General features: G+C 51.4%; 50 protein-coding genes and 1 pseudogene. 18 read left to right on the forward strand and 33 right to left on the reverse strand.

All coding sequences use genetic code 11. The annotated features are described in order from the left end of the window. The first annotated feature begins 3 nt into the window (after nt 1–3). Nucleotides 4–549: a helix-turn-helix transcriptional regulator gene (locus AACU55_RS06830; RefSeq protein ID WP_013577965.1), complete on the forward strand. Its 546-nt coding sequence runs from the start codon at nt 4–6 to the stop codon at nt 547–549. 3 nt (nt 550–552) lie between these two features. Here AACU55_RS06830 and AACU55_RS06835 read toward each other — a convergent pair whose 3' ends face one another. From AACU55_RS06835 to AACU55_RS06890, 12 genes are all read right to left on the reverse strand, one after another. Continuing rightward, nucleotides 553–1,608, reverse strand: coding sequence for an alpha/beta fold hydrolase (locus tag AACU55_RS06835; protein ID WP_013577966.1), 1,056 nt, complete (start codon nt 1,606–1,608; stop codon nt 553–555). Continuing rightward, on the reverse strand, nt 1,598–2,950 hold the full coding sequence (locus tag AACU55_RS06840; RefSeq protein WP_134705280.1) for an MATE family efflux transporter: 1,353 nt from the start codon (nt 2,948–2,950) through the stop codon (nt 1,598–1,600). Before AACU55_RS06840 ends, AACU55_RS06835 begins: the two co-directional genes overlap by 11 nt. Further along, entirely contained in the window at nt 2,947–3,516 is a 570-nt protein-coding gene (locus AACU55_RS06845; protein ID WP_234300457.1) for a hypothetical protein, read from the reverse strand. The genes AACU55_RS06840 and AACU55_RS06845 overlap by 4 nt, the downstream gene beginning before the upstream one ends. Nucleotides 3,517–3,580: 64 nt before the next feature. Continuing rightward, nucleotides 3,581–3,841 (reverse strand): acyl carrier protein, encoded by a 261-nt coding sequence (locus AACU55_RS06850; protein WP_013577969.1) that lies wholly within the window; start codon nt 3,839–3,841, stop codon nt 3,581–3,583. Then, the gene (locus tag AACU55_RS06855; RefSeq protein ID WP_134705282.1) at nt 3,816–4,775 is read right to left on the reverse strand and encodes a 3-oxoacyl-[acyl-carrier-protein] synthase III C-terminal domain-containing protein; all 960 of its coding nucleotides are present in this window, start codon (nt 4,773–4,775) and stop codon (nt 3,816–3,818) included. The genes AACU55_RS06850 and AACU55_RS06855 overlap by 26 nt, the downstream gene beginning before the upstream one ends. A gap of 181 nt (nt 4,776–4,956) precedes the next feature. Further along, nucleotides 4,957–6,756: an ABC transporter ATP-binding protein gene (locus AACU55_RS06860; protein ID WP_134705455.1), complete on the reverse strand. Its 1,800-nt coding sequence runs from the start codon at nt 6,754–6,756 to the stop codon at nt 4,957–4,959. 2 nt (nt 6,757–6,758) lie between these two features. Then, the gene (locus AACU55_RS06865; protein WP_134705283.1) at nt 6,759–7,676 is read right to left on the reverse strand and encodes an ABC transporter permease; all 918 of its coding nucleotides are present in this window, start codon (nt 7,674–7,676) and stop codon (nt 6,759–6,761) included. Beyond that, complete coding sequence (locus AACU55_RS06870; RefSeq protein WP_134705284.1) at nt 7,676–8,650, reverse strand: ABC transporter permease; 975 nt, start codon at nt 8,648–8,650, stop codon at nt 7,676–7,678. The genes AACU55_RS06865 and AACU55_RS06870 overlap by 1 nt, the downstream gene beginning before the upstream one ends. Beyond that, on the reverse strand, nt 8,647–9,609 hold the full coding sequence (locus tag AACU55_RS06875) for a nucleoside hydrolase (RefSeq protein ID WP_037033188.1): 963 nt from the start codon (nt 9,607–9,609) through the stop codon (nt 8,647–8,649). Before AACU55_RS06875 ends, AACU55_RS06870 begins: the two co-directional genes overlap by 4 nt. Nucleotides 9,610–9,613: 4 nt before the next feature. Then, nucleotides 9,614–10,564 (reverse strand): nucleoside hydrolase, encoded by a 951-nt coding sequence (locus tag AACU55_RS06880; protein WP_037033190.1) that lies wholly within the window; start codon nt 10,562–10,564, stop codon nt 9,614–9,616. Next, nucleotides 10,561–11,445, reverse strand: coding sequence for a dihydrodipicolinate synthase family protein (locus AACU55_RS06885; protein WP_119262376.1), 885 nt, complete (start codon nt 11,443–11,445; stop codon nt 10,561–10,563). The genes AACU55_RS06880 and AACU55_RS06885 overlap by 4 nt, the downstream gene beginning before the upstream one ends. 93 nt (nt 11,446–11,538) lie before the next feature. Continuing rightward, nucleotides 11,539–13,098, reverse strand: coding sequence for an ABC transporter substrate-binding protein (locus AACU55_RS06890; RefSeq protein ID WP_013577977.1), 1,560 nt, complete (start codon nt 13,096–13,098; stop codon nt 11,539–11,541). Between the two features lie 140 nt (nt 13,099–13,238). On the opposite strand from AACU55_RS06890, the gene AACU55_RS06895 reads away from it, so the two are divergent. Both AACU55_RS06895 and AACU55_RS06900 read left to right on the forward strand, forming a co-directional pair. Continuing rightward, entirely contained in the window at nt 13,239–14,126 is an 888-nt protein-coding gene (locus AACU55_RS06895; protein WP_134705285.1) for a LysR family transcriptional regulator, read from the forward strand. Nucleotides 14,127–14,523: 397 nt separating this feature from the next. Continuing rightward, complete coding sequence (locus AACU55_RS06900; RefSeq protein ID WP_134705286.1) at nt 14,524–17,001, forward strand: membrane-bound PQQ-dependent dehydrogenase, glucose/quinate/shikimate family; 2,478 nt, start codon at nt 14,524–14,526, stop codon at nt 16,999–17,001. Nucleotides 17,002–17,070: 69 nt separating this feature from the next. Here AACU55_RS06900 and AACU55_RS06905 read toward each other — a convergent pair. The 3 genes and pseudogenes from AACU55_RS06905 to AACU55_RS06915 form a co-directional block, all read right to left on the reverse strand. Continuing rightward, nucleotides 17,071–17,436 (reverse strand): annotated as a pseudogene (locus AACU55_RS06905) (type II toxin-antitoxin system HipA family toxin); the annotation flags it as partial. Further along, on the reverse strand, nt 17,406–17,606 hold the full coding sequence (locus AACU55_RS06910; RefSeq protein ID WP_134705288.1) for a HipA N-terminal domain-containing protein: 201 nt from the start codon (nt 17,604–17,606) through the stop codon (nt 17,406–17,408). The pseudogene AACU55_RS06905 and the gene AACU55_RS06910, both read right to left, overlap by 31 nt. Nucleotides 17,607–17,610: 4 nt before the next feature. Beyond that, nucleotides 17,611–17,907 carry a helix-turn-helix domain-containing protein gene (locus AACU55_RS06915; protein ID WP_119262373.1) on the reverse strand — a complete coding sequence of 99 codons (297 nt, stop codon included), beginning with the start codon at nt 17,905–17,907 and terminating at the stop codon, nt 17,611–17,613. A gap of 187 nt (nt 17,908–18,094) precedes the next feature. Between AACU55_RS06915 and AACU55_RS06920 the strand changes: the two genes are divergently transcribed. Next, nucleotides 18,095–18,805 carry a GntR family transcriptional regulator gene (locus tag AACU55_RS06920; protein WP_134705289.1) on the forward strand — a complete coding sequence of 237 codons (711 nt, stop codon included), beginning with the start codon at nt 18,095–18,097 and terminating at the stop codon, nt 18,803–18,805. A gap of 10 nt (nt 18,806–18,815) precedes the next feature. Here the strand turns inward: AACU55_RS06920 and AACU55_RS06925 are convergent, their stop codons facing one another. After that, nucleotides 18,816–20,015, reverse strand: a complete 1,200-nt coding sequence (locus AACU55_RS06925; RefSeq protein WP_037032704.1) for an enolase C-terminal domain-like protein — start codon at nt 20,013–20,015, stop codon at nt 18,816–18,818. A 324-nt stretch (nt 20,016–20,339) separates the two neighbouring features. Here AACU55_RS06925 and AACU55_RS06930 point away from each other — a divergent pair, with 324 nt between their 5' ends. Continuing rightward, the gene (locus tag AACU55_RS06930) at nt 20,340–21,740 is read left to right on the forward strand and encodes a PTS transporter subunit EIIC (RefSeq protein WP_134705456.1); all 1,401 of its coding nucleotides are present in this window, start codon (nt 20,340–20,342) and stop codon (nt 21,738–21,740) included. Nucleotides 21,741–21,746: 6 nt separating this feature from the next. On the opposite strand, the gene AACU55_RS06935 is transcribed toward AACU55_RS06930, so the two are convergent. Continuing rightward, the gene (locus AACU55_RS06935) at nt 21,747–22,619 is read right to left on the reverse strand and encodes a fumarylacetoacetate hydrolase family protein (RefSeq protein WP_112151483.1); all 873 of its coding nucleotides are present in this window, start codon (nt 22,617–22,619) and stop codon (nt 21,747–21,749) included. Nucleotides 22,620–22,777: 158 nt separating this feature from the next. Here AACU55_RS06935 and AACU55_RS06940 point away from each other — a divergent pair, with 158 nt between their 5' ends. After that, a complete protein-coding gene (locus AACU55_RS06940; RefSeq protein ID WP_134705290.1) occupies nt 22,778–23,701 on the forward strand; it encodes a LysR family transcriptional regulator in 924 nt (307 codons plus the stop codon). Nucleotides 23,702–23,719: 18 nt separating this feature from the next. Here the strand turns inward: AACU55_RS06940 and AACU55_RS06945 are convergent, their stop codons facing one another. The 10 genes from AACU55_RS06945 to pdxR form a co-directional block, all read right to left on the reverse strand. Beyond that, nucleotides 23,720–24,685 carry an ABC transporter ATP-binding protein gene (locus tag AACU55_RS06945; RefSeq protein ID WP_134705291.1) on the reverse strand — a complete coding sequence of 322 codons (966 nt, stop codon included), beginning with the start codon at nt 24,683–24,685 and terminating at the stop codon, nt 23,720–23,722. Continuing rightward, nucleotides 24,682–25,686 carry an ABC transporter ATP-binding protein gene (locus AACU55_RS06950; protein WP_134705292.1) on the reverse strand — a complete coding sequence of 335 codons (1,005 nt, stop codon included), beginning with the start codon at nt 25,684–25,686 and terminating at the stop codon, nt 24,682–24,684. Before AACU55_RS06950 ends, AACU55_RS06945 begins: the two co-directional genes overlap by 4 nt. Continuing rightward, nucleotides 25,683–26,630, reverse strand: coding sequence for an oligopeptide ABC transporter permease (opp4C, locus tag AACU55_RS06955; RefSeq protein ID WP_134705293.1), 948 nt, complete (start codon nt 26,628–26,630; stop codon nt 25,683–25,685). The genes AACU55_RS06950 and opp4C overlap by 4 nt, the downstream gene beginning before the upstream one ends. Further along, a complete protein-coding gene (locus AACU55_RS06960) occupies nt 26,630–27,589 on the reverse strand; it encodes an ABC transporter permease (RefSeq protein ID WP_014416615.1) in 960 nt (319 codons plus the stop codon). Before AACU55_RS06960 ends, opp4C begins: the two co-directional genes overlap by 1 nt. Nucleotides 27,590–27,640: 51 nt before the next feature. Beyond that, nucleotides 27,641–29,260 carry an ABC transporter substrate-binding protein gene (locus AACU55_RS06965; RefSeq protein ID WP_234300479.1) on the reverse strand — a complete coding sequence of 540 codons (1,620 nt, stop codon included), beginning with the start codon at nt 29,258–29,260 and terminating at the stop codon, nt 27,641–27,643. A gap of 391 nt (nt 29,261–29,651) precedes the next feature. Then, the gene (locus tag AACU55_RS06970) at nt 29,652–30,638 is read right to left on the reverse strand and encodes a replication initiation protein (protein WP_134705295.1); all 987 of its coding nucleotides are present in this window, start codon (nt 30,636–30,638) and stop codon (nt 29,652–29,654) included. A 1,375-nt stretch (nt 30,639–32,013) separates the two neighbouring features. Further along, complete coding sequence (locus tag AACU55_RS06975; protein ID WP_013577993.1) at nt 32,014–32,223, reverse strand: plasmid partition protein ParG; 210 nt, start codon at nt 32,221–32,223, stop codon at nt 32,014–32,016. Continuing rightward, nucleotides 32,220–32,846 (reverse strand): ParA family partition ATPase, encoded by a 627-nt coding sequence (gene parA, locus AACU55_RS06980; protein ID WP_013577994.1) that lies wholly within the window; start codon nt 32,844–32,846, stop codon nt 32,220–32,222. Before parA ends, AACU55_RS06975 begins: the two co-directional genes overlap by 4 nt. 1,418 nt (nt 32,847–34,264) lie before the next feature. Beyond that, a complete protein-coding gene (locus tag AACU55_RS06985) occupies nt 34,265–35,350 on the reverse strand; it encodes an ABC transporter ATP-binding protein (protein ID WP_134705457.1) in 1,086 nt (361 codons plus the stop codon). Nucleotides 35,351–35,601: 251 nt separating this feature from the next. Further along, a complete protein-coding gene (gene pdxR / locus AACU55_RS06990; RefSeq protein WP_037032712.1) occupies nt 35,602–37,158 on the reverse strand; it encodes a MocR-like pyridoxine biosynthesis transcription factor PdxR in 1,557 nt (518 codons plus the stop codon). A 146-nt stretch (nt 37,159–37,304) separates the two neighbouring features. Here pdxR and AACU55_RS06995 point away from each other — a divergent pair, with 146 nt between their 5' ends. From AACU55_RS06995 to AACU55_RS07030, 8 genes are all read left to right on the forward strand, one after another. Next, on the forward strand, nt 37,305–38,573 hold the full coding sequence (locus tag AACU55_RS06995; RefSeq protein ID WP_013577997.1) for a 4-aminobutyrate--2-oxoglutarate transaminase: 1,269 nt from the start codon (nt 37,305–37,307) through the stop codon (nt 38,571–38,573). Nucleotides 38,574–38,850: 277 nt separating this feature from the next. Next, the gene (locus AACU55_RS07000) at nt 38,851–39,879 is read left to right on the forward strand and encodes an ABC transporter substrate-binding protein (RefSeq protein ID WP_037032714.1); all 1,029 of its coding nucleotides are present in this window, start codon (nt 38,851–38,853) and stop codon (nt 39,877–39,879) included. Nucleotides 39,880–40,049: 170 nt separating this feature from the next. Further along, nucleotides 40,050–41,315 carry an ABC transporter permease gene (locus AACU55_RS07005; RefSeq protein WP_037032715.1) on the forward strand — a complete coding sequence of 422 codons (1,266 nt, stop codon included), beginning with the start codon at nt 40,050–40,052 and terminating at the stop codon, nt 41,313–41,315. A gap of 23 nt (nt 41,316–41,338) precedes the next feature. Beyond that, the gene (locus tag AACU55_RS07010) at nt 41,339–42,166 is read left to right on the forward strand and encodes an ABC transporter permease (RefSeq protein ID WP_037033206.1); all 828 of its coding nucleotides are present in this window, start codon (nt 41,339–41,341) and stop codon (nt 42,164–42,166) included. An 88-nt stretch (nt 42,167–42,254) separates the two neighbouring features. Then, nucleotides 42,255–42,998 (forward strand): SDR family NAD(P)-dependent oxidoreductase, encoded by a 744-nt coding sequence (locus tag AACU55_RS07015; RefSeq protein WP_014416620.1) that lies wholly within the window; start codon nt 42,255–42,257, stop codon nt 42,996–42,998. Continuing rightward, nucleotides 42,991–44,040, forward strand: coding sequence for a phosphotransferase (locus AACU55_RS07020; RefSeq protein ID WP_119262365.1), 1,050 nt, complete (start codon nt 42,991–42,993; stop codon nt 44,038–44,040). The genes AACU55_RS07015 and AACU55_RS07020 overlap by 8 nt, the downstream gene beginning before the upstream one ends. 11 nt (nt 44,041–44,051) lie before the next feature. Then, nucleotides 44,052–45,311, forward strand: coding sequence for an aspartate aminotransferase family protein (locus AACU55_RS07025; protein ID WP_134705296.1), 1,260 nt, complete (start codon nt 44,052–44,054; stop codon nt 45,309–45,311). A gap of 272 nt (nt 45,312–45,583) precedes the next feature. Beyond that, complete coding sequence (locus AACU55_RS07030) at nt 45,584–46,708, forward strand: GGDEF domain-containing protein (protein WP_134705297.1); 1,125 nt, start codon at nt 45,584–45,586, stop codon at nt 46,706–46,708. Nucleotides 46,709–46,863: 155 nt separating this feature from the next. Here the strand turns inward: AACU55_RS07030 and AACU55_RS07035 are convergent, their stop codons facing one another. Then, entirely contained in the window at nt 46,864–47,538 is a 675-nt protein-coding gene (locus tag AACU55_RS07035; RefSeq protein WP_037032720.1) for a GntR family transcriptional regulator, read from the reverse strand. Between the two features lie 175 nt (nt 47,539–47,713). After that, on the reverse strand, nt 47,714–49,171 hold the full coding sequence (locus tag AACU55_RS07040) for a sugar porter family MFS transporter (RefSeq protein WP_037032721.1): 1,458 nt from the start codon (nt 49,169–49,171) through the stop codon (nt 47,714–47,716). A 279-nt stretch (nt 49,172–49,450) separates the two neighbouring features. Between AACU55_RS07040 and AACU55_RS07045 the strand changes: the two genes are divergently transcribed. Together AACU55_RS07045 and fabV are read left to right on the forward strand one after the other, a co-directional pair. Next, nucleotides 49,451–50,551, forward strand: a complete 1,101-nt coding sequence (locus AACU55_RS07045; protein ID WP_240785612.1) for a DmsC/YnfH family molybdoenzyme membrane anchor subunit — start codon at nt 49,451–49,453, stop codon at nt 50,549–50,551. A gap of 197 nt (nt 50,552–50,748) precedes the next feature. Further along, entirely contained in the window at nt 50,749–51,945 is a 1,197-nt protein-coding gene (gene fabV / locus AACU55_RS07050) for an enoyl-ACP reductase FabV (RefSeq protein WP_134705298.1), read from the forward strand. Nucleotides 51,946–52,069: 124 nt separating this feature from the next. On the opposite strand, the gene AACU55_RS07055 is transcribed toward fabV, so the two are convergent. The 3 genes from AACU55_RS07055 to AACU55_RS25730 all read right to left on the reverse strand — a co-directional run bounded on the left by AACU55_RS07055 (nt 52,070) and on the right by AACU55_RS25730 (nt 53,256). Further along, nucleotides 52,070–52,372, reverse strand: coding sequence for a TM2 domain-containing protein (locus AACU55_RS07055; RefSeq protein ID WP_013578013.1), 303 nt, complete (start codon nt 52,370–52,372; stop codon nt 52,070–52,072). A 213-nt stretch (nt 52,373–52,585) separates the two neighbouring features. Beyond that, nucleotides 52,586–52,891 (reverse strand): DUF1471 domain-containing protein, encoded by a 306-nt coding sequence (locus AACU55_RS07060; RefSeq protein WP_013578014.1) that lies wholly within the window; start codon nt 52,889–52,891, stop codon nt 52,586–52,588. 143 nt (nt 52,892–53,034) lie between these two features. Continuing rightward, complete coding sequence (locus AACU55_RS25730; protein ID WP_134705299.1) at nt 53,035–53,256, reverse strand: hypothetical protein; 222 nt, start codon at nt 53,254–53,256, stop codon at nt 53,035–53,037. 278 nt (nt 53,257–53,534) lie between these two features. Here AACU55_RS25730 and AACU55_RS07065 point away from each other — a divergent pair, with 278 nt between their 5' ends. Further along, nucleotides 53,535–54,812 (forward strand): PTS ascorbate transporter subunit IIC, encoded by a 1,278-nt coding sequence (locus AACU55_RS07065; protein WP_013578016.1) that lies wholly within the window; start codon nt 53,535–53,537, stop codon nt 54,810–54,812. A 132-nt stretch (nt 54,813–54,944) separates the two neighbouring features. On the opposite strand, the gene AACU55_RS07070 is transcribed toward AACU55_RS07065, so the two are convergent. Next, nucleotides 54,945–56,330 carry an aldehyde dehydrogenase family protein gene (locus AACU55_RS07070; protein WP_134705300.1) on the reverse strand — a complete coding sequence of 462 codons (1,386 nt, stop codon included), beginning with the start codon at nt 56,328–56,330 and terminating at the stop codon, nt 54,945–54,947. A 100-nt stretch (nt 56,331–56,430) separates the two neighbouring features. Here AACU55_RS07070 and ptrR point away from each other — a divergent pair, with 100 nt between their 5' ends. Beyond that, on the forward strand, nt 56,431–57,315 hold the full coding sequence (gene ptrR / locus AACU55_RS07075) for a putrescine utilization regulator PtrR (RefSeq protein WP_134705301.1): 885 nt from the start codon (nt 56,431–56,433) through the stop codon (nt 57,313–57,315). Nucleotides 57,316–57,671 lie beyond the last annotated feature (356 nt).

Genomic DNA, 57,671 nt, shown 5'->3' on the forward strand with positions numbered 1-57,671 from the left:
TGTATGTGGGAACGCAAACTATCGAACGCTGAAAAAAGTCTTTTCACACAGAAAATAACCGAGGATCTCGATAATCGTCATTTGACTATCTATGGCAAGCACGCTCATACAGACAAAGCATTATGTATTGTTAAGATTATTAATTATATGCTGGAGAATATTTCTGACGAGATCACACTTGAAGATCTGGAAAAAATATGTGGTAAAACCCGCTTTGATATTTGCCGCATATTCAAACATTTCTATGATGTCACGCCTATAAAGTGGATGTGGAAGGTCCGGCTGGCGCTGGCCAGGGAATTTATCCATTTAGCCCCTGAGTGGTCTTTGACAGATATCAGCTATGCTTGTGGATTTTCGTCGCTGCCGCATTTTTCCCGAAGTTTCAGCAAGACCTATAACGAGTCTCCGCTCAAATTCAAACAGAATGTCATCAGGACAACACGCCCGGAAATAAAAAAAGAATCATCAGATTATGATTTCATTTTCGGCATCCAGAGAAACAACTTTTCAAGAAGTATGTTAATCAGCAACCTGCACTTCTTATAATTATTAATAAGATTTCTTATGCCATTTTTTATTATTCTCTACACGCAATATCAGTTTTGGTTCATGGAAAGATGAAAAATCCTCATGCAAAGTATCCCTCAGAAAGTTTGAAATATAATTGAAAACAACAGGGTCACGTAATGCGCCGTTGTGGCCCTTTCCCTCTGTAACGATTAATTCACTTTTCTTCAATGAATGGCTCAGTATTTCGGCCTCATCCAGTTCAATACTGAGATCATTCTTATCATGCAATATCATGACAGGTTGCGTTATTGAACCGATAAGCTCGGGACCAATAACATCAGGATGTACACCATAGCGGCGCTGATAAAGCTTTTTCATCGATACGGCAATGCGCCTGGGCAGTTTATTATTGCGCACATATCTGTCCATCATTTTTCCGTAACTGCACGGACTGCCGATTAAAATCATCCGTTTAAAAAGCAGTCCCTGTAGCGCGGCCATGCAGCCAATTAATCCGCCGGTCGAATGACCAATGATCACAGAGAAGTGCCCGTAATGCTTTTCCATCTCCATAACGGCCCGCGACAGATCATAGAAAGACACTTTTTTTCCGGGAGAAATACCATGTGCGGGCAGGTCAGGCGCAAAAACCGTATAGCCTTTTTCCTGCAACCGCTGCGCCATCTGCCGTAACATTATACTCCGGCCATCCCACCCGTGAAGAAGCAACACTTTTTCTGCCTGGGGATCCGCTTGCGGATAAATGAAGACCTTAACAAAAGATTTGCGCCAATAAAGCTCCTCCTGCACGCAGCGACTGAGCAGCATGATTTCCCCCTGCTTATAGGGTAAAGGCCGGGTCTTTTCGAAAAGACGCAACGCGTATAACGCAGAAAGATAGGAAGACATGGCATGCAGGGAATATAAGTCGAATAAACTGATTAATTTGCATGCCCGGGTATAATGCGTCGCAGGCCTTATTTTGGCTTTCATCAGTAACGTCGGACGCAATCGCATAATGACCAAAACCCGCAGATAATTTTGGTGAACCAGCGATAAAAACAGCAGGACCGGATAAAAGAAGCTATAAAACATTCTCACTTCCTATTTTATTGGCCAGCCGCCAGTATTCTCTGCCAAACGAGATAAAATACACCACATTAAAAACAATGATCAGATTCATAATACTTTGCAGTTGCGAGAACTTATCCCATCCCACCAGCAAGGTGATGACAGTCAGCAATTCGATGATAACGGTTAATACCAATACCCGCCGGGCCTGTTCTAATTGTTCCAGCAATGCCTGAAGCGAGGCAACAAAAGACGTCATGAAAAACGTCGGTAACAGAATCAGTAAAATCTGGCTGCTGACATCCTGAATTATTCTGTCACCGGACAGAATTTTTATCAGACTCACTTCGGTGAAATAGACGCCGGAGGTCAGCAGAAGGTAAATAATGCAAATAAAGGCTAACCCACGGTGCAGCAATCGTTTTAATTCTTCTCCGCTGCTGATGGCCAGCCGCTGGTTAATTAATATCGCCAGCGCGGATCCGCAGGCCACGGCGGGGATGACAATAAACATCCGAATCTTGGTCACAATCAGAAAACCGGCGACATATTGCTCACCCAGGGTGCCGATTAACGGGAATATCAGCAGAGAACTGAAAAACAGTACCACTAACGAGGCAAAAATGGGCATCCCCACCTGAAGCAAAAGCCCGCTGAGACGCGGAATAAATGCGCCGGGGCGGTCATCTTCCGCATGGCGACCGGTACGCCATACCAGCCAAAGTGCGACCGGGATAAGCAGGGCAGAAGCCAGGGCGTTGGAAATAATAATCGAATTGAAGCCTAATCCATAAACCTGATAGCCGGTGTAGCAGATCAACGCATTCAGCACGATATACGCGATGACTAACAGCATGCTTAGCGCGCTTTTTCCCTGCCCGCGCAATGCGCTGTTACACATCTCAAGCTGAATAAACGGCAGCATGGAAAGGAAATAGAGCGGTAATGCCGAGGAATAAAATGCATTGCCGGCGACCGGCAACAGGGTTTGCAAAAGAGGAGCGCAAAGCGCCGTCACGCCGCTCAGCAGCGCCACAATCACGATGCCCAGTGTCGCCAGCAGGGAGGTCGCCGCCAGTACCTTTTGGCGGGACCACATATTCAGCGAACGGGCACTGAAAACCTGATTGGTGATAGCCAGGCATTCCAGAATAGCCAGGAATAAGAAACTGAACGGCTGGAGCATCGAAAGCAAATAAATTGAACTGGTTTCTTTCCCGTGCCCCAGAATCGCGGTCTGAATGTTTTGCGAAAATGAGACGGCAATGGCCACCACGATCATCGGCCAGGCTAACTTCAGCAGGTCCGCGATATCTTTGCTCAGGCTGTTACGCCGTAGCAACGTCATCTCAGGTGAAGTATTCATACTCTACGCTCCTGACGTGCTGGCAACACGGTCATGGCAGCGTCTGCGGCCTTCCCGTACAGGCTGTAAATCATCATCGACAGGTAAGAAAGGCTGTGCGTCGAGCCTGATAAATAACCATGCCCGCCCATCAGTTTTTCTGCCCGGTTGGTTAGCTCCGTAATCTGCCAGTGATCCGCTTCCGGGTCAGCATAGTCCTGCGCCGTAACGCGCATCTGCCACTGGAGCAAAAGTAAATCTGTCTGGTTGCTCAGATCGGCAAAATCCGCCTTCACTAACTGATGTCGGGTGGTTTTTATGCCAAAACTTTTTCGCGCGGATAAGTGCTTCCAGCTCATCGCCAGGATCTGGCTCAGGAGCCCCAGGCGCGCCGCAAAAGAAGCCATCAGCGGGATCGGATCTTCAGTGATGGTTTCTGTGCCGGTATGCTGCAAAGCAATCCCGAGTGACGCCAGAATACGATCAGACTCCGCGTGCTGCTCCGCGCAGGTTTCACCTTCTGCTGCCAGAATCTGATACCCGCCGCAAAATACGCCGCTGGCCGGGTTGGCCCATTTCTGCCGCATCTGCCGGAAGGCTTCTGCCGGCTCATGGTCCCTGAACAAAAAGTAAAGTCGGGTAAACTCTGCTTCACACATCAGAGCTCTCCAGTTGCAGATGCTGTTCAATCCATTGAATAAGTTTCCCGACAGTGGTGAAGGCATCCTGATTGATTTGATCAGGTTCAAACATCAGGCCGGGGATCTTTTCTTCCAGCGTTAATAAGAACTGCACAAATAATACTGAATCGAGATCCAAATCTTCATTAAAATCCGTTTCCGGCGTGATGTTGATTTTTGCAGACATGACATCATTTAATGCATCATTAACGGCTGACAGAAGTTGTGACATGGTTTACCTCATTATTTTCGTTTTTTTCAATCAGGATACAGGACATCGTTATCCCCATCCCCATAGCAACACAGAGAATTCTTTTACCTTCGAAGCTCTTTAATAAAGAAGACAAGTTAAATAAAATATCGGAGCAATAAGCGTGTCCATATCCTGATATATGCTCAGTAAAAAGCTCGCCCTTGAAGTTCAGTTTATCGGCAATTCTCCTGAGCATGGGTAAATCTATATTACCCGGAACAATCGCATCTATATGGTCAATCGTAAGGCTAAACTTATCCAGTACGTAAAGATAGAAATCATAATAATCTTGTTCGAGCGAAGAGAAAAGTTCCCGCCGTCGGGCGGCCGGAAATTCTCTGTGATTATTATAAAATGAAGACAGATGCCGCACGGCGGTTTGCTTGATTTGCCACGGTGAATGCCCCGCATTGAGGAGCATGGCAGCAGGAATTTCCGCCATAACACTATTATCAAGCTTATTAATATCACAGTGGAAAGCCTTTTCACCGGTGATGAGGATCATCTGCAACTGGCTTTTTATTATCCGGTTCTTTAATAAATGAATCGCCGACAAAGCCGATGCGCAATGATTGAGACTAATTGTTAATTTTTCCCAATGCCCGATTCCACAACGGGCCGCTATCTCATCAAGCCAGCAGTCATCAAAAAAAGTATTATGCGTTTGCGTTTTTGCATAGACCAAATATCCCCGCCCCTTAGCGACATTCAGATTTTCATTCACCAGAGTTGAAAGGGTTTCGTGTAACATTTCTGTATGGCTACCAGAGAACATTCCCACTGTGCGCAGAGAGTAATAACGTTCAAGTACCTTACGCGCGCCTGTTTTTAAATTATGAGATGATTCAAGCGTACTTAATGGCCTTAAAGAGATACGACCAGGCAACCAGCATAAATCATTAAGTGGCAACATATATTCTCACAGGGAATTATTTTAGAGTTATTATAAACGCAGTCCATAATCCCAGAAAAAAAACGTCTTTTTTGCCTGCAATTGCTTAAAGGGCAGGAATTCCCATTTTTGAATCCCAAAAATGGAATGTTATGAGTGTTCAGGAGGGAAAATCGGAAAGAACAGCGTACAAACGGAGCCGTTATAGCTGTACAAAGTGACCGTTGCTGACTTCGCGGTAATGACGCACCGGCGGCTGATAAGTGGCTGAGCGCAGCGGGCTGGCAAGTTCTTCCGGTACCACGGGACGTGTGCGGTGAACATCCGGGTCGGGCACCGGCACGGCGGCCAGCAGTTTGCGGGTATAGGCGTGTTGCGGGTTTTCGAAGATATCGGCACGCGAACCGATTTCGACGATTTCGCCCAGATACATCACCGCCACACGGTGACTGATGCGCTCGACCACCGCCATATCGTGCGAAATAAACAGATACGCCAGCCCGAGTTCCTGTTGCAGATCGAGCATCAGATTAATCACCTGCGCTTTGACTGACACATCCAGCGCCGACACGGCTTCATCAGCGATGATCATTTTCGGCTCCAGCGCCAGTGCGCGGGCAATACAGATGCGCTGCCGCTGACCGCCGGAAAACTGATGCGGAAAGCGCGTCGCCATATTGCTTTGCAAGCCGACCTGTTCCAGCAATTGCGCCACGCGGCGCTTCGCACTTTCGGCATCATGCAAGCCGAGGCTTATCATCGGTTCGGCAATCGCCTGACCAATGCGCATTCTCGGGTTCAGGCTTTCGTACGGATCCTGAAAAATCATCTGCGCCTGGGTACGGATATCCGCCAGCCGTGCGCTGTCAGCCCGGCGGATATCCTGCCCGCGGATCAGCACATCACCGGAAGTCGCTTCCGTGAGACGTAAAATCGTGCGTCCGGTGGTAGATTTCCCGCAGCCGGATTCCCCCACCAGTGACAGCGTTTCGCCCGGTTGCAGGCTGAATGACAGATCCTCCACCGCATGCACCCGGGCAGAAACCCGGCGCAGCAAGCCGGATCTGACATCAAAACGCGTCACCAGATTTTTAACCTCCAGCACCGGCTGACCGGTGCGCAGCGTATCGACAGACTCCGCCACCGGCAGCACTTCGCCGGTTTGGCTGTCGGTCAGCGGGAAGCGTTTCGGCAGCGCCACGCCGTTCATCGCGCCCAGTCGCGGCACCGCCGACAGCAGCGCGCGCGTATAAGGATGTGTGGGATGATGGAAGATTTCCCGCGTGGTTGCCTGTTCCACGGCTTCGCCACGGTGCATCACCAGCGTGCGATCCGCCACTTCCGCCACCACGCCCATATCATGGGTGATGAACAGCACGGACATGCCCTCTTCTTCCTGCAAGGATTTGATCAGCGCCAGAATTTGCGCCTGAATGGTGACATCCAGTGCCGTCGTCGGTTCATCCGCAATCAGCAAACGCGGATTACAGGCCAGCGCGATAGCAATCACCACGCGCTGACGCATGCCGCCGGAAAAACTCAGCGGATATTCATTGAGTCGTGCGGTGGCCGCCGGAATACGTACTTTCTCCAGCAACCGGACGGCTTCGGCACGCGCGGTTTTATCGTCCATGCCGCGATGGCGTTTGAGCACTTCGGTGATTTGCACGCCGATTTTCAGCACCGGATTCAGGCTGGTCATCGGCTCCTGAAAAATCATGCCGATGCGGTTGCCGCGAATGCTTTGCATCTGCGAACGGTTGAGACTCAGTAAATCCTGACCGTCAAACCGGATGTTGCCGGAATAACGGGTCTGCTTTTCATCCAGCAAACGCATGACGGACATCGCCGTCACACTTTTACCCGAACCGGATTCGCCCACCAGCGCCAGCGTTTCTTTCGGGCCAATCGAGAACGAAAGATCCCGCACCACATTCAGCCATTCGCCGCCCACGGAAAACGCGGTATTCAGTTTATCGACCTGTAAAACCGGGGGTTGCATCATCAATCTTTATTCCGCGGGTTGAGGATATCGCGCAGGGCGTCACCCACTAAGTTGATGGCGACGATCAGTACCAGCAGCGTGACGCCGGGGAAGAAGCTTATCCAGTAATCGCCGGACATCAGGTAATCAAAACCGTTGGCAATCAGCAGGCCGAGCGAAGGCTCGGTCACCGGCAAACCGATGCCAAGAAACGACAGCGTGGCTTCGAGCATAATGGCGTAAGCAATACGCATGGTCGCCACCACAATCAGCGGCGGCAGGCAGTTGGGCAGAATATGGCGGAAAAGAATGCGCGGACTGGAAAGCGCCATGCTGCGCGCAGCGTCCACGTAACTGCGGCGACGTTCCAGCAGCGCCGAGCCGCGAATGGTGCGTGCGTAATACGCCCATTGCGTGACCACCAGCGCCAGAATGATTTTATCGACACCCTGCCCGAGTACCGCCAGCAAAATCAGCGCAATCAGGATCGGCGGGAAGCTGAGCTGGATATCGACAATACGCATGATCAGCGCGTCCGTTTTGCCGCCAACGTAAGCGCTGATCAGCCCCAGTGCTGCGCCAATGGTCAGCGCAATCATCGCGCTGGAGACACCCACCAGCAGACTGGTTCGCGTGCCGTACAAAATCGCGCTCAGCAAATCGCGCCCCTGATCGTCAGTGCCCAGCCAGTAAATCATGCCACTCATACTGGTGGTGCCCGGTTTCAGGCGGCCATCCATGATGTCGAGCTGCGATAAATCGTACGGATTTTGAGGCGAGATCCACGGCGCCAGCACCGCCAGCACAATGGCGATACCTAAAATGATCAGACCGCATAAGGAGAATTTGTTGCGCAGCAACGCACGCACGGTGTGGTAAAACGCGGAATGCGGTTTGCCCTGAACAGCGCTGCGCGAATGTACAGAATCAGACGCCATCAGTTTTCGCCCCCCAGCCGGACGCGCGGATCCACCAGCACATACAGCACATCCACCAGCAGATTAATCAGGCTGAACATCACCACGGTGATCATCAGATACGCCAGGATCACCGGCCGGTCGAGTACGGCGATAGAATCGATGATCAGCTTGCCCATCCCCGGCCAGGCGTAAATGGTTTCAGTGACTACTGCGAAAGCAATCAGCGAACCCAGCTCAAGGCCGATGACGGTAATCAGCGGGATCAGGGTGTTTTTCAATACGTGAACCAGCACGATGCGGCTTTCCGATAAACCTTTGGCGCGGGCGAAACGGATGAAGTCCTGTTGCAGGCATTCGAGCACACCGGCGCGGGTCAGACGGATAATCAGCGAGATTTTAAACAGCGCCAGATTCAGGGCGGGCAGGATCAGATGCGCGAGACCGTCGGCGGTAAACAGACTGACGGGGACGCCGAAAATGTCTACCGTGGCACCACGTCCGGAGGCCGGAAGCACGCCGAGTTTGACGCTGAACAGCATGATCATCATCAGGCCAATCCAGAACGTCGGCAGGCTGAAGCCTAAAATTGAGACGGTCATGATCGACTTCGATAACCAGCCGTCAGGGCTCAGACCGGCGTATACGCCGAGCGGAATGCCGGTCACCAGCGCCAGCACAAACGCCACCAGCGCCAGTTCAAGCGTGGCGGGCATACGCTGGAAAATCAGGTGCAGCGCGGGCTGATTGTAGATGAAGGAGTTACCCATATCGCCATGCAGGGCATTGACCACGAACAGGCCATACTGCTCCCACACCGGTTTATCGAGGCCAAAAGACTGGATCACACTCAGGCGTTCAGCAGGCGTCGCGGTCGTGCTGAGCAGCAGGTCAACCGGATTGCCGACCAGATACACGCCGCCGAAAACCAGCAACGACATCACCAGCAGCGTCAGCAACGTTTGCCCGAAACGCCCGAGCAGGTAACGGCTCATGCGTTTGCGTCGCCATCGCGGCTGCCGTATCGCGAGAAAACACGGCGCAGCAGACTGAAAAAGCCGTATTCATCCACTTTCTGCATGACCGTGGCGTTAGGCGGCGTCGACAGTTTGTTCCAGAAATCCGCGTAAGTGTATCCGGCGGTAGTACCGGAAACCGCTACGCCCACGCGCGCGGGCTGGCCTTCAAACAGGCCTGGCTGCAACATCCACGCAACGGTGGTGGCGTCATGCACCGGCCCGCCTTCGCGGCCAAACCGGTTGAGATCACTGCGGTCAAACGCATTAAGTAAAGCAGAAGTAGATTCGCCCGGCAGGCCGCCATCCTGTTTTAATGCTTCAATATCATCTGCGCTGATCAGCGCCTGAAAAGTCATATCTAGCGGCATGATGATCAATGGCACGCCGCTGTTAAACACTTTTTCGGCGGCATGCGGATCGGCATAGACGTTAAATTCAGCCCACGGCACGCGATGGCCGAGGGCGGTAAAGGCGCAGCTCATGGTGACGATCTGTTTAATGCCACGCGCGACGTCCGGGTGCATTCCCAGCGCCAGCGCAATATTGGTCATCGGACCGATGACGCACAAGGTGATCGGTGAGTTCTCTCCGGCGGCCTGTCGTAATGTCCGCACCAGAAAATCCACCGCGTGTTCGGCCTGCGGTTGCAGTTCCGTGTCTGGCACCAGTTCATTTTTGAACGCGCCAATGTGTGCGTATTTGCCATAAACCTGTTCACGCACCAGCGGACCGGGTGCGCCGGCATAAACGGGCGTAGCGGTTCTGCCAGACAACGCGACAATTTTGCAGGCATTGCGCACGGTGTCTTGCAGCGCCACGTTGCCAGCGACAACGGTCACACCAAGCACATCCAGTTCCGGCGAGGCCAGCGCCAGCCACAACGCGATGGCGTCATCCACGCCAGGATCGGTATCGATAATGATGCGCTGGCTCATAATTTTATTTCCCGGCATAACGTGAAAGCAGTTCGTAAAACAGCGCGAAGACTTTGTCGGCCTCTGCGTGCGTGACGATATCAACGTTGGGTGTCAGTCCCGACTTGCCATACCAGTCAGCGACGGTTTGCCCCATACACAACTCGCTGTCGTGTTCGACAAACACCCGCGCTTTTTCGGTGCCGAACAGTTCCGGCGCCAGTAGGTAAGCAATCACCAGCGGGTCGTGTAACGGCCCGCCGCGTGAACCGTAACGGCGCACGTCGTTGCGATCCCAGAACGCCATTAATTCACCCAACTGAACGGAGATCCGCCCGGAGACTTTGATAAATTTCGCCACATGTTCCGGCGTCAGAATCACCTGATGCGTGGCATCGAGCGGTAAAACCGTGATGTTCAGATCCGAGGAAAACACAATATGCGCGGCATGGGGATCGGCGAGCATATTGAATTCAGAGGTCATGGTGCGGTTACCGGCTTCGCGATACGCACCGCCCATCAGCACCACGCGACCAATACCCTCAGTGATCCCAGGTTTCATGCGCAGCGCCGTTGCCAGATTGGTCAGTGGCCCGAGCACGCACAGCGTCAGTGGCTGATTATGTTCAATCGCCTGCTCACAGCGGCTGATCAGAAAGTTAACGGCATGAACGGCGTCAGCCTGTTTCTGTGGCGCGGGAAAGGTGGTATTACCCAGACCGTTTTCGCCGTGAAACTGGCCGTGGATCGGCGCGCGCAGCAGCGGCTGATGACAACCGGCAAACACCGGAATATCCGGCCGGTAACCCAGCTCGGTAATTTGCAGCGCATTACGTGTGGTATTCGCCAGCGGCTGATTGCCGCACACGGTGCAAATGCCGAGAATGTTCAGTTGCGGCGCGACGAACGCGCTGAGCAGTGCAATGGCGTCGTCAATGCCCGGATCGCAGTCAATGATCACCGGCAGGGTTTTCACAGCGCCCCCACGGAACGCAAAACATCAGCGATTTCCTGACGCGCGGCCTGGTTTAATGGCACCTGTGGCGGCAACGGATCACCGACCTCAAAACCCTGCAATTGCAGCGCGGCTTTAATACAACCGGCGATAGAATATTTGGCGAAGATTTCATTGATGCGCCACAGCGGACGCTGTAACTCCATCGCCTTTTTCCAGTCGCCCTGCTTCGCGGCCTCATACAGCGCCAGACTTTGCTTCGGCACAATACAGGCCGGACCGGCCATCCAGCCCACGCCGCCAATCAGCATCACGCAGGCAGGAATATGTGCCGATGCGGCAAATACCTGCATCCGCCCCTGCGTGCGTTCGATAATCGACAGCAACCGGCCGGTATTGGTCGAAGCATCTTTAATATAGTTGATATTTTCCACGTGACTGAGCCGCTCGATGACAGGCAGGCTGAGATCAGAACGCTGGAACTGCGGATTGGTATACAGCACAACCGGCAGCTTTCCGGCTGCGGTCGCGATGGCACGAAAATAATCCTCGACGCCCTGTTCGGGCACCGGGAAATAGGCCTCGAGGATCGCCAGAATACCGTCGACACCCAGCGCGACGTAGCGAGCGGTTTGCGCTACGGCGTCCTGAATGGTGGTGGCTGCGACACCGGCAATAACCGGAACGCGCCCTCGAGCGGCTTCAACGACAATTTTCACTATCTCCGTGCGTTGTTCTGCATTGAGATAAGCGAATTCACCTGTACTGCCGAGCGGCGTCAGACCATGCACCCCGCTGTTTATCAGGTGTTCGACCAGCGCTGTTAACACTGGTTTGTCTATCTGGCCGCCATCAGTGACCGGCGAAACCAGATAGGGATACACACCGCTAAAAGAAGTCATAGCTTCTCTCTCTTTTAGTAAACTACTACCTTAGTACAGCCCTGGTGTTGGTGCTGTATTCCCGCCTGGGTTTGGTATGCACTTTGCGTTTACTTACTGTTTCTTATGGACAAAGTACGGCAACGTATAGCCATCTGAGCGACCAACGTAGGTATAAGGTGTTTTCATCGCCCAGGTGTATGAAAGGAACAACAGCGGAATGGTGCCTTCGTCTTTCATCGCAATCTCTGTGGCGTGTTGCAGTAACTTTTCACGCTGCCCGTCGTCGAGAGTTTCCCGTGCCTGCAGCAGTGTTTTATCAAATTCAGGGTTCGAGTAACGCCCGCGATTGCCTTGTCCGCCGTTCGGCCCGAAGGTTTCGAGCAATGGCCCCAGCACACCGGAGGCTTCACCGGTTTCAATCGCCGCACCGCCCATAATCAGGCTGAAATCGCGTTTGGATGCACGGGAGAAATACACGCTGCCCGGCATGGTCACGACGTCAGTTTTAATGCCAACGCGGCTGAACATCTGGCCGAGCGCCTGCGCAATTTTAGAATCGTTCGGATAACGGTCATTCGACGCATGGAACGTCAGCGTAAAACCATCCGGATAACCGGCCTGCGCCAGCAATTGTTTCGCTTTCACCGGATCGTAAACCGGTGCGGCAATCGACGGCGTATAGCCGAAGTAACCTTTCGGCACCAGTTGCGACGCCGGAACGCCCTGCCCGTCCATAATGCGATCCACAATCGCCTGACGGTTTATCGCCAGCGACATCGCCTCACGCACTTCGCGTTTTTTCAGCGGATTGCTGCCATCCGGCCCTTTGGCGAATGGCGACACATCGCGATCCTGATCCGGGTGTAAATACAAAATACGGTTACCGGCGACAGATTCCAGATGCAGGCTGGCTTGTTTGCCCAGATCCCGCCCGTCTGCCGTCGGCACGCTTTCAATCATATCAACGTCGCCTGAACGCATTGCCGCCACGCGGGCACTCGGGTTTTTGAACACGCGCAAGGTGACGTTATCCCACTGCGCTTTTCCGCCCCAGTACTGATCGTTGCGCGCCAGCACGACGTTATCGTCCGGTGTCCAGCTGACAAATTTGAACGGGCCGGTACCGATGACATCTTTCCCTTCATTAAGGGTTTGCGATCCGACCGTCTCAAGCCGGGCCGGTAAAATAGCAACACGGCTTAAGTTGTTAAGTAATAATGGTGTTGGCGCTTTGGTGACAATTCTCACCGTTAAAGGATTCACTTCGGTGACGTCAGCGATATCGTTGACGTACGGCGTATAGGCGCTCGGGCTGTTTTTTGAGGCCAGCGCCACGCGTTTCACGCTGGCAATCACATCTTTGGCAGTGAAATCGCTGCCATCGTGGAATTTCACACCGGGACGCAGGGCAAATTCCCAGGTGGTGTCGTTGATGACTTTCCATGACACTGCAAGCGCTGGCGTTATGTGTTGTTTTTCGTCCTGATTCACCAGGCCGTCGAATATGTTGCGTGCCATCGCACTGTTGGCACCGCCGACGTAAAACTGCGGATCCATAGACGTGGTTGATGCGGCAAGGCCGATATTAAGATCAGCAGCCTGTACGGTCTGTAAAGCAAAAAGCGTGGCCAGTGCTGAGGAAAGCACTCCTGCCAAAACGGACTTTCTCATTCATTTAACCCTTAATTATTTTAGATTTTCAGGCAATGTGTATCAGATCGTAAACTGGAGTCTAGGGGGTGGACTTCTGAATTGAAAATTGTATTTTGTGTTACATCCATAAACAAATGTTATGGATCTTGAGGATGCATATGAAAATTAATCCCAGACAGGTAGAAGCTTTTCACAAGGTGATCCTTACCGGTGGCATGACCGCCGCCGCCAATATGATGAACATTACGCAGCCTGCGGTCAGCCGCCTGATCCGCGATTTCGAATATGCGGTTGATCTGAAGCTGTTTGACCGCGACGGACGCGGGTTGATCCCGCGCGACGATGCCATCAAGTTGTATCGTGAAGTCGAGCGTTTGTATCTCGGACTTGAACATATTTCACGTATCGCCGATGAAATACGTCATTCAAAAGGCAGCGTTTTGCGCATTGGTACGGTTGCGGCGCTTTCCGCGCTGTGCGTCGAACACATTTTGCCGCCGCTGATTGAGAGTATTGACGATATCTCGCTGTTTCTGGATATCGAAAGCACGACGCACATCACCGATGTGGTGACCAGCAATCAGTACGACGTCGGGTTCATTTTCGGTAAGCCGGATGTGAAAGGGCTGGAAGCGGAAATGCTGGCGCGGGCCAATGCCGTTGCCGTGATGTCGCCACGTCACCCGCTGGCCAAACAGGATGTCGTCACCGCGATGGATCTGACGCGTTACCGCCCTATTATACCCGGGCGCAAAACGCCGCTGCGTGAACAGCTCGATCAGGTGATGAGCCGCCTCGACTTATATATGAATAACCCGATTGAAACGTCGCTGAACAATTGTTGTGTGATGGCGGGGAATAATCTGGGTATTGGTGTGGTGGATTTCATCACGGCGCGCAGCCACAAAAGCGATATCGTGCTTAAGCCGTTTACGCCAGATATCAGCATCGCCTATCTCGCCGTTTTCCCGCCGCAGATCCCGAAAAGCCGTCTGGTGGAACATATCACCAAAGAAATGAAGGCATTAATTGAAGGCTATTTGTAAAACTCCCCGTCAGGTTCGCCAAAATCGTACCAGTGAGTCCAACGTGTTCCCCTTCTCCCCTTTATGGTGAGAAGTCCGCAGACGGCTGGTGCGTTTAATTAGATGAAAAACGTATATCAAACACTTCAGTTATCAAAATAACGAATAATACACTTTATTTTATTCTTTAAAATCAATGAATAAAATTTACCTGCATAAATAATAATCTAATCTATAATAATTTACCTAATTTCAAACTCTTCGTTACACATTCACAACCTCGATGAGAAGTATTACTCTTTGCGCGAAATTGTTCTATTTGGTTCATTTAATAACGGGTGGTCATTAAGTGGTACCAGCTTTTCATCAACAGTTCTCTACAACCTATTTTCTACAAACCAATGCAGTGAGATAAATCATGCCAACAACAAATAACAAGTGGACGTGGCTCCTCTGGTTACTGAGTGCGCTGATGGTCGTCATCGGGCTGACACTCGGTATCGGTGGTGCGTACCTGGCCACATTAGGAGGAAGCGTTTACTTCCTGCTGATGGGTCTGGCGCTCATCGTTTCCGCCGTTTTGATTTTTAAAGGTAAGCCGTCAGGCGCATGGCTGTATGCCGTGGCCTTTGTGCTTTCTATTATCTGGGCTGTCTGGGACGCGGGCTTCACGTTCTGGCCGCTGTTCTCCCGCCTGTTCACTTTCGGCGTGCTGGCTTTCCTGGTGGCACTGGCCTATCCGTTGCTTCAGGCACGCGCGGGCCTGGTGGTGCGTAAAGGGCCAGGCTTCTCGCTGGCGGCTGTTCTGGCCGTTGCGCTGATTGCCGCATTCGGTAATACCTTCGTGCCGACGCCAATCATCAGCGCCGATAGCGATCAGGTGCCGGTGAAACCGGTAGATAAAGGTGCAGAGCAGAAGAACTGGGAAAACTGGGGTAACACTACCGCTGGCGACCGTTTTGCTGCACTGGATCAGATCAACAAAACCAACGTGGATAAACTTCAGGTTGCGTGGATTGCCCATACCGGTGATATCCCGCAGAGCAACGGCTCCGGCGCTGAAGACCAGAACACGCCGCTGCAAATCGGTGACAAGCTGTTTGTGTGTACCGCTTACAGCAAAGTGATCGCCCTGAATGTGGATGACGGTAAAAAGCTGTGGTCTTACGATTCCAACTCCACCGCACCTAACTGGCAGCGTTGCCGCGGGCTGGGCTATTACGAGAACAGCGCCGCGCCACAGGCTGCGGCGGCACAACCTGCCGCTGTGCCTGCTGCTGAACCGGCAAGCCCGACCGCTGCTTCAGAAGCTGCCGCGCCTGCCACGAACGCACCGCAAACGCCTGCGGCTACCGGCGGTACCGTCAGCGCTACCTGCGAACGTCGTCTGTTCCTGCCAACCATTGATGCCCGTCTGATCGCCATCAACGCCGACACCGGCAAGCCTTGCGCTGATTTCGGTGATAACGGCGTGGTTGACCTGAAAGTCGGTATGGGCGAAGTCAAACCTGGCTACTATCAGCAAACCTCTACCCCGCTGGTCGCGGGTAACGTAGTAGTTGTCGGTGGTCGCGTAGCGGATAACTTCTCTACCGGCGAACCTCCGGGCGTGGTGCGTGCATTCGACGTGCATACCGGCGCACTGGTATGGGCATGGGATCCGGGTAATCCGAACATCACCAAACTGCCACCGGAAGGTCAGACTTACACCCGTGGTACCCCGAATGTCTGGTCAGCCATGTCATACGATCCAAAACTGGGTCTGATTTACATGCCAACCGGTAACGCGACGCCGGACTTCTTCGGCGGCACGCGTACTGAGCTGGATGACAAATACAGTTCTTCAGTCGTTGCAGTCGACGTGGCAACCGGTAAAGTCCGCTGGACGTTCCAGACCACTCATCACGACCTGTGGGACTTCGACCTGCCGTCTCAGCCGCTGCTGTATGATCTGCCGGACGGCAAAGGTGGCAGCACGCCGGTTCTGGTGCAGACCTCCAAACAAGGCATGATCTTCATGCTGAACCGCGAAACCGGCCAGCCGGTCGCGAAAGTCGAAAACCGCGAAGTGCCGCAGGGTAACGTCCCTGGTGAACGCTACTCCAAAACACAGCCTTTCTCTGTCGGTATGCCAAACATCGGCAACCAGACGCTGAAAGAATCTGATATGTGGGGCGCAACGCCGATGGACCAGTTGCTGTGCCGCATCGAGTTTAAAGGTATGCGTCACCAGGGCGTTTACACGCCTCCGGGTCTGGATCGTTCCCTGCAATTCCCGGGTTCTCTGGGCGGCATGAACTGGGGCAGCGTCTCGGTTGACCCGAACAACGCCATCATGTTCGTGAATGATATGCGTCTGGGTCTGGCGAACTACATGGTGCCGCGTGCACAGGTTCCGACCGGCGCAAGCGGTATCGAGATGGGGATGGTGCCGATGGACGGCACACCTTATGGCGCAGTCCGCGAGCGCTTCCTGTCTCCGCTGGGCATTCCTTGCCAGAAACCACCGTTCGGTACCATGTCTGCGGTGAACCTGAAAACCGGCAAAATCGTCTGGCAGGTGCCGGTCGGTACGGTGAAAGACACCGGTCCGCTGGGCATCAAAATGCGCATGCCAATGGAAGTCGGTATGCCAACGCTGGGCGCGAGCCTGTCAACGCAATCCGGCCTGCTGTTCTTCGCCGGTACGCAGGATTTCTATCTGCGCGCGTTCGATACCGCAAACGGTAAAGAAATCTGGAAATCCCGTCTGCCGGTCGGCAGCCAGTCCGGCCCGATGACCTACGTTTCACCGAAAACCGGTAAACAGTACATCATCATCAGCGCCGGTGGCGCACGTCAGTCCGCAGAACGCGGCGACTACGTGATCGCCTACGCACTGCCTGATCAGAAGTAAGATTTAGCAGTCCATGACAAAGCCCGCTGGTGCAGACCGGCGGGCTTTTTTGTTGGGAAGATTTACAGGTTAAGTCTGTGCTTTCAGCCTGACCCGTTGCTGTCCCATCCCTGTAAAGATGGCGTCAGCCAGTTCAGCCGGAAACGATTCGGGCAATTGCCTCGCGACATTTTCAATAACGGCCGGTGTGAGTTCGATGATTTCATCAATCATAGTTTCTATTTGTCGTTTCCCCAATCCGCTCTGCTCACCCTGCTTAATCCAGTGTCTGCGCTGGATCTTGCAGATCAGGTAATAATTACTGCTGCCACGGACGGCCATAGCCAGCTTACATTTCTGCCATGCGATCTTATTATTTCCACGGCCAATCACCGGCCAGGCTGACAAAATATCGTACAGCGGTGTCATGTGATAACGATTTTGAGAGAGGTGCGATGCACCTGATTACCCGGCGTAAACGGCAGGGAAAGCGACAAAGGTCGCCCTTGTGGGTCCTCCGTCCATTCGGGCGAGTACTGTAAACGATCCTCGCCTTTTTGCTTTTCCCAGTACCCCACAGGAATACCGTTCATCCATATCGCTAAACGCTGCTGCGCACGACGCATATCATCACCATTGTTCCTTTCTGGCGGGCGTACTTAAATAATCCGGCTTAATTTCCTCCATAGAGGGTTTTTCAGGATCGGATTGTGAGGAAAACACCATCTCAATGCCCAACACATTAAATACCCGAAACAGCCGGTCAAGGCTGGCAGTAGCAGGGTTTGCCTCCAGTCGGGCATATGTCTGCTGGGTCACGCCCAGTTTTTCTGACACATCCTTTTGCGTCAGACCTTTTTCCTTACGGAACCCCACCAGTAACGGACGGAGCTGGTTAAGTGTTTTTAACGGATAGACTGTCTTCATTATGGCGGCTCTGATATCTCTCGTCTTATACAAATTATAAGCTGTATTGAGAACAATACACCCTAAAAGCTGTAAAAACAAAATACAGCCTGCAAGCTGTTAAAGATAAATACAGTTTATAAGCTGTAATTTGCCCACTACTGCCCCCTCATGCTCAAATACCGGTTTCACGCCCGGATGAAACCTCATGAAAAAAAGCGAATTTATCGCTCAGGATTTACTGAGCAAGATTTATCAGAACAGCGGATCGCTGCCGGAGAAGTTACCGCCGGAGCGCCAGTTAGCGGAGGAATACGGGGTTTCGCGCTTTACCGTGCGCAAGGCGCTGGAAAAACTGGTGAGCATCGGGGCGGTGCGCATTGTGCAGGGCTCGGGAATTTACATTAACCCCGGCGTGAGCAGTAATCCGCTGGTCTACAACTCGATCACCGAAAAGAAATTCGCCGAAATCAGCTTTAAAATGCTGGAGCTGCACAAGCGGCGGCCGGATAAAGAAGAGCAGCAGGTTTTCGATCTGAGTGTGGATGATTTTATCTGGGCATTCACCCGTTTGCGGCGTATCAGCCAGCGCAACGTACAGATTGAATACTCCCGTATGCCTGCACGTGAATTTGGTGATCTGAATCAGAAGACCATCGAACATTCCATTCAGCAATATGTTCTGAGCAAGGGCTATGCGATTTCACATTCCCTCACCCGCTATCAGGCGGTAACAGTCAATAAAGAACAGGCGCAAATTCTGGGATGCAAAAAAGGCATTGCCGCCATGCACATTACCAACAGAGGCATTTTGCAGGGCGGCAAAGTTTATGCGTTCAGCGACATTATCGACATCGATTATTCCTGCACCTATGTCATCCCGTTTAATCAGGACAATCTGGCTTTCCGCCAGAAGTAATACCCTGTTGTCAGGGCGTGTGGATCACGCCGTCCGGCAGGCGGCTTTGCGTCCATTCATGCGGACGGTACACCACCGGAAATTCAGCCGCAGCCTGGCTGTTAAAGCCCACGCCAATGCCCGCTTCTTCTCCCGGATAGAAATACCCGTTTTCTGGTACCTGCGCACCGGGGAAGACCTGCTGCGTGTTGGCCGGATACGCGACAAATTCCTGAATTGCCGCATTATGCAGATGAATATTCAGATGCGTATTCACGGCTGCACCAATCGGCGTCATATCAGGCGGACAATGCCACGCCAGTCGCACGCCAAAGCTCTGACAGAAATGCGCCAGTTTTAATGCCGGTGTGATGCCGCCGATTTGCGAAACATGGCAGCGGATGAAGTCGATCCGGCGATTGACGATCAGATCTTTCCATTCCGCCGGATTATTAAATAATTCACCGGTCGCCAGTGGCACCGCTGTCTGGCTGCGGATTTGCGCCAGCCATTCGTTCTGGTCCGGCGGCAGAATATCTTCGATAAAGTAAGGCCGGTACTGCTCGACGGCTTTGGCGAACTGCACCGCCTGCTGCGGGAACAGCCGTTCGTGAACGTCGTGCAGAATGTGGAACTGATTGCCGTATTTTTCACGCAGCGCTTTGAACATCGCCAGCGTGTTGTCGATGTACTGATCCTGATCGTAATACGCACCCGCCGTCGGTTGGCGGGTGCTGTGGAAATCACGCGCATTACCGCCGTAAAAACCTAGCTGGCAGCGGATGTGGCGGTAACCTTCAGCCAGTAAGCGATCCACTTCTCCGTACAATTCTTCCAGCGTTTCACCGGCCGCATGGCTGTACGCCGTGACGGCATCTTTCGATTTACCGCCAAACAGATGATACAGCGGCATATCTGCCAGCTTGCCTTTGATATCCCACAGCGCCATATCAATGCCCGCAATGGCGTTATTGATCACCGGTCCGTTACGCCAGTAAGCGTTCACCATCATCATCTGCCACAAATCTTCGATGTGATTGGCATCGCGGCCGATCAAAAGCGGTTTGAGATATTCATCCACCATCAGTTTGACCGCCAGCGGGCGCTGCTGGAATGTCGCGCAGCCCAGACCGAAAATACCACGGTCAGTTTCAATTCTGACCACCACTAAATTATGACGATCAGGGCGCGTTATCTGACATTCGATATGAGTAATCAGCACAGGCTGCATGATAAATCCTTAATAAAGACCGTAATTCCTTTTCACAAAAAGGCGGCGGGAATATTCGTATAGAGGTTATTTCAACGTATTTTCATCCTGCTTGTAAACCTAAAATTCAGGCTTTTATTTTGGTTTGAAAGCATGGCTGAATATCACCAAAAAACAGACCAATTTAACCATGATGCACTAAACCAGCACCGATCAGTGAAGTTCTGTGACGAGGATCCTGTTTTATTGGTTTGTTTTTAAAAATATCCCTCATTACACTCCTCTTCACTCAAATAAAGAATAATTCATTTTTTCGTCGCGGGGTTCAGGGTGAATACAGAAATAATGCTCTCGGTAATTAAACTGGTGGGCGGTGCGGGAAATATTAATAAAGTCTGGCACTGCATGACCCGCCTGCGTTTTGATTTACGCGACGAAAATAAAGTGGCCTGGGATGAGATTAAAAATCTGCCCGGCGTGCTCGGCGCGCAAAGCCAGAGTGATCAGGTGCAAATCATCATCGGACCAAAGGTGAAGGTCTGGTACGAGGCCATTGTGTCGCAACTGGATCCGGTGAGCGGCAACGCCGAAACACCAACAGGAAATGTTTCCACAAAAGGAAGAAAAAGCCTGATATCGATGTTCATGGATACTGTCTCCGGTGTGTTCGGCCCGATCGTTCCGGCCATTGCGGGCGCGGGGATGATCAAAGGTTTGCTGGCCGGACTGATTGCCCTGAAAGTCATATCGGCCAAAAGCGAAACCGTGATGATCATCGATTTGATCGCCAGCGGCGTATTTTACTTCCTGCCGTTTTTCCTCGCGGTTTCTGCGGCGAAGATCTTCAAAACCAATGAATATCTGGCCGCTGCCGTAGCCGCCTGCCTGATGTACCCGACGCTGATGGACGCGGCGAAAGCACTCGCCAGCCACACGGCCGGGGCACCGACCGCGCTGTACTTTATGGATGTGCTGCCGGTGTCTGTTTTCAACTATTCGGCCAGTGTGATTCCGGTGATTTTCTCGGTGCTGGCGCTGAGTTACATCCATCGCTGGGTCGATAAAATCATGCCGGACGTGCTGAAAACCGTCTTTACACCAACGCTGACCTTGTTTATCGCGGCGCTGGTATCACTGACGCTGATTGGTCCGGCGGGGATTTATCTCGGTAAGTTGCTGGCGTTTGGCATTCAGGGATTGTTCGATGTATCGGCGGTGTTTGCGGGCTTTATTGTCGGCGCGATCCGCCCGGTGGCGATCCTCACCGGTATGCATCACGCAATGACGCCGATTGCCTTGCAGAACTTTACCGATCAGGGCTGGGACATGCTGATGCCGATGATGTTTATGGCCAACATGGCGATTGCCGGATCGACCTTTGCGATTTATTTCCACGTTAAAACCCGCGAACAAAAATCCGTGGTGCTCTCTGCGGCGATTTCCGGCTTGCTGGGGATCACCGAACCGGCATTATTCGGCGTGCTGACGCGCTACAAAAAAGCCTTTATCGCCACCACCATCAGCAGTTCCGTGGCGTCGGCATTTATCGCGTTCTTCGGAGTGCGTTTGTACGGCTATATTCTGTCGAGCATTTTCAGCCTGCCCGCCTACATCGGTCCCTATTTTATTTACATTCTGATGGGCGTAGTGCTGTCACTGGGGCTGTCGTTTACGCTGACCTACCTGATGGTCGTCAAAAACAAAGGCACCGAACAATCGGTGCCTTTGGTGAATCAAACGCGCTGAGATTTATCAGGCCGCTGTCTTTGAATGCGTAAGCTCAGACAGCGGTGCATTCTGAATAAGATTGGTCAGACGCCCGATATTTTCGATTTCCACTTCAATCTTGTCATTCTCATGCAGGAACAACGGCGGTACGCGGGTTTTACCCACACCGCCCGGTGAACCGGTCATGATCACATCGCCCGGAGAAAGCTGGGTGAAGGTGCTGATGTAGGCAATCATCTGCGGAATGGTGTGCACCATATTGGCTGTGGTGTCGTCCTGCACCAGCCGGTCATTCAGCCAGGTTTTGATACTCAGATTTTGCGGGTCGCCGACTTCATCCGGCGTCACCATCCACGGGCCAAATGCGCCTGTCGATGGCCAGTTTTTACCTGCGGTATACCATTTATGCTGCCAGTCGCGTACTGAGCCATCCATGTAGCAGCTGTAACCGGCGACAAAATCGAGTGCGTTTTCTGCTGAAATATTGCGGCCCGTGCGGCCGATAATAATCGCCAGTTCGCCTTCATAATCAAACTGCTCAGAAGAAGCCGGTTTAATGATGGTGCCGTTGTGACCGACCTGCGAATCCGCGAAGCGGACAAACAATGTCGGCGCGTCGCTGGTTTCATTAAATTCTTTGCGTTTTTCCGCGTAGTTCATGCCCACGCCGAAAATTTTGCCCGGCCTGTCGATAACCGGCAGGAAACTGATGTCATTCAGTTGAAGATCCGCAGGGGACTCAACGTAGCGTTGCAGTTCTGCAAGTGAATGGCGCGCCATGAATTCGTTAATATCGCGGCATCCTGAGTGACTGCCGACGTCGACAATCCCCTCTTTTTGGTAGATACCGAAGCTTTTGGTGTGGTCTTTATTGATGGTGAAATTAACAATTTTCATAGATGCACTTAGATTCTTATTTTACTTAAAACAGGTAAATTCGCTGGCGTTCGTGTTGCGAAAACGGCGTGCCGGTCACAACGTTGGCGTGATTATTGACCCTGCCTCTCATGCCTTCTACTATATTTTATTATCAAATTGATGAATTTCAGGAATCAATGTTAAATAACAGAGACTTAGAGTATTTCGTGACGGCTGCGCAGATAATGAATTTGAGACTTGCGTCACAAAATTTAAATATAACTCAACCTGCGCTTTCGAAATCCATCACCCGTTTAGAGAAAGAACTGAACATCAAACTGTTCAAACGGGCAGGTCGCGGGCTGGAACTGACCGAGGGGGGACGGGTGCTTTATCAGCGTGGTTTAGCGCTGCAAAGTTCCTATCTTGAGCTTGGGGAAATCATGAATGAACTGAGCAGCGGCGCGGGCGGTATCGTTCGCGTGGGTGTCTCAGGTTCTGCGACACAATTCTTACTGCCTGAAATCTGCAAAATGCTGCAATCGCAGGTGCCGAATATGAAACTGGAAATCCAGATCGGCATGAACGACGTGCTTTTCACGTTGCTGGAACGTCATGCAATCGATGTGATCATCGGTCCGCTGGTCAACTACGACAGTCCGGTGGTGCAGTTGCCGGTAACCGCCGACCGGGTGATCGTCGCCGCGTCACGCGATCACCCGCTGGCCGGTAAACCCGCCAGTCTGCGTGAACTCAGCCGTTATGGCTGGATTTTACCGGCGAAAACCGTGTCGATGCGCCAGTGGCTGGATAAAATGTTCTATGAAAATCATTGCTCACCGCCAGACGTGAAAGTGGAAATCAGCTCACTGGCGTCGGTGCCGGGGCTGATTGCGAAAAGCGGATTGCTGAGCTTTTTGTCGGAGAATATTCTGGTCGAAGAAGAATTCCTTTCGCGGCTGATCCGTATCGATAACGACCAGTTAGTGATGGAACGCCGGGTCGGGATCACCTGGCTGGAAGGTGCGTTTCTTTCACCGGCCACACAGAAAGTGATCGACGTGACCAAAAGCGTTGGGCAAAAAATGCAGATGGAAGCCCGCCGGATCATGGAAGACTGAAATCCGGCAGGCTTGTTTTTACACCAGATGGCAGGCCACGTGATGACCGCTTTCTACCTCACGCAGTAACGGAATTTCTTTATGACAACGGTCGGTTGCACACGGGCAGCGGGTATGGAAACGACAACCGGCAGGCGGTTTTGACGGATCCGGAATTTCACCACTGACCATCGCCACCGGCTCACTGTCCGGATCCAGCGTCGGCACCGCCGCCAGCAGCGCCTGCGTATACGGATGCAGGGGCTTACAGAACAACGCATCGCGGCTGGCCGTTTCCACTAACTGCCCGAGATACATCACCGCCACGTCATCACACAGATGTTCCACCACGCCGAGATCGTGCGAGATAAACAGAAACGTCACGCCGTGATCGTCACGTAAATCCGCGAACAAATTAATGATCTGCGCCTGAATCGACACGTCCAGCGCCGAAATGGGTTCGTCGGCAATAATGAAATCAGGTTGCAGGATCAGCGCGCGGGCGATGCCGATACGCTGGCGCTGACCGCCGGAAAACTCATGCGGGAAGCGGTTGTAATGCAGCGGCGACAGCCCGCAGATCTTCATCACCTCTACCACTTTCCCGTGCAGTTGCGCCCGCGTACACAGTTTGTGTTCCAGCATTGCTTCACCGATAGCATCACCAATGCGGATGCGCGGGTTCAGAGAACTGTAAGGATCCTGAAAGACCAGCTGGATTTTCGGACGTAACGCTTTCAGTTGCTTAGGTTTCAGTCCGTGCAGGTCTTCGCCACGAAATTTTACGCTGCCCGCCGTTTTGTCATACAGCCCCAGCAACGTGCGTCCGACGGTGGTTTTACCGCTGCCGGATTCACCGACCAGCCCAAAAATCGTGCCCTTGCGGATGTTAAAACTGACGCCATCCACGGCCCGCAACTGCCCGGTTTCCTGTCCGAATACGCCGTCACGGATCGGGAAATACTTTTTCAGGCCATCCACTTCAATCAGATATTCAGCGCTCATGGCTGTAACCCCCTGTTTTTCTTCTCACTGACCGCGTTCAGCCCGCTATAAAAACATGCGGCCTGCCGGAACTGACCTTCCAGCGGCGGAATGCCCTGGCGACATCTTTCCGTGGCGCGGGAACAGCGTTCGGTGAATGCGCAGTAAGGCGGCAGCGCGGCCAGATCCGGTACCTGACCGGGAATGGAATACAAGCGGCGGCGGCGTTCGCCCGGTGTCGGCCTCGAGGCAATAAGTCCCTGGGTATACGGATGCAGCGGATTGCGCAGCACATCGGCGGTCGCCCCCTGCTCAACAATTTTACCGGCGTACATCACGACCACGTGGTCGGCCATTTGCGCGATCACGCCCAAATCATGAGTGATCAACATCAGTGCCATATGATTTTGCTGCGCCTGTTCACGTAATAAACGCAGGATCTGCGCCTGTACGGTGACGTCCAGTGCAGTGGTGGGCTCGTCAGCAATCAGCAACTGCGGCTTACAGCTCAGCGCCATCGCAATCATGATGCGCTGTAACATACCGCCCGAAAGCTGATGCGGATAACTGGTCATCAGGCTTTCCGCACGCGCCAGCCCGACGTTGGTGATCATCTCCGTCGCATGTGCCCACGCCATTTTCGGCGATTCACCGCGGTGGCGGATCAGCGGCTCGACAAGTTGCTCACCGAGGGTCAGCACCGGATTCAGCGCGGTCATGGGTTCCTGAAAGATCATCGCCAGCTGGTTACCGCGCAAATCCGCCATTTGTGACGGTCGCAGTTTAAGCAGGTCACGCCCCTGAAACAGAATTTCACCGCCATCAATACGTGCGGCCTGTGGCGGTAACAGCCCCATCAGCGACATCGCCGTGACACTTTTCCCGCAGCCGGATTCACCGACAATACCGACAGTTTGACCTGCCTGAACGTCAAAGGTGACATCCTGTACCGCGCGCACACGGCCCTGATCGCTGGAGAACGACAGCGAAAGCTGATTAAAACGGATCAACGGTTGTGTCATTTTTTGCTCCGTTTCAGTTTTGGATCGAGCGCGTCACGCAGGCCATCACCCAGCACGTTAATCGCAATCACCGTAATAAAGATCGCCACGCCAGGCGGCATCCACAACCACGGGCGACGCTGGAAGTCGATCAGACTGTTCGCCGCATCCATCATATTTCCCCATGACGGCGTCGGCGGCACCACGCCTAATCCCAGATAGCTGAGTGCAGATTCGCTGAGAATGGCGTTCGCCACGGCCATCGTGGCCATCACCACCAGAATTGGCACCGTGTTTGGCAGTAAATGGCCGAACAGCCGACGGCGTGAAGACAAGCCGAGCACCTGCGTCGCCAGCATGAAATCACGTTCACGCAGGGAGAGAATTTGCCCGCGCACCAGACGTGCCAGCTTCGGCCATTCCAGTAAACTGAGCATCACGATCACCATGTACACACGGGAATCCGGCGAAAAATCCAGTTCAGAAAGCATCGCGCCCATCACGATCAGCAGCGGCAGGCTCGGAATAGTCATCACCAGATCAGCAAAACGCATGATGATTTTATCAGTCACACCACCGAGATAGCCGGACACCGCGCCCATGAGATACCCGAGTGTCACAGACAGCAACATGGTCAGCATGCCGATAATCAGCGAGATGCGCCCCGCCAGCAGCAGCCGCGTATAGACATCACGCCCGAGAAAATCGGTACCCAGCCAGTGTTCTGCATTCGGCGCTTTGTTGATCATCAGCGCATCGGTGGCATCATCGCGCCAGGGAGAATAGTAAGGACCCACTATGCACCAGACGGCCATAACCAGCAGCAGAACTAAGCAAAACATTGCCAGCCGGTTTTGGCGCAACGCCCGCCAGGCCTGTCGCCAGGGTGACGGTGTCACCTGAGCCAGCACCGGAATTTGCGCTTTGCGCAGACGGCGGTTGGTTGAAAATAAAGAGCCAAACATTACGACCTCACACGGATACGCGGGTCAGCCCACGCATACAACACGTCGGCAATCAGATTGCCAAGAATGGTCAAAACCGCCAGAAACAGCGTGAACCCCATCAGGACCGGGTAATCACGCGCTGCCAGTGAATCAATATGAATGTGCCCTGCACCCGGCCAGTTGAAAACTTTTTCGGTGATCAGCGCCCCGGAAAACAGCCCCGGCAACTCAAATCCGAGCAGCGTAATAATTGGCAGCAGCGCGTTTCTCAACGCGTGTTTAAGGATAACCGTGCGTTCACGAAGCCCTTTGGCACGCGCGGTACGGATGAAATCCATCCGCACGACGTCCAGCATACTGGCGCGAAAATAACGCGTCAGGCTGCCCGCCTGCAGCATCACCAGCGCAACGACCGGCAACACCAGATGCGCGGCCACCTGCATCACCCACGCCCAGCCGGTCGCGTCACTGCCGGTGTTAGTCATCCCACCCACCGGCAGCCAGTGCAAATCAACGGCAAACCATTTGATCAGCAGAAGACAGAGGAAAAACGTCGGGAAGGACATCGCGGCGAAAATGATCACACTCACCACATGATCGAACAGGGAATAAGGCTTCATCGCCGAGACAATGCCAACTGCCAGCGCGATCCCCCAGTACAACACCATCGCAATGGTCGCAAGCAGGAAGGAATTCCAGATGTACTGATTCAGCAACTGGCTGACCGGGATCTGATATTGCAACGAAAAACCCAGATCCCCCCGCAACAGATTCCCCAGCCAGTGCAGATAGCGGCTGAGCAGCGGTTGATCCAGGCCGTATAAGGCTTTCAGTTCAGCAGCGCGTTGTGCAGTCAGCGTAATATTACCATCGATAAAATCACCCGGCGTTTTGGCAAACAGCATGAAAATCAGCAGCGAAGCGAGGAACAACATCGGAATGGTTTGAAGTAAACGACGCAGAATGAAATTTCTCATGACTTTCTCATTGAAGCTGCCGGAAGATCCCGGCAGCGGCGTTATTTCTGATTATTTGACAATTTTGACATCCGGCAGACTGCCGGTCAGGCCGTTGTAGATGTCCGGTTTAAAACCGGTCACGCGGGCGCTGCTGGCTGAAAGAATTTTGCGGTTACCGAGCAGGATCGCCGGCGGATCGTTTGCCAGCACTTTGTACAGCTCGTGGTAAATCGGCTTACGCTTTTCGATATCCAGCGTCGCGTTCCCTTCGTTGATCAGCTTATCGACTTCAGGGTTGTTGTAGCCGGATTCGGTAGCCTCGGTGCTGTAATAATCCCACACGCCATCGTGGGGATCGTTAAGCGTGCTGGTGCTGAACGAGGCCAGATCGTAATTACCCGCTTTACGCTGTGACATCAGGGCGTTGAAGTCCACAACCTGCGGTTTCAGCAATACGCCAATTTTCTGATAGTCTTCTTTTGCGATCGGGATCAGCGCATCGTTCAGCACTTTTTTGCTGACCAGCAGCGTCAGTTCGAGACGTTTACCGTCTTTCACACGAATACCATCAACGCCAACTTTCCACCCTGCTTCATCCAGCAATTTATTGGCCTGCGCCGGATCGAATTTATACGGATTCACGCCATCAGTGTTGTACGCCCAGGAGATAGGCGCGATCGGCTCAATCGCCACAGAGCCGTAACCCTGATAAACCACGTCGATCAGTTTCTGGCGATCCAGCCCGTAGATCAGCGCCTGACGCACTTTCACATCCTGCAACGCAGGGCGATGAACGTTGAATTCAATTTTGCTGTAATCGCTGGATCCATACAGGTTGATATTGGCAAAGCCGAGCATTTTCAGTTGCTCGATGTCATCCGGTCGGGAAGTGAAGGCATCGTAATCAGTATCGCCGGTCTGGAATAACTGGAAGTTAGTCGACGGATTGGTCACGCGATAGATAAAGCGCGGAGTCGGCGGTACGCCGCGATAATAATTGGTGTTGGCGTGGAAACGGATCTCCTGCCCCGGGATGTACTTATCGTACACATACGGGCCATTACCCAACGGTTTGCCATGCAGCGTGCGCAGGTAATCAAGGTTTCCCCGCTGATAGCCTTTGCCGTAATACGCTTTCGACAGCACCGGCCCGCCGATTTTTTGCAACGTGGTAGCCCCCGGCTGTGTGGTGGTGACCTGCAACGTCAACGGGTCAATCACTTTCAGACCACTGATGCTGTCCGCCTTGCCCTGCTTATATTCATCACCACCGGCAATGTGCGCCAGCGTGATATCGGTATCACCATCGTATTTCGGGTCATACAACACCGTCAGCGTGAACGCGACGTCTTCTGCAGTCAGTGGTGAACCGTCACTGAATTTCAGGTCAGGACGTAGTTTGATGGTATAGGTTTTGCCATCCGGGCTGACGGTCCAGCTTTGCGCCAAGCCGGGAACCAGTTTGCCCTGGCTGTCCCAGTCAATCAGACGGGCGAAAATCACGTTAGTGACATTTTCATCCCAGCCGTTGACGAAGAAATACGGGTTAAAAATCCCCTGAGGTTCGGAGATCCCGGCGATCACTGTATCAGTGCGCAGTTTTGCAGCCGCAGGAACCTGGCTGGCATCTGTTGCCGGTGTGATGCCTTCCTTTAATACATCATCAGCGAATGCAAAAGAAGACAGCATCACGGCGCTGGCCAGTAATGCGATTTTGAAAGAAGCAGTACGGTGCGCGCGTTGTGCGGCTGGCGCGAATGCAGAGCGTAATAACGTAGCCAAAAGACATCCTCATCATAAGTGTGCAAACGGTTTACAAAACATGACAAAGAGTAAGGATGCCGTTTACCCTTGTCTAACAACGAAAAAATATGGCTTATAGCTTTTAAACAGTACGCAGAAAAAGTCGCCAATACGGCTAATGTGGAAAGATTTCCTGATATCACCCAGTAAGCGCTTACTAACCCGAAAAGCCTTATTCAGAAGGATATGTACGGTGAATACTTGCATTTTGGACAAAAGAAAAACGGCGTATCTCGTGAAAGATACGCCGTTTATTTTTATTTCTGCTTCAGGGGAATCAGGCAGCGACTTTTTTGCTACGCGAACTGACTTCTGCCAGGATCGCTTTATGCTTACTCTTGTCGCCGATCAGCTTATACCATCCAGAAAGCTTACGCAGGTCCGGCAAGGTAGCCTTCTCATCCACATCGTAAGCGCTTAGCTTGTCGAGATATTCTTCGAAGATCGTGATGCAACGGCGCGCCCACTCGCCTTCAAGCGCCGATCCGGCAACAGCTCGCGGACGTCGCGGTAAGCGCGGGCGCAGTGGTTTGCTGGCTTCTGGCGCGGATTCATCCACATAGGCAAACTTGATGGATACCACGGTTCTGCCCTGCTTTACTGGCTCCCAGACCACCGAAATATCGGTATTGGCGTTGATCCGGTTGATCGTCGGCTCAAGGAGTTTCTGACGGAAGTCACGATAGTCCTCGTATTTGCCCGCCAAACCGGCCTTCTCGCGCATCCAGTTGAGATCCAGTGTCACTTCTATGGCTTTACCGCTGCGACGCCCGTAGAGGTTCTTAGCTTTGATGAGCCAGCCATACAGCCTTACGGAGAACGGCGTATCAAGTTTTGCGATATTAGCAAAATTCAATTTGGTAAAAGATTCTTTAAGTTCATAAAGATACGGGGCAACATCCTGTCCGAATCGCAGAACCACTGCGCTGTGATCGTCGCTGCTCACATACTCAAGACGTGAAAACCAGGAGAGTTGTACAGTGCGAACCTTGCCGGTTTTTACGTCCGGTTTGTAGATGGTGACCGGCTTTTTCATCAGGCTTTCAGCGGCTTCGCGCAACTGGCGGTGGCTGCTGGTCGGGTTTACCCCGTAGATCCGCTGATAGTCCTGAGGGAAAAGTCGATAAAGCGTATCTGGCTGAGGTTTCCTGCTATCAATTTGTGCCAGCGCCAGATTTAGCAGGCGCATTTCATCCAGAGTGACGCTGTAAGCGCCTTCAAGAAGATCATTCCCCTGAACTACGGTGAGTTTATTCAGTTCCATGTAGCAGGATCCATAAGTGGAAAGTAGGTAAATTATTCCACATAAAAAATACCGACGTAAAGTAAAAACAAGGGTTATTTATCCCCTTAAAATCAGTACTTTAAATAAGGATCCGAAAAACCTGATCAGGAAAAATCTCCACATATTGTTTTCAGCGCTTCCAGGGATCCTTTTTCTAATACGTTGGATCGTCGGTTTTTTTACAGGAAATTATTCCACATATGCGGGTGATAACCTTCGCTGAATTTTATCAGCAATGCGCAATCAGACCCTAACCGCGATCAGAAAATCATTCCACATTTGAAGTGCCCATGCACATAAAACCATCAAATTTACCTTTGTGATCCCCTTCTCACTTCGTTCTGGTCCAGGGTTTCTCACCCTGAGCTGATGCACAGGAAAACTTTCCACGTATAGCCAGCATGGGGATCAGAAAATGTCTCCACATTAAGAGGCAATGATCGCGTCAGCAGGAAATTACTCCACATAAGAAACCCGATGGCGCTCACAGAAAATGTTTCCACATACAGACCGGGACGGGATCAGGAAATTTCTCCACCTAAAGTCATGCAATGTGGTTTTTCACCGGGTAAGCATCGTGAATATCATCATCTTTGATCAGGAAAACATTCCACATATAGAGAAGTGACGTTGTCACAGTAATTTTAATATACTGATTTATAACGATTATTATTCAGAAACGATGAGAAGATGCTTTCAATGGATCAGATAATGTTTCCACATAGGGAGGTTCAGGATCAGGAAAAGCTTCCACATATCCGCTTCCCTGACCGCCTCAAAGAGGATGGGTCTGCCCTGTCTGCAGGTATTTGGGATCCGTTATCGGAGTACGTGACATAACGTGACGCTGTCACAGGAAATTGTTCCACATATTAATGTTAGCTTTGGGATCAGGAAATCCTTCCACTTATGAGAAACGCCTGTTGTGACAGTCGGTTAGGCAGGTGTTAAGCTTACTGCGGCTGTTGACTGGCGGGTAACCGAGATATCCACAGAAAATCATTCCACATAGATAATAGATTGATCCGTAAAGAAATTATCCACAGAAAAAGACTCTACATTTGGCATGAAAAGGATCCACATCCAACAGGAAGGATCTCCACCTGAAGCAGGAAATACCTCCACAATACGTGTAGTAACCTATTGATAATAAATAGTAAAAACCGTCTCTAAAGAGAAAGATCTAAACTTAAAAAATAAACAAAACATTATTTGATCTTGGGATCTGATCACCCCGGAGTAGATAATTCAAGAAGGGATAAGTTAGCGTTGAAGGTAGACAGAGCAATGTTCTCAGGCAAGATGTCATCAGAAACGGGCCTTGGGAGACCCGATCCAGCCAGTAATCAGCACATTATGACCGTTCGTTGGTGATGAGCCAGGCTTCGATCAGCTCTGTCAGGACGTCTTTCATTTCGCGATCTTGCAGGAAGCAACTGGTTTTAAAGCGGCGATGTAGCTCTTCATCGATATTGGTCTGCAATTTCTTCACTGATGCGGGTGGTTTAGATACCGCTTCCAGTGCAGTCGTCAGTTGTCTGTGCTGGCCAAGTTTCATTTTCATTTCAGCAACTCCGTAATTTCTTTGGTCATAATTTCAATTTCACCTTTCGCGTTTCCGTCTGTCGTATCGAAAACGGTGCCGCCATCCATCATTGTGCGGATGTAAACCTGGCGCTGGGTCGTACCAGTACGCAATGCGGGAACGCCGGTATCGGCAATGGATTCTTTCAACACTTCAAGCATTTTAGCTGACGCGACTTTTTTGGTGATAAGAAAACGGGCAATCACCGGCTGCAAGTTTTCGCGAGCTTCCACGACGGCCAGAATAGCGCCACAGGCAGCAAAATCTAAAGGTGACGGTGTCACGGGGATGAGTACAAGGTCACTCACCATCACCGCCGCGGAAGAAATAGCTGATATTGCAGCAGCGCCATCGATTACCACGTAATCGTATTCTTTCAGTTGCTTACGGACGGTATAGACTTCTTTTTCTGAAGCCGCTTCTGCAAGATCGAACAGGCATTTGCTTTCGTCATACCAGTTGCTGATACTCCCCTGCGGGTCGGTATCCACCATTACGACCTTGTGCCCTTGCCGGGCAAGACAGGTTGCTATGTTTATAGACGTCGTGGTTTTCCCTACTCCGCCCTTCCCGTTCAGGAAAGAAATAATTTTCGCTGCCATGACAACCTCTGATGAAGCGTTCAGTGAAGATAACATGATTCTAAAATCATAAGATTTCAGGATTCATAAACTTTGTAATCATAGGATTCTGAGATTTTTAAATCCATGAATCACAGGATTGTGCTGCTACTATAAAGTTTGCATCCGGGGATTTCAATATTTTAGGATTATCGAATTATAATATCTTGTGATTATGCAATCTCAAGATTATGAGATTATGATGCGTGAAGCCAATGACTAGTCAATCTTGTGATTCCAGGATGATTAAAGCCTGTGATTATATGATTCAGTGATTAGGGTTAGAACGCAGTGGTGATGTCAAAGCAAGTCGGGCATAAGCAGAGTCATCAATGTACATCTCAGGATTTTAGGATTTTTAAATCTTAGGATTTCAGGATTCAATGATTGTTTATGAATTTTTTATGTCTTAAGTGCATACAGTTTTACGCCAGACATATGAACATCCTGCTATAACATCTCAACATCTCAACATCTCAACATCTCAACATCTCAACATCTCAACATCTTCGGATTGCGTGATTTCAGCAGTGGCAGGATTGTTTGATTACAGGATTTTTCCAGTCTCAGGATTTCATTCAACCGGACATAATCTCTTAATCCTGGAAGTATTGGAATCCTGTGATTATCATGAACCAGCGGCTAAATATCTTTGAATCCTGGAATCTCTAAGTCCTGTAAGGCTGCTATCTTAGGATGAAAGACGGGCTCAGATTATCCTGTACCAGCCTCCAGGTATTCTATGATTACAGGATAATAGAATCCTAATTAAGATTATAGGATTTCAGGATTACATTAATTAAATACTCTGCTGCCTGGCTATCATGAGATGCAATTGAGAGAATCCTGGAATGCCAGGATTCTTATGTGATTACAGGATTTCAGGATTAACATCACATTTAGGATTACAGGATTCAAAGATTAGTTGATGTTTTACATGTAGTTACGTCAATTATAGTGATTTCATTTAATGTTATGATTCTGTGATTACAGAATCCTATTAAAGGATTACATAATCCTGAGATTCCTATTGAGGATTGTATGATTACAGGATTCTGCGGTGGATCTTCGATTGCAGGATACCATGTGGTTAGTGTCTCGATAGAATCCTGTGATTCTGGTTATGCTGAGATTATACAATCCTGAGATTATGGTTGGTCATTCACCTGTACAAATGATTCAGAGATATTGGGATTAAAAGATAGTGGGAATAGCAAATCACCGGATTTGAAGATGCAGGGATTTCAGGATTATGAGAGTGCAAGATGAGGAAATAGTAGAATATAGGTATAGTGAATCCTGACATCTGGTAATCATTGAATCCCAAGATAAAGAATCTTAGGATTCAAAAATCACACAATCACACAATCACACAATCACACAATCACACAATCAGGTGATTAATGCGTGACAACATCAAGTGCCCGGAGATGTTCAGGTTGCCAGGAAAGTAGCACTTCGGAACCTGGCTTCCAGCCTGGATTCATTGCAGCCGCAGAAAGTTTAACCATAAAATTATCCTGACCGGCCACTTCTGTCATCATGCGTACGTGATCACCCAGATAAATGAATTGCTGAATTCTTGCCTTCACCTGTTCCATTCCGGGTTGCGGATTATTTACGTGAATACGCTCAGGGCGAATAGAGAGCAAAATCTTTTTGCCCGGCGAGCTTGGGCGAATTTTTACTGCACGCAGTTGAGTGCCGTCATCGAGTGATGCGCGGTAATAGTCGCCTTCGGCAGCATTGTTGGTGGCCAGCAGGCTGTTATTCTCGCCGATGAACTGAGCCACGAATGCATTATCCGGTTTTTCATAAATCACATTCGGGCTGTCCATCTGCTGGATCACACCATCATTGAACACCGCAACACGGTCAGACATCGTCATTGCTTCGCTCTGGTCATGCGTCACATAAACAATCGTCAGATCCAACATTTTATGAAGTTGCTTAATTTCCATCTGCATATGTTCGCGCAATTGTTTATCCAGCGCACCAAGGGGTTCGTCCATCAGCACCAGCTTAGGTTCAAACACCAGCGCGCGGGCTAGCGCAACACGTTGCTGCTGACCGCCCGACATTTGGGCAGGGTAGCGGTCAGCCAGAGATTTGAGTTTGACCATGTCCAGAATGCGGTCAACTTTCTCTTTGATATCAGATTTATTAAGCCGTCGAATGGTCAGTGGAAATGCCAGATTTTCCGCCACGGTCATGTGAGGGAAAAGCGCATAGTTCTGGAACACCATGCCGATATCACGCTGATGTGGTGGCAAATTATGCAGAGGTTTATCGCGCAGTAAGATTTCACCCTGCGTAGGCGTTTCAAAACCTGCAAGCATCATCAGACTGGTGGTTTTGCCGGAACCGGAAGGGCCCAACAGTGTCAGAAATTCTCCTTCGTGCACATCAAGATTGAGGTTTTTGACTACCAGCTTGTCCCCGTCGTAACTCTTTTTGATATTTTTGAAGCTGACATACGTTCTCATCACAGGCACTCCGCAAATGAAATTATCGAAAATGGGATGACGCGATACGGCACAATTTGTGCATAAAACATCCTCAGAAGGATTGTTTGTCTGGTGTTATTAAAAATCTTTACCATCCGCTTCTGACGCTAACAAGCATTTTCTGACAAAATAACACAAAAAATAAGCCTGAGAGAAATCTCGCAGGCTTATGAATTTTATTGTTATTTTTTATTTTAAAAGAGTTTATTGCTAGCAGTAAGATCTGTGTTTTACGCAGGATCAGGCAAATCACCTTGCAGGGTTAGCAGCCTATGGTCAGCCCCCGGGATTGCACCACCGGCTTGCAGCCTGTGTCGCAAACACTCCACGATGTGCCCGAAAGCCGTTTCAATTTCTTCTTCAGGAACGCAACCGTAACCGAGCAAAAGCCCGCGCCGCGGGGCAGGGCGCAGGTAATATGCCGACAGCGGGCGTGTGAGAATTTTTTTCTGCTCCAGCTCTGCGCTCAGCGCCACATCATCAATCGAATCAGGCAGTGACAAAATCAGATGCAAACCGGCGTTGCTGTTTTCACACAGGAATTCCGGACCGAGTTCCTGTCCGATAAGCCGTATCAGGGCATTACGTCGTCTGCCGTAAAGCAATCGCATCCGGCGGATGTGGGCGGCGTAATGCCCTTCGCGAATAAATTCCGCAAGCGTAAGTTGCGTCAGTCCGTTACCGGCACGGTACAACTCGGAGTGCGCAATTTTGAGGCGCGAGGCCAGCGGGCGCGGCAGGACGACATAACTGATCCGCATTGCCGGATACAATGTCTTACTGAACGTACCGATGTAAATCACCGGCGCATCGCTGCTCAGTCCCTGCAACGCGGGGATCGGACTGCCTGAATAGCGAAATTCGCTATCGTAATCATCTTCCACTACCCAGCTACCTTGCTGGCTGGCGATGGCAAGAATTTTTTGTCGTCGGGCCAGGCTCATCACTGAACCGAGCGGATAGTGATGTGACGGTGTCACGCATATCAGCTTAGGTGCGCGGTCCTGTGGCGGGCTGTCAGGCGGGTTCAGCCCGTTTTCATCCACCGGCACCGGCTGAATATCCACGCCGTTGATGGTCAGCACATTGCGGATTCCCCAGTAGCTCGGTTCCTCAATCCAGGCAACATCGCCCGGGTCGCAGAGCATTTTTGCCAGCAAATCCAGCGCCTGGTGGGTACCGGCGGTGATCAGGATCTGATCTGCCGTGCAGTCAACAGACCGCGCAATACGCAAATAATCAGCCAGCGCATGTTGCAGTTGCGGGCAGCCACCATGACGGGAGTAGGTGAGGAATTCGGGGGGCAGACGACGGCTCAGACGGTTCTGCAACTTACGCCAGATGTCATGCGGAAATTTTGTGACGTCCGGAACCCCAGGCATAAACGCGCCCCACTGATGCGAGGCAACGCCGGTACGCGTCAGCAGTTGAGAACCGCGCTTGGAAAGTGACACGTGGCTGCGAACCGGTGCGCAGCGCAGAGGCGTTTTATCGGCGATCACGCCGTCTTTCGGTAAATCTGCGGGAACGAAGGTTCCGCTTCCGGTGCGGGTCTGAATGTAGCCTTCGGCCTGTAACTGCTCGTAAGCAGCCAGCACCGTATTGCGCGAAATATCCAGTTCTTTGGCAAGGTCTCTTGAGGCGGGCAAGCGGCTGCCAGGCGCAATACTGCCATCAAATATAGCCTGTTGTAATGCCTGATAAACCCGCTTGTTCAGCGTGCCGGGCCGGGCATCTGAAAGCTCAGTGAGACGTTGCAAAATGAGGTCTGAAAGCAATGAGCGCAAAAGTGGATCCTCAAAATAAATGAAACTGGTTCTGGATTATAGAGCCGCTGGCGGGATAAAAAACAAGTACAGATTGCTAATTCGACAAATTGTTCATCTCGCAACCGGCAATCTATAAAACATCAACCTGAAGGCAGGAGCGAAAGATGAGTCACAGTGAACTGGAAAAACGCCGTAAAGAAGCGACGCCGCGTGGTGTAGGTGTCATGTGTGATTTCTATGCGGCGAAAGCAGAAAATGCCACGCTGTGGGATGAGCACGGGCGGGAATACATCGATTTCACTGCCGGGATTGCGGTTTTGAACACCGGACATCGTCACCCGAAAATCGTTGAAGCCATCCGCAACCAGCTTGACCTGTTCACACACACTTCCTACCAGATTGTGCCTTATGCCAGCTTTGTGAATCTGGCTGAACGCATCAACGCGATTTCTCCGGTGAGCGGCAAAGCGAAAACCACTTTCTTCAGTACCGGCGCGGAAGCTGTCGAAAACGCGGTGAAAATTGCCCGCTCCGCCACCGGTCGCCCGGGCATCATCACTTTCTCCGGTGCATTTCATGGCCGCACGCTGCTGACTATGGCGTTGACCGGCAAAGTAGTGCCTTACAAAGTGGGCTTCGGGCCGTTCCCGGCCTCGGTCTTCCACGCCCAATATCCCAACGCCGTTCACGGTGTCACCACTGAAATGGCACTCGACAGTATTGAACGTATTTTTCGCAGCGATATCGCGCCGCAGCAAATTGCTGCGATCCTGTATGAGCCGGTACAAGGCGAGGGCGGTTTCAATATCGCGCCGGAAGATTTTGTGAAAGGGCTGCGCGAAATCTGTGACCGTCACGGCATCGTGATGATTGCCGACGAAGTACAGAGTGGCTTTGCGCGTACCGGTAAAATGTTCGCGTCAGAATACTATCCCGATGCCAAACCGGACATCGTCACGATGGCGAAAAGCCTCGGCGGCGGTTTGCCGATCTCGGGCGTAACCGGGCGCGCCGGGCTGATGGACGCACCGGAGCCGGGCGGCCTTGGCGGTACTTACGCGGGTAATCCGCTGGCCGTGGCCTCTGCGCTGGCAGTGCTGGATATCATCGAAGAAGAAAAATTGTGCGAGCGCGCAAATCGTCTGGGTGCAGAGCTGACTGAAGTGCTCGGGAAAGCCAAAGCGAATTGTGCGGCACTGGTGGATGTCCGTGCGCGTGGTTCAATGGTGGCGGCCGAATTTAACGATCCGGTGACCGGAAAACCTTCTTCTGAACTGACCAAACAGTATCTGCGCAAAGCGCTGGACGCCGGATTGCTGATGCTCAGTTGCGGTGTGCATGGCAACGTGATCCGTTTTCTGTATCCGCTGACCATTCCTGATGTGCAGTTTAAAGAAGCCCTGGCAATTTTGTCCCGTGTGCTGGCTGACTGAGGAAACCTGTGCATCGGGCTGAGTGATTAGCCGTTCAGACAGAGTGCACAGATGCACGAAAGCAGTGCCAATAATAAGAAACTGAGTGTCATGAGGCATAAAAAAATCACATAACGCCTCTTCAATCCCTGTCCGCCCGCCGTTCTGTGCGTGGCGGATGGACTCAACCGGAATGGCATGGTTTATGCTTTATTATAAAATATGATGCATCATATTTTTAACAGTGCCGTTCTCTTAGCGTTTTTCCTTACTTTTTCGTTAACCCAGGAGTCACAGCATGTTCAAGAAAATAGCCCTTACCACGCTTCTTGCAGGGTTGGTGTTTCAGGCTCAGGCGGAATCCCTGACCGTGATTTCTTTTGGTGGCCTGAATAAGGACGCCCAGGACAAAGCATTTTACAAACCTTTTGCGGCAGCAGGAAAAGGCACGATTGAGCCAGGAGAATACAATGGCGAAATGGCGCGCATCCGTGCCATGGTTGAAACCAAACAGGTTGGCTGGGACGTCGTGGAAGTGGAAAGCCCGGAGCTTATCCGCGGCTGTGATGAAGGGCTGTTCGAACCGCTGGACTGGAACAAGCTGGGCGACAAAACGCAGTACGTGCCGGGCGCGGTCACCGAATGTGGTGCGGGCATCTTCCTGTGGTCAACCGTGCTGACTTATGACGCCAGTAAACTGAAAAAAGCGCCAACCAGCTGGGCCGACTTCTGGGACGTGAAAGATTTTCCGGGCAAACGCGCACTGCGCAAGAGCGCCAAATTCACGCTGGAAATCGCCTTACTGGCAGACGGTGTGAAACGTGAAGATATTTACAAAGTCCTGGCAACCCCTGCGGGCGTTGAACGTGCTTTCAAAAAACTTGATCAGATCAAACCGAACATTCAGTGGTGGGAATCCGGTGCACAGCCGTTGCAATGGCTGGTGTCCGGCGATGTGGTCATGACCTCTGCGTATAATGGCCGCGTCAGCGCCGCGCAAGGTGAAGGCCACGATTTCAAAATGGTCTGGGACAACAGTCTCTACGACCTCGACAGCTGGGCCATTGTCAAAGGTTCCAAACACAAAGATCTGGCCGAACAGTTTATAGCCTTCGCCAACAAACCTGAAAACCAGAAAGTCTTTGCCGAAACCATCCCCTACGGCCCGACCGAGAAGTCGGTCACCGGCATGATAGACGCGAAATATGCTCAGAATCTGCCAACCGCTGAGAAAAACCTGGCAGGCGCTTTGCAGGTAGATACTAACTTCTGGATTGAGCATGGTGAAGATCTCGAGCAACGGTTCAACGCCTGGTCTTCTAAGTAGTCGGCCCTTCATCCTTCAAGCTGCACCTGCGCTGGCTTCACTCGTGAACCCCGGTCACATACTCAAGTATGCTCCCGGGGATCCGTCTCGTTCGCCGCCTTGCTGCAACTCGAATGGTTTTGGGCTGTGAGCCCGATAAAAGCATAAAAACCTCGCAGCGGGAGAAAAACATGAGTCAAACCGAAATGTTGACCACACCGGTGACGGAGGGATCAGCAGAAGGGCCAACATTGCGTCAGCGTCTGCGTAAAGTGGAAGCGGCGTATACGCGTCGTTCTTTATTGCTGATCGCGCCGCTGTTGCTGTTTGTTATTGTCAGTTTTCTGTTCCCGATTGCGTCCATTCTGGGCAAGAGTGTGACTAATCCGGAACTGGGCGCAACCCTGCCGGAAACTGTGGCGCAGCTTGCACACTGGGACGGCAAAACCGTGCCGGATGAAGCAACGTTTACTGCACTGGTCACTGATTTGCGTCATGCCCGCAGCAGCGGTCAGATGGCAACCATTGCCAAGCGTTTAAGCTACGAAGATAACCGTTACCGCAGCCTGATCACTGGCACATTACGTCAAGTACCCGCGGGAGGGGGCGCGATCCGTGAACCGTTAATCCAGAGCATGCCGCTGTGGGGTGAACTCAGCACCTGGCAGACGCTGCAACGTGCTTCGGGTCCGGTGACTTCTCTCTATTTATTGTCGGCGTTCGACCGGAAGGTAGACGTGGATACTGGCAAAATTGTCGCACTGCCACCGGATCAGGCGCTGTACGTCAACGTGCTGCTGCGCACATTGTGGATGGCGCTGGTGGTGACGATTTGCTGCGTTGTGCTGGGTTATCCGCTGGCGTACTGGCTGGCAAAACAGCCTTCCGGACGCGCGAATTTGCTGATGATTCTGGTGTTACTGCCGTTCTGGACGTCGTTGATTGTCCGCACGGCCAGCTGGATTGTGCTGTTGCAATCGGGCGGCCTGATTAACCGGGCGTTACTTTCCACCGGCATTATCGATCACCCGCTGGTGATGGTGTTCAACCGCCTCGGCGTTTATATCTCGATGACGCACATCATGCTGCCGTTTATCGTCCTTCCTTTATATGCGGTGATGAAAGGCATTTCGCCTAATTATGTTCGCGCCGCGATTTCATTGGGTGCGCATCCTTTCTCCGCTTTCTGGCGGGTATACGTGCCGCAAACTTACGCGGGTGTCACTGCCGGTGCATTGCTGGTGTTTATGATGGCGATTGGTTACTACATCACGCCTGCGTTGCTGGGCGGTCCGGGCGATCAGATGGTCAGTTACTTCGTGGCGTTCTTTACCAATACGACCATGAACTGGGGCATGGCCGCAGCGCTGGGCAGTCAGTTGCTGGTGATTGTGGTGCTGCTGTACATCGTTTACATCCGCGTTACGCGTACCAAAGCTGAAATTGCAGCGCATTAAGGAGCCCGAAGATGAAACACGCAATGAGACAAAAAGGGGCGTTAATCCTGCGGTTATGGCGCTGGTGTTTTAATTTCTACAGTGCGGCGGTCCTGCTGTTTCTGATTGTGCCGGTGCTGATCATCGTGCCGCTGTCATTTAACGCCGGTTCGTTTCTCAGCTATCCGCTGACAGGGTTTTCGCTGCGCTGGTATCAGACGTTTTTCCATTCCAATGAATGGCTGAGTTCACTGGGTAACAGCCTGCTGATTGCGCCACTGGCGACTTTGCTCGCCACCCTTCTCGGCGTTCTGGCTGCGGTCGGGCTGGTGCGCGGTGAATTTCGCGGTAAATCACTGGTGATGGCCATTCTGATTTCGCCGATGATCGCGCCGGTAGTGATTATCGCCGTTGGCATGTTCTTCTTCTTTGCCCGCGTATCGCTGCTCAACAGTTATCTCGGGCTGGTGCTGGCACATGCATTACTTGGCGTGCCGTTTGTGGTGATCACGGTAGTGGCGATACTCAAAAATTACGACCGCAATTTATCCCGCGCCGCCGCCAGCCTCGGCGCGTCGCCGTGGACCGTATTCCGTAAAGTTACGCTGCCGCTGATTGCGCCGGGTGTTTTCTCCGGGGCGCTGTTTGCGTTTGCGGCGTCATTCGACGAAGTGGTGGTGACGTTATTTCTTGCCAGCCCGCGTCAGCGCACGCTGCCTATCCAGATGTTTGCCGGTATTCGTGAAAACCTCGACCCGACCATTGCGGCGGCGGCGTCGCTGATGGTCGGCGCATCGCTGATTTTGCTGCTGGTGATGGAACTGCTGCGCCGCCGTGGCGAACGTTTGCGTCATTCGCCGGCAACACACTGACGTTAAATTCATCAGAGGACTTTACAGGTCCTCTTTTTTTGATTATTCCTGATGCATCAAATATCAAAAGTAACGGGAGCCATTTCTCATGACTGACACAACTCAGAAAAAAACGCTTTTGCTGACCGGCGCAAGCCGTGGCATTGGTCACGCGACGGTCAAACATTTCTATGCTGCGGGGTGGCGGATTTTCACCGCATCGCGGCAGAACTGGGTGGATGAATGTCCGTGGGCAGAGGGGTTTCTCAATCATATTCACCTGGATCTGGAAGACATCGACAGCGTGCAGAAAGCCCTGCCGATGATCAAAGAACGCCTCGGCGGGCGGCTGGATGCGCTGGTCGATAACGCGGGTATTTCACCGAAAACCCCCACCGGTGGCCGTCTCGGTGTGCTCGACAGTGATTACGCCACCTGGTTGCAGGTGTTTAACGTCAACCTGTTTTCAACCGCCATTCTGGCAACCGGATTATTTGATGAACTGAAAACTGCACAGGGCAGCATTATAAACGTAACCTCGATTGCGGGCAGCAAAGTGCATCCGTTTGCCGGTGTGGCCTATGCCTGTTCTAAAGCGGCGCTCTCGACGCTGACCCGCGAAATGGCACACGAATTCGGCCCGCACGGTATACGGGTAAATGCCATTGCGCCGGGGGAAATTGATACCGCGATCCTCTCGCCGGGCACGCAGGAAATTGTCGAGCGCAGCGTGCCGTTGCAGCGACTGGGTAAGGCTGAAGAAGTCGCTTCACTGATCCATTTTCTGTGCACATCGGGCGCTTCTTACGTGAACGGCGCCGAAATACATGTGAACGGCGGTCAGCATGTCTGAAGCGCCGTCATTGCTCACCACGGAGGTACCGCGTGTCAGCAGGTCGCAGGCCGAAAATATTGCTGCGCAGGTTTACGGGCTGGAAGGCAAAGCGGAGGTGCTGGGCGGCGAACGCGACAGCAATTTTTGCCTGACCACGGGGCCTGGTCACGCTTACATGTTGCGGTTTGTTAATCCGGCGGAAGTGCCCGCAGAAGTGGCTTTCCAGACCGCCATTCTCAGCCATCTGGCGATACGCGACAGCCAGTTGCCGGTGCCACGGTTGCAGGAAAGTCGCCACGGTGAACTTACGCCGCAGGTGACGGTTGACGGACAAATGCTGACGCTGCGTGCTGTCAGTTATCTGCCCGGTATCGCGCAATATCAGGTGTCGCGTTCAGCGGTGCTGATGCGGGAAATTGGCGACACGCTGGCACGGCTGGATATCGCGCTGAGCGATTTTAACCATCCCGGCGCACAGCGTGATCTGCTGTGGGACATCAGCGACATGTCACGCCTCGAGGGTTGGTTAACGCAGCTCACTGACCCTGAGCAGCGCCGCACTATTACCCGCGTGCTGGAAACCCACCGGCAAAAAGTGGTTCCGGCCAGCCAGCGGTTGCGCAGACAAGTGATCCACAATGACCTGAATGCCCATAACGTTCTGGTAAACAGCGCTGATCCGCAGCGTCTCGCGGGCATTATTGATTTCGGTGACGCCCTTCACGCGCCCCTGATTAACGAACTGGCTACCGCCCTGGCTTATCAGCTCGACAGCGACGGCGACGATCTTTTCCTTTATTGCCGTCCGATGATTGCTGCGTATACCGCGCGTTTGCAACTCACCGGTGCCGAGCTGGATGTTTTACCGGAACTGGTGGCGTCTCGGCTGGCGCTGAGTCTGCTGATTGCCCAGCATCGTGCGGTGCTGTATCCGCAAAACCGTGATTATATTTTGCGTAATCAGGTGCATGCATGGGGAAGTTTATCGCGTCTGATGGCGCTGCCGTTTTCGCAGACTGACCTGATATTTCGTCAGTCATGCGCGTTTGAACAGAAATAAGAGGCCGTTATATGCTCACTCCGAAACAGGTTTTAGAAGGTCGTCAGCAATTTCTTGGCGGCGGTTACCGGCTGTTTTATCAGGAACCGCTGCATGTGGTGCGCGGCGAAGGCGTCTGGTTATATGACAGCGAAGGACGGCGCTATCTGGATGCTTACAATAATGTTGCGTCTGTCGGTCATTGCCATCCGGCGGTGGTTGAAGCCATCACCACGCAGGCTGCGCAACTCAATACACACACGCGTTATCTGAATGATGCGATTGTCGAATTTGCTGAAGATTTCCTGACCGAGTTTCCTCCAGAGTTGCGCAACCTGACCATGACCTGCACCGGCAGCGAAGCCAACGATCTGGCGCTGCGTGTCGCACGACAAATTACCGGCGGGCAGGGCGTTATTGTGACGCGCTGGGCGTATCACGGTGTGACCAGCGCGCTGGCAGAACTTTCCCCCTCGCTTGGTGACGGGTTTGAGCAAGGCAAAAATGTCTGGCTGACTGATGCGCCGGACACGTTCCGCCATCCCGGCGTATTCTCTGCGGGCGTGGAGCGCGCGCTGGAAGAAATGAAACACGCGGGCATGAAACCGGCGGCGCTGTTAGTGGACACGATTTTCTCCAGTGATGGTGTATTCAGCCCGGACCCGCTGGACATGCAGCGCGCCGTCGGGCTGGTGCGTGCGGCAGGTGGATTATTTATCGCAGACGAAGTGCAGCCCGGTTTTGGCCGTACTGGCAGCCAGCGCTGGGGGTTCGCCCGCTACGGCGTGACGCCTGACCTGGTCAGTCTGGGCAAACCGATGGGTAACGGTCATCCGGTCGCCGGGCTGGTCGGCAGACCGGAACTGTTTGCGGAATTTGGCCGCCGTCAGCGCTATTTCAATACTTTCGGCGGTAACCCGGTTTCCTGCCGCGCCGCGCATGCCGTTTTACAGATTTTACGTCGTGAAGAGTTGCAGCAGAATGCGCAGATGACCGGCGCAATCTTGCGTGAAGGGCTACAAAAGCTGGCGCAACGTTATCCGGTCATCGGCGATGTGCGCGGCGACGGTTTGTTTATCGGTGTGGAACTGGTGAGCGATCAGCGCAATACGCCTGCGCTGGAACTGGCGGCATTTATCGTCAATGAAATGCGCCAGAAACAGGTTTTGATTAGTGCTACGGGACCGGCGGCGAACGTCCTGAAAATTCGCCCGCCGCTGGTCTTCCAGCCGGAACACGCGACGCTGTTGCTGCAAACACTGGCAAGCGTGCTGGCGGAGATGCCGGGATAAGGAACGCACATTTGCGAAACCGAATGTGCTATAGAATTCTGGAACATCGGCTATCCGCGTAATGTATGCGCCTTTAGCTGATGAGGTACTGAATGTAGGGTCTTGAATGTGGCGATTTAAAAATCTTAGTCAATTCATAACAAAAACAGAGTTAACTCTTTATCAAAAAGATCTTTGTTGAAGACCTGGTGAGTGGTATTTTAAAATCACATGAGGGAATTATAAATTACTTGAATGTATTAAGAATGTGATGGTTACTCAGGGAGTAAAGAATGATTTATTCAAGTTGGAAGTGGGTAGTATTACTCCCGTTACTTACAAAACCTGTTTCATTTGTTTTATTTGGTGGTGTAGTCTCTTCACTTATTATTTTCCCTTTATTGTACAGCCAGGATGTTCAGGAGTGGAAAGGCAATATTAATAACATTCAAAATATGGGCAGCTTTTATGATTCAGATAATTTGCAAGGAGATATCTCAGCAGGAAACTATATCAGGAATCCTTCACAATACACTGAGGTGCAAGTTAAGACTTTACTGTTCTCTAAGTCAGGAAATCCGCAAGAATGTAACGCCAAAATTCGAGAGTTTTTAACTTCAGTCAAAAAAATACAGCCTCATAATATTCCCGTTGTATTAAATAAAGTGTGTGCTAATCGTGGATTTGCTATCGGAAGGTTTGCTGATGAGAATACCATCATTTCTATTTTACCCTTGCATGATAAAGGCTACAGTTTAGTCGGGGTTAAAATACGTAAATATTCCATTCTGGGAAAACCCGCTTTCTCGAAATCTATAATGAATTTTTCGAACGTCTGGCCTGCATTAATTATTATCATTTTATCGATGGTTATTAGCTATTTACTGTCATTAATAGCAGGAGGATATCTCCGGGTCCTCAATGAATATGCATCTAAAGATGGATTAACAGGATGTTTACGAAGGGAGGCATTTTACGCGAAAGCAAGTTACGAATTAGAAAAATCCAAGAAAAATAATGTGCCTTTTAGTGTTTTAGTGATCGACCTTGATCATTTAAGAGACGTGAATAACACCTATGGCCATGCCAAAGGTGATACGGCTATTTCTCTGATTGCTGAAACAATACTTAAGAGCTTACGTGGAACTGACTTTGTTGGCAGGGTCGGAGGCGATGAATTTATCGTTATACTTAAAGATACCACACCTGTAGATGCATTATTAATTGCAAACAGGATCCGTCATTCAGTGAAGAGTTTAAAACTTGATGATTTATCTTTATCAGTAAGTATCGGTATCTCTCAGTGTGAGAAACAGAATGCAACATTACAAGAAATCATTTCTAAAGCCGATACGAATCTCTATCTGGCAAAGCGTCAGAGAAATGAAGTTGTTTTTGAAAATGATATCCTCAGGTAATTTCTGTTGTCACAGTATGCCAGATACTACTGGCTGATGTTTTCTTCTATGTGTCAAATAAATGAGATTTCACTTAATACATTAAAAAGAGTCCGCGAGATAATCTCAGACCCCCTGAATACCCTTTTTTCACAGCGCATACGTTAGCACGCACGCTACAGGACTTCGCGACTTACGCTCAGAAACTCGACCATCTTCTGGCTGCCGTCGAGAATGTCTTCCTGAATGGCACGCCTGGCGGTTGCGCCGTCGCCTTTACGCAGTGCAATCAAAATCTCTTCGTGATGTTCAATGGCCATACGTTGTGAGAAATGAGCATAAGCCTGTGCAATCAGCGGGCCGGTGCGCATCCATAAACTGTCGATGAAATTGCTTAAAAGGGGCATCCGCGCACTTTGTGACAGCATCAGATGGAACTCGCTGTTGAGGCGCAGTGCTTCGGGCAAATCTTCGCTGCTGATGGCTTTGCGGTTATCTTTAATATTCTGCGTAATCCGTTGCAACTCATATTCCGTTACCGATTGTGCTGCTTTCTCCGCCCCGAGACCTTCCAGTTCCAGCCGTAAGGTGCGAATTTCCTGATATTGCTGTTCATCGAGCTGCGGTACGCGGATGTCTTTCGGGGTACGCATTTCCAGCGCCTGTTCTTTGGCCAGCTGTAAAATCGCATCCCGCACCGGCGTGACACTGGTACCCACCTGTTCGGCCAGTTCGCGGATACGTAAACGATCATTAGGTTTCAGGCGGCCGGTAATCAGTGCCTCGCGCAAGGTGGCGTAAACGCTGCTGCCCAGATAGGCGTGATTAATTGAGCTGATGGGATAATTCAAAAGTTCACCGTAGCAATGAGAGTGCGCATACCCGGAGTTGGGAAGAGGCCGTGGAAAACGATTATACAACATGATGCATCAAATGTGAGGATGGCGGGGGCAGGCTTTTCTTTCTTTTGAAGCCACTGCCTGGCCAGATATCATGCTGACCAGGCAGGGTTATTACATGACCAGCTTAACTTCCTGCTTCCTGCGGAGCAGGGTCATCCTGCAAGTGCTTTTTAAAGTGTTTCTCAATCTGTTCTAACGTTTTGCCCTGCGTTTCCGGCGCAAAGATAATGGCAAATATTCCGCCTGCGACACCGATGGCGGCAAAGCAGAAGAATGACATCGTCAGCCCGATAGACTCCAGCATGATCGGGAACATAAAGGCGATGGAGAAGTTGGTCATCTGCATGGCAAATACCGATACGCCGTTAGCCATGCCGCGGATGCGCATCGGGAACATTTCCGACAGCAGCAGCCAGGTAACAGGCGACAACGCGCCCTGCTGGAAGCACAGGAAAATCAGCATACCGCCAAGTACCAGATAGCTGCGAACCGCATCGGGATGACCGTTGACAGTTTCCGGCATCAGCCAGGTGACTAATCCGATGGCAAGCAGCGTCAGGGTACAGCCGATCTGACCGGTCAGCAGCAGCGGACGGCGCCCGAAACGGCTGAGCAGCATGATGCCCACAAACGTCATGATCACTGAGATGACCCCGTTGGCGATAGTCGCCATCAGAGACGCATTAGTGCTTAACCCCGTGGCCTGCAACATGGTCGGTGCGTAGAACATAATGGTATTCACGCCGGAGAGTTGTTGCAGCATGGCGATACCAATCCCCAGAAATACCAGGCGTTTCATCCAGACGGAAATAGTCTTCTGGCGGCGGGAATGCTTCTCGCTTTTGGAACTCATGGAACTGCGGATCTCGCTCAGCTCTTTCTCTACTCTGCCTGCCTTACGGGTACGTTCCAGCACGTCACGCGCTTCGCGATAGCGGCCGTGCATGGCATACCAGCGCGGAGTATCAGGCAGGAAAAGCATCCCGACCCACAACACCACCGCCGGAACGCAGGCGACACCCAGCATCCAGCGCCAGGTGGTTTCGCCACCCCACACTTCGTTGATGGCCGCATTACTGGTATACGCAATCAGCTGGCCGGAGACGATCATCAGTTCCTGTAATGTAACGAACTGCCAGCGGCGATGAGAGGGGACGATTTCCGCGATATAGATGGGCACAATCGCTGCCGCGCCACCGACTGCCAGCCCCAGAATAAACCGGCAGATAATCATTATCACGACGTTGGGCGCCATGGCACAACCGAGCGAACCGGCCATAAAGATCAGTGCCATCACCAGAATGACTTTCTTACGTCCGAAACGATCAGCCACGCGACCAGCACAGACTGCACCCACAGCCGAACCCAGTATCAGGAAGCTGGTGACCATCCCGGTTGTTAACGATGTCAGATGCAGATCGTGCTTCATGAACAGCAAAGCACCGGCAATCACCCCGGTATCGTAGCCAAAAAGTAAGCCACCCAGGGTGGCAATAAAGGCAATTACTTTCACCAGCGGTTCGGTCGGTTGCGAGGCTTTCGCCGCATCATCCCGACCGCCACTGTTTATTTTCTCACTCACAGATGCTCCCTAATCATTACTTTTCTTATGGTTTTTGTGTGACTCATGTCACACATTATAAATCTAACGCATAATCCGGATATTGAAAGGAAACGGGAAAAATGAAGGGAAACGAAGGCTGGTGGCGCTGAATTTAACGGGGGGGATGTTACTTTTTTGTGACGAGATATTCGTAAAAGTGATTAGTAATGCTTAACAAATAAACATCAAGAATGTCAGGCTCCATCAAACGATGATGAAACCTCTATTCTTACCTAAAAGTGAGTCACCGCGGCATAATTGTGGCGAACGTACCGCGCGCGGCTCGACGCTGCTGGCCACCATATCCAGCTTTCCGCAGGCAGCACGCTTTTCACCACATTTATCATGATGTATGCCGCTGACAGCCTGAATACGCAGGAAAAATGGCGCGTTGCAGTACCTGCCATGTTGCTGGCTTTTGTCGCCGGTGCGCTGGGCCTTGTCGCTTCAACCGCGCATCTGGGCTATCCGCTGAATGCCTTTCATGCGCTGAGTCATATCAGCAGTTCCTGGCTGAGCCGGGAAATCGTTTTCGCCAGTCTCTATCTCGGTATTCTGGGGTTGACAAGGCTGATTGGGCTGGTAGCAAAACGCGTCGTGACTTCTCTTCTGCTGCTCGCTTCTCTTTTGGGCCTGATTGATCTCTTCTGCATGAGCGCGATTTACGCTCATACGTCTGTCGCGACCTGGATGCACATCAATACTTACGTGATGTTTTACCGCGATGACCGGCTGGTGATGCCGCTGACTCGCGTTGCGCCCTGTACTGAAGAATTGCTGATGTGGCACAGCGAATACGGCATCCGTTTTGTTGAGATGAAAGCGGAAAGCGCGGCTGGCTGGTTTCAGGCCATCGCCACGCTGAATGTTCGCCTGAAACGAATGCAGGAACCGCTGTGGAATATTGTGCCACCGTCCCGGCAAACGATGAACGGTTCACGCCGCCGGTGGTTGCATCTTAAAAACGAAGGCGCTTCTGCCGGTAACGTACCTGTCGGGCGTCGGTCCAGGCGCGCCCGTTTTACGCAGATCAGTGAATATCACGTTGATCTCGGCAAACAACGTTGCGTTCTCTGCGGTGCCTGTAGCCGTGTCTGTCCCGAACAAGCCATCCGCCTGGATAATCTGGCATTAACGCTGGATCCTGTGAAATGTACCGGTTGTGGCAACTGCGAGGCGGTGTGCTTCGATGGCGCTATCTCCGTATCCGCGCGTGAAAACAGTGAAAGTCCGTTAACCGTTTCCAGGCTTGAACAAGCAGAATGCCGGGTGTGTGGCTGCATATTTCCCGCCTGGTCTGCGCAGGATAATGAATGTCCGGTATGCCGCCGCCATGTTTTTGGAATGCGTGAGGCCTGAAATGAACATCCAGGCGGGACTGCGTTACACTACAGAGATAATTTTTGGCTCAATTTTTATGCTTTCTGCCGAAAACGAGCCTGTTTTCGGGTCAGAGAACTCTGTTTACACGGCGAAGAAGCGTCAGGTTTTGCCTGAAACGGCGCAAACCTATATTCTATCGGCCAATTTACTGAGACAGTTGCAATGAGGTCTATATGATTATCAAACCACGCATCCGTGGCTTTATCTGTGTTACTGCCCATCCGGAAGGTTGCAAGGCGAACGTTAAAGAACAAATCGACTACGTTACCGCGCAAGGCAAAATCGAAGGCGGTCCGAAAAAAGTCCTGGTGATCGGCGCTTCTACCGGTTACGGCCTCGCTGCCCGCATCTCAGCTGCTTTCGGTTCTGACGCAGCAACGCTGGGTATCTTCTTCGAACGTCCGGGCGATGAATCCAAAACCGCCACTGCGGGCTGGTATAACTCAGCCGCATTCGAAGAATTTGCGGATGCCAAAGGTCTGTACGCAAAAAGCATCAACGGCGATGCGTTCTCTGACGAAGTGAAGCAAAAGACCATTGAGCTGATCAAACAAGATTTAGGTCAGGTTGATCTGGTGGTTTACAGCCTGGCTGCGCCACGTCGTACCCATCCTAAAACCGGTGAAGTGTTCAACTCCACCCTGAAACCAATCGGTAAGCAAGTCACTATTCGCGGCATCAATACCGACAAAGAAACCATCAACGAAACCACACTGGAACCGGCAACCCCTGAAGAAATCGCGGGCACCGTGGCAGTTATGGGTGGCGAAGACTGGCAGATGTGGATCGACGATCTGAAGGCTGCCGGTGTGCTGGCTGAAGGCGCGAAAACTACCGCGTTCACCTATCTGGGTGAAGAAGTGACGCAGGACATCTACTGGAACGGTTCTATCGGTGAAGCCAAGAAGGATCTGGACAAACGTGTTCTGGATATCCGCAGCACACTGGCAGAGCAGGGCGGCGACGCACGCGTTTCCGTACTGAAAGCCGTTGTGACGCAGGCGAGTTCTGCTATTCCTGTGATGCCACTGTACCTGTCACTGTTGTTCAAAGTGATGAAAGAGAAGGGCACTCACGAAGGTTGTATCGAGCAGGTTTACGGTCTGTACAAAGACAGCCTGTACGGCGCTGAGCCGCTGGTCGACAACGAAGGCCGTCTGCGCGCTGACCTGAAAGAGATCGCGCCAGAAGTGCAGGCTGAAGTGGGTAAACTGTGGAATGAAGTTACCAACGATAACATCGCGGAACTGACTGATTTTGCAGGCTACAAAAGCGAATTTATGCGTCTGTTCGGCTTTGGCCTGAACGGTGTTGATTATGCTGCCGACACCAATCCTGACGTGAAAATCAAACATCTGATCCAGATGTAATCTGATTTAGCGTACAGAGATTATGCGAACCCGCATCTGCCGAAAGGTGGGTGTGGGTTTTTTAATGTTTAGTAGATTTCAAAAAGCCACTTTGAAAGCGGCTTTTATAATCAGATAGCTAAACTCAACCGTATTTTTTGGCGAAGTTTTCATCTGAATCGCACAGATAAATAATGAATTCAATGAATGCAATTATTGAAGGAATAAACGTCCAGCAGAAGATGAGGTATAAGAACCCTTGCCCGATTTTACCCAGATAGAACTTATGAACACCAAAACCACCCAGGAAGAAAGCTAACAACGCTGCAGCAACCCTGCTTTTAGTCCCCTGAGGATTAATACTTTGAGTGGCGCCACAATGAGGGCATGATTTAGCCGACTCGTGGATCTCCTTTCCGCATCCTCTACAAAAAACCATAGATCCCATTTCTATTTCCTTACATGTTATTATTCGGACTAATCTTACCCGTAATTACCATTAAGAAAAAGAGAATGATGATGCTCCAGGCTGATGGGGCGGCGCTCCACCCGTGTACCGCGCGGCCAGTGAATGGTCTTCAATATGCTTTCTCATCAATAAATAACGCCGCAAACCCTAAAGCCTGCGGCGTTCTTATTTCATGACACTCTGCTCGGCACATCAGCCATAGGCCACTTTGTGATTGATATGGTAAAAGGTCGCGGTGGCAGCCATAACGTGTTGCTGCTCTTTACCCGGTTTGTGCGATTCCACATGGGTAATGTGGTAGCCGACAGCGCCTGCATCCAGTGCTTTTTTAACAAATGCATTGTTGAGTTCTTCCATGGAGGTGGCCCAGGACACCGTGCTCACGCCGACAGCTTGCAGCGAGGCGATCTCGCGATGTGATAACCCTGAGCGAACCAAAACAGGCTTAACCGCTTTGGGTGAGAATATGGATAAGACATCATTCACTAAGCCTTTCATGGATTTACTCCTCATCAGGTCATTTTTCTAAATCGGATATTAAGCCGCACCGTTAATCGATCGTTGTGATGACGCATCTGAGATATTTAACGAGCGTGAGGTTAATAAATACCTTTTCATGTAATGACCTTTAGCTTTAATTGCTAATTCTTTGTTAAGCAACCTCCCGCCACAATTAACACGAAAGTAACAGAGGATATTTTCACCTGGTTACAGGTCATGTATTTTTGAAATGAGTGCAAAGAGGGGCACATTTCGCGCCCTGTCTGCAGTATGGGCATTTCACCTTTCGTCCACGATCCGGAGAGTGCGCTGGATAGCGTCGAAGTATTCAGACCCACGGCGCGGGAAGCGGCGGCCAGCATTGCGCTTCGCCAGACCGGTGTCCTCTTGTTATGTCCATTCCAAAACACATTAAAAAATGCCTTCTGCTCCACTAATTGCGAGTCACTTCACATCATCCCTTTCACGAACTCTATATAAAACACCGTGCCAAATAAAAAGAAACATTGTTTCATAAAAACAAATTTCGAATGACGTCTGAGCAAGGATGAATGAGGAATGTTGAAAAAATGTAACGATAAAGTTTCTTATAAAAAGGCCGCAACTTTCAATCAATATAAATTCAATGAAAGAGGGGAAGATGGAAATATTTCTGAGTTTGGTTAAAACACCGGCTGTTATCATTGCGATTATCGCATTTCTGGGATTGGTATTTCAAAAAGCATCAGTATCAAGAATCATCACCGGAACGGCACTTTCTTTTATCGGATTTACCATGATAAAGGTCGGTGGCTCAATTTTAATGAAAGTGTTAACGGCTTTTAGCACCTTGTTTTCTAACGCCTTTAACATTGTTGGTGTGGTGCCGAGTAATGAAGCCATCATGGCAGCAACCATCGATCAGATTGGTTCAACGGCAGCGATAATTCTGTTGTTCTCTATGGTGATTAATATTCTTCTGGCCCGCTTTACGCGTCTGAAATTTATCTATCTCTCACTGCATCTTGTCCTGTTTATGTCCTTTGCATTAACAGCAGTGCTGATGCAACTGGGTTATAGCTATTATCCCATTATTATCATCTCGTCGATTTTCATCGGTCTTTATATGGCCGCTTCTCCGTTTTTCCTGAACAGATTTAGCCGTGAAATCATCGGTTCTGACGAATATGCCATTTCTCACGCAGCCATATCTTCATATATCATCGGTTCATATATGGGAAAATGGTTCGGTAATAAAAAGACCGATACAGAACATCTCAAAATTAGTAACAAGTTTGATTTCCTGCGTGAACCCAATATCGCCACGCTTTTAACGATGCTGGTTCTTCTGCTGATATCCTGTGTATTCGCTACGCAACCGCAGATCAAAACGGCGATGACGCTTGTGTATGGCGCCGGTGCGGCAGATAAAAATACGATTATTTTTATTCTTGAGCAGTCGGCTGTGTTTGCTTGCGGTCTGTATCTCGCCAAAGCAGGCGTCAACTTATTTACGGCGGAAATCGTACCGGCGTTTAAAGGATTCTCACGAGTTTTCGCACCTGGCGCGGTCCCGGCGGTGGATGTCATGGTGCTTTTCACTAAAGCGCCAAATGCCACGTTGATTGGTTTTCTGGTGAGCTTCTCTGTGGAACTGGCCTGTATTCTCATTTTCCCGTTTGTCGGATTGCCCATTATTGTTCCGGGCATTATGGCGAGCTTTATTACGGGAGGCGCGGCGGCCATCTTCGGTAACGCCACCGGCGGGTTCCGTGGCGCGATTATTGCCAGTGGTATCAACGGACTGCTGTTATGTGTATTACCTGCACTGACGTTGCCATTATTCTCACATCTTGGTGCGCAGGGTGTCACATTTGCTGACCCTGATTTCACCCTCTCTTCGCTGATTTTGGACCATCTGATGGGGCTGTTTAAGTAACCTCAAAGGCGTCTCGTTATCAGCAGGCCGTCACGGCGATTGATGCCCGGCCTCACTCACAGGCTGGCAAAAAAATAATAATCACAGGATTATAAAATCCTGTGATTAGTTTAAACCTCCACCGGTTAACGGTTATTTACGGTTGCTCCACACGGTCTGCACGTTACAGAACTCGCGTAAACCGAAGTGTGAAAGCTCACGACCATAGCCGCTTTTTTTCACGCCACCGAACGCTACGCGCGGGTCTGACGCACTGTAGCCGTTAATAAATACGCCGCCGGTTTCCAGTTCGCCAGTCATCTGTTCTGCCCGTGCCAGGTCGGCGGTATAAATCGTCGCGCTCAGACCAAAATCACTGTCATTCGCCAGTTCGACTGCATGCTCAGCATCGCGTGCAACCGTAATCGCTGCGACCGGGCCAAATAACTCCTGACGGAATGCGGTCATTTGTGGCGTCACGTTGCTCAGAATAGTGGGGGCATAGAAGTTACCTTCGCCAGCAATTTTCTCACCTCCGAGCAACAGCGTTGCGCCTTCTGACAGCGTTTCCTGAACCTGCCTGTCCAGCTCATCGCGCAGGTCGTAGCGTGCCATCGGGCCGATGTAGGTGTCGTCGTCCTGCGGGTCGCCGATGACCAGTGCCCGCGTGGCGGCCACAAATTTCTCGGTAAAGGCTTCCAGCACACCTTCTTCAACAATCATACGTTTCGCGGCGGCGCAAACCTGTCCGGTATTCTGATAGCGGCCCGCGACAGCCGCCTTCACCGCTTCATCGAGGTTGGCGTCATTGAGCACGATAAATGGATCAGAACCGCCCAGCTCCAGCACACATTTCTTCAGTGATTTACCTGCCAGCTCCGCGATAGCACCACCGGCACGCACGCTGCCGGTTACCGTGACGGCAACAATGCGCGGATCAGCAATCAACCCGGCAACATCTGCATTCCCGACGTTAATTACGCCAAAGGCCCCTGCCGGGAAACCGGCTTTCAGCGCAGCCTGTTTCACCAGACGGGTCGTGCCCATCACGTTAGGGGCAGGTTTAAGCAGGAATGTATTTCCCGCCAGTAACGCAGGTACCGCGCCGCGCAGGATCTGCCAGACCGGGAAATTCCACGGCATAACCGCCAGGATCATGCCGGAAGGGCGGTAATGAATATGCGCTTCGCCGTTATCGACCATGGTGGGTTCAGGTGCGAGCATCGCCGGGCCCTGCAGGGCATACCATTCGCACAGGCTTGCGGATTTCTCCACTTCAGCGCGCGCCTGTTTAATGGGTTTACCCATTTCGCGGCTGATCATGCGGGAGATATCTTCACTGGCTTTGCGAAGTTCAGTCGCCAGATTATGCAGATGGGATGCGCGCTGAGCGATATCCGTTTTGCGCCACTGCTTATAGGCCGCGCTGCCTTGTGTGACTGCCATCTCAAGAGTCAGTGTGGTGTCGAAAGGATACTCTGCGATACGCTGGCCGTTGAACGGGTTGAGCGAAATTGCGTGTGTGTCGGGCGTTGTCATTATGTGATCCTCATTTATCCAGTCCGTTCAGCATAGAGACTTGCGAAGATGAATAAAAATGAATAAAAATAAGTAAACCGTTCACTTTTTGAGAAAGACTATGAATCTGTCACAGCTCGAGATGTTTCGCGCCGTTGCTGAAACCGGCAGTATCAGCGCCGCTGCCCAGCGGGTGCATCGTGTCCCGTCGAATCTGACAACACGCATTAAACAGCTTGAGGCGGAACTGGGCGTCGAATTATTCATCCGCGAGAATCAGCGTCTGCGCCTTTCGCCAGCAGGGCGAAACTTTCTCAGTTACAACAACCGTATTCTCGATTTAGTCGAAGAAGCGCGGGTGTCCGTGGCGGGCACAGAACCGCAGGGGATATTTGCGTTGGGCGCGCTGGAAAGCACTGCAGCGGTGCGGATCCCCACTTTACTGGCGCGTTATCACCAGCAATTCAGCAGGGTTGAACTGGCGCTGAGCACTGGCCCTTCAGGGGAATTGCTGGATAAATTGCTGGAAGGGGCGCTGGAAGCGACGTTTGTCGACGGCCCTGTGCTGCATCCGGTTCTGGATGGCGTGCCAGTGTATAAAGAAGAAATGGTGATTGTCGCCCCCTTACATCACGCGCCTGTGACTCGTGGGCAGGATGTTAACGGGGAGATTCTGTATGCGTTCCGGTCGAACTGCTCTTATCGTCGCCATTTCGAAAGCTGGTTTGCGGATGATGGCGCTGCGCCGGGGAAAATCTACGAAATGGAGTCTTATCACGGCATGCTGGCTTGTGTGATAGCCGGCGGCGGGCTGGCGCTGATGCCGCGCAGTATGCTGGAAAGTATGCCGGGCAGCAGCACGGTGAGCATCTGGCCGCTGGCCGACAATTATCGTTTTTTGACAACGTGGCTGATATGGCGGCGCGGCGCATTAACCCGCAATCTGACAGAATTTGCGGCTCTGGCCTCTCAGTTAACGGTTAACCTTCCGCCACCTGCAAAATAATCTGCCAGTCCAGTGCGAGCTTCAGCGCCACACACGCGGCGCAAACAATAAAAATGGTCTTAAACATAGGGTAAATAAACATCCTGTGTGACGTGAGTCACATTTTAAAGCGATGCTGCGTAAACCGCTTTAAATTTTTTGTGCAGAAGATGCTTTTCGTCGATTTCCGGCAGGAAAATTTTTAGCGAAATGAATAAGAGTAAGCGTGAGATCCGCATCAAAAGAAAAGAACTGGCCCGATTTGTACATAATAGCAACATATGTTATTCACGCACTGATACTCTTATAAAGAGAGGTAAATTTAGCTTAATAATGTTTTCCTGCTTATTTTGAAGTTCTGAAGGTGATTTGTGCGC

Source organism: Rahnella sp. CJA17(1/100) (assembly GCF_963881615.1).
Classification (GTDB): domain Bacteria; phylum Pseudomonadota; class Gammaproteobacteria; order Enterobacterales; family Enterobacteriaceae; genus Rahnella; species Rahnella aceris.

Bases quoted from the DNA above. Each gene is read 5' to 3' on its own strand.
- AACU55_RS06985 (WP_134705457.1), bottom strand. From the start codon at position 35,350: ATGAGAACGTATGTCAGCTTCAAAAATATCAAAAAGAGTTACGACGGG.
- AACU55_RS06895 (WP_134705285.1), top strand. From the start codon at position 13,239: ATGAAAATTAATCCCAGACAGGTAGAAGCTTTTCACAAGGTGATCCTT.
- AACU55_RS06950 (WP_134705292.1), bottom strand. From the start codon at position 25,686: ATGACACAACCGTTGATCCGTTTTAATCAGCTTTCGCTGTCGTTCTCC.
- AACU55_RS06960 (WP_014416615.1), bottom strand. From the start codon at position 27,589: ATGAGAAATTTCATTCTGCGTCGTTTACTTCAAACCATTCCGATGTTG.
- AACU55_RS06860 (WP_134705455.1), bottom strand. From the start codon at position 6,756: ATGCAACCCCCGGTTTTACAGGTCGATAAACTGAATACCGCGTTTTCC.
- AACU55_RS07070 (WP_134705300.1), bottom strand. From the start codon at position 56,330: ATGACAACGCCCGACACACACGCAATTTCGCTCAACCCGTTCAACGGC.
- AACU55_RS07010 (WP_037033206.1), top strand. From the start codon at position 41,339: ATGAGACAAAAAGGGGCGTTAATCCTGCGGTTATGGCGCTGGTGTTTT.
- AACU55_RS06965 (WP_234300479.1), bottom strand. From the start codon at position 29,260: ATGCTGTCTTCTTTTGCATTCGCTGATGATGTATTAAAGGAAGGCATC.
- AACU55_RS07065 (WP_013578016.1), top strand. From the start codon at position 53,535: ATGGAAATATTTCTGAGTTTGGTTAAAACACCGGCTGTTATCATTGCG.
- AACU55_RS06975 (WP_013577993.1), bottom strand. From the start codon at position 32,223: ATGAAAATGAAACTTGGCCAGCACAGACAACTGACGACTGCACTGGAA.
- AACU55_RS06830 (WP_013577965.1), top strand. From the start codon at position 4: ATGTGGGAACGCAAACTATCGAACGCTGAAAAAAGTCTTTTCACACAG.
- AACU55_RS06845 (WP_234300457.1), bottom strand. From the start codon at position 3,516: ATGCGGCAGAAATGGGCCAACCCGGCCAGCGGCGTATTTTGCGGCGGG.
- AACU55_RS06855 (WP_134705282.1), bottom strand. From the start codon at position 4,775: ATGTTGCCACTTAATGATTTATGCTGGTTGCCTGGTCGTATCTCTTTA.
- AACU55_RS06935 (WP_112151483.1), bottom strand. From the start codon at position 22,619: ATGAAAATTGTTAATTTCACCATCAATAAAGACCACACCAAAAGCTTC.
- opp4C (WP_134705293.1), bottom strand. From the start codon at position 26,630: ATGTTTGGCTCTTTATTTTCAACCAACCGCCGTCTGCGCAAAGCGCAA.
- AACU55_RS25730 (WP_134705299.1), bottom strand. From the start codon at position 53,256: ATGCTGGCCGCCGCTTCCCGCGCCGTGGGTCTGAATACTTCGACGCTA.
- AACU55_RS06920 (WP_134705289.1), top strand. From the start codon at position 18,095: ATGAAAAAAAGCGAATTTATCGCTCAGGATTTACTGAGCAAGATTTAT.
- AACU55_RS07060 (WP_013578014.1), bottom strand. From the start codon at position 52,891: ATGAAAGGCTTAGTGAATGATGTCTTATCCATATTCTCACCCAAAGCG.
- AACU55_RS06850 (WP_013577969.1), bottom strand. From the start codon at position 3,841: ATGTCACAACTTCTGTCAGCCGTTAATGATGCATTAAATGATGTCATG.
- AACU55_RS07055 (WP_013578013.1), bottom strand. From the start codon at position 52,372: ATGGGATCTATGGTTTTTTGTAGAGGATGCGGAAAGGAGATCCACGAG.
- AACU55_RS06930 (WP_134705456.1), top strand. From the start codon at position 20,340: ATGCTCTCGGTAATTAAACTGGTGGGCGGTGCGGGAAATATTAATAAA.
- AACU55_RS06865 (WP_134705283.1), bottom strand. From the start codon at position 7,676: ATGGCGTCTGATTCTGTACATTCGCGCAGCGCTGTTCAGGGCAAACCG.
- AACU55_RS06875 (WP_037033188.1), bottom strand. From the start codon at position 9,609: ATGAGCCAGCGCATCATTATCGATACCGATCCTGGCGTGGATGACGCC.
- AACU55_RS06900 (WP_134705286.1), top strand. From the start codon at position 14,524: ATGCCAACAACAAATAACAAGTGGACGTGGCTCCTCTGGTTACTGAGT.
- AACU55_RS06870 (WP_134705284.1), bottom strand. From the start codon at position 8,650: ATGAGCCGTTACCTGCTCGGGCGTTTCGGGCAAACGTTGCTGACGCTG.
- AACU55_RS06910 (WP_134705288.1), bottom strand. From the start codon at position 17,606: ATGCGTCGTGCGCAGCAGCGTTTAGCGATATGGATGAACGGTATTCCT.
- AACU55_RS06835 (WP_013577966.1), bottom strand. From the start codon at position 1,608: ATGTTTTATAGCTTCTTTTATCCGGTCCTGCTGTTTTTATCGCTGGTT.
- AACU55_RS06890 (WP_013577977.1), bottom strand. From the start codon at position 13,098: ATGAGAAAGTCCGTTTTGGCAGGAGTGCTTTCCTCAGCACTGGCCACG.
- AACU55_RS06970 (WP_134705295.1), bottom strand. From the start codon at position 30,638: ATGGAACTGAATAAACTCACCGTAGTTCAGGGGAATGATCTTCTTGAA.
- AACU55_RS07005 (WP_037032715.1), top strand. From the start codon at position 40,050: ATGAGTCAAACCGAAATGTTGACCACACCGGTGACGGAGGGATCAGCA.
- AACU55_RS06945 (WP_134705291.1), bottom strand. From the start codon at position 24,685: ATGAGCGCTGAATATCTGATTGAAGTGGATGGCCTGAAAAAGTATTTC.
- AACU55_RS07015 (WP_014416620.1), top strand. From the start codon at position 42,255: ATGACTGACACAACTCAGAAAAAAACGCTTTTGCTGACCGGCGCAAGC.
- fabV (WP_134705298.1), top strand. From the start codon at position 50,749: ATGATTATCAAACCACGCATCCGTGGCTTTATCTGTGTTACTGCCCAT.
- AACU55_RS06840 (WP_134705280.1), bottom strand. From the start codon at position 2,950: ATGAATACTTCACCTGAGATGACGTTGCTACGGCGTAACAGCCTGAGC.
- AACU55_RS06940 (WP_134705290.1), top strand. From the start codon at position 22,778: ATGTTAAATAACAGAGACTTAGAGTATTTCGTGACGGCTGCGCAGATA.
- AACU55_RS07025 (WP_134705296.1), top strand. From the start codon at position 44,052: ATGCTCACTCCGAAACAGGTTTTAGAAGGTCGTCAGCAATTTCTTGGC.
- parA (WP_013577994.1), bottom strand. From the start codon at position 32,846: ATGGCAGCGAAAATTATTTCTTTCCTGAACGGGAAGGGCGGAGTAGGG.
- AACU55_RS07030 (WP_134705297.1), top strand. From the start codon at position 45,584: ATGATTTATTCAAGTTGGAAGTGGGTAGTATTACTCCCGTTACTTACA.
- AACU55_RS06885 (WP_119262376.1), bottom strand. From the start codon at position 11,445: ATGACTTCTTTTAGCGGTGTGTATCCCTATCTGGTTTCGCCGGTCACT.
- AACU55_RS07000 (WP_037032714.1), top strand. From the start codon at position 38,851: ATGTTCAAGAAAATAGCCCTTACCACGCTTCTTGCAGGGTTGGTGTTT.
- AACU55_RS06995 (WP_013577997.1), top strand. From the start codon at position 37,305: ATGAGTCACAGTGAACTGGAAAAACGCCGTAAAGAAGCGACGCCGCGT.
- AACU55_RS06925 (WP_037032704.1), bottom strand. From the start codon at position 20,015: ATGCAGCCTGTGCTGATTACTCATATCGAATGTCAGATAACGCGCCCT.
- AACU55_RS06915 (WP_119262373.1), bottom strand. From the start codon at position 17,907: ATGAAGACAGTCTATCCGTTAAAAACACTTAACCAGCTCCGTCCGTTA.
- AACU55_RS07020 (WP_119262365.1), top strand. From the start codon at position 42,991: ATGTCTGAAGCGCCGTCATTGCTCACCACGGAGGTACCGCGTGTCAGC.
- ptrR (WP_134705301.1), top strand. From the start codon at position 56,431: ATGAATCTGTCACAGCTCGAGATGTTTCGCGCCGTTGCTGAAACCGGC.